The organism is Arthrobacter sp. MMS24-S77 (assembly GCF_054888235.1).
Genome location: NZ_JBTZRN010000001.1, coordinates 1 through 57671 on the forward strand (window position 1 = coordinate 1; position 57671 = coordinate 57671).

General features: G+C 63.5%; 49 protein-coding genes, 1 tRNA gene, 3 rRNA genes and 2 pseudogenes. 34 read left to right on the forward strand and 21 right to left on the reverse strand.

Going from position 1 to position 57671, the window contains the following annotated elements:
* Positions 1–255 precede the first annotated feature (255 nt).
* The 3 genes from ACX5I4_RS00005 to rrf all read left to right on the forward strand — a co-directional run bounded on the left by ACX5I4_RS00005 (position 256) and on the right by rrf (position 5722).
* Positions 256–1778: ribosomal RNA gene (locus ACX5I4_RS00005) — 16S ribosomal RNA — on the forward strand.
* 538 nt (positions 1779–2316) lie between these two features.
* Positions 2317–5453 (forward strand): 23S ribosomal RNA (locus tag ACX5I4_RS00010).
* 152 nt (positions 5454–5605) lie between these two features.
* Positions 5606–5722, forward strand: a 5S ribosomal RNA gene (gene rrf / locus ACX5I4_RS00015).
* Together the 16S, 23S and 5S rRNA genes form the textbook arrangement of a ribosomal RNA operon.
* A gap of 124 nt (positions 5723–5846) precedes the next feature.
* Here rrf and ACX5I4_RS00020 read toward each other — a convergent pair.
* The 3 genes and pseudogenes from ACX5I4_RS00020 to ACX5I4_RS00030 all read right to left on the reverse strand — a co-directional run bounded on the left by ACX5I4_RS00020 (position 5847) and on the right by ACX5I4_RS00030 (position 8465).
* Complete coding sequence (locus ACX5I4_RS00020) at positions 5847–6680, reverse strand: alpha/beta fold hydrolase (RefSeq protein WP_461834852.1); 834 nt, start codon at positions 6678–6680, stop codon at positions 5847–5849.
* 31 nt (positions 6681–6711) lie between these two features.
* A pseudogene (locus ACX5I4_RS00025) lies at positions 6712–7565 on the reverse strand (alpha/beta fold hydrolase).
* Between the two features lie 9 nt (positions 7566–7574).
* On the reverse strand, positions 7575–8465 hold the full coding sequence (locus ACX5I4_RS00030; RefSeq protein WP_461834853.1) for an alpha/beta fold hydrolase: 891 nt from the start codon (positions 8463–8465) through the stop codon (positions 7575–7577).
* A 75-nt stretch (positions 8466–8540) separates the two neighbouring features.
* On the opposite strand from ACX5I4_RS00030, the gene lysS reads away from it, so the two are divergent.
* From lysS to dhaM, 9 genes are all read left to right on the forward strand, one after another.
* Positions 8541–10070: a lysine--tRNA ligase gene (lysS, locus tag ACX5I4_RS00035; RefSeq protein ID WP_461834854.1), complete on the forward strand. Its 1530-nt coding sequence runs from the start codon at positions 8541–8543 to the stop codon at positions 10068–10070.
* Between the two features lie 2 nt (positions 10071–10072).
* A complete protein-coding gene (locus ACX5I4_RS00040; protein ID WP_461834855.1) occupies positions 10073–10249 on the forward strand; it encodes a hypothetical protein in 177 nt (58 codons plus the stop codon).
* 127 nt (positions 10250–10376) lie between these two features.
* On the forward strand, positions 10377–10703 hold the full coding sequence (locus tag ACX5I4_RS00045) for a histone-like nucleoid-structuring protein Lsr2 (RefSeq protein ID WP_184740653.1): 327 nt from the start codon (positions 10377–10379) through the stop codon (positions 10701–10703).
* Between the two features lie 379 nt (positions 10704–11082).
* Positions 11083–13575, forward strand: coding sequence for an ATP-dependent Clp protease ATP-binding subunit (locus ACX5I4_RS00050; RefSeq protein ID WP_461834856.1), 2493 nt, complete (start codon positions 11083–11085; stop codon positions 13573–13575).
* Positions 13576–13714: 139 nt separating this feature from the next.
* The gene (locus tag ACX5I4_RS00055) at positions 13715–15817 is read left to right on the forward strand and encodes a S9 family peptidase (RefSeq protein ID WP_461834857.1); all 2103 of its coding nucleotides are present in this window, start codon (positions 13715–13717) and stop codon (positions 15815–15817) included.
* Between the two features lie 87 nt (positions 15818–15904).
* The gene (locus ACX5I4_RS00060) at positions 15905–16414 is read left to right on the forward strand and encodes an amino-acid N-acetyltransferase (protein ID WP_265980666.1); all 510 of its coding nucleotides are present in this window, start codon (positions 15905–15907) and stop codon (positions 16412–16414) included.
* Between the two features lie 491 nt (positions 16415–16905).
* A complete protein-coding gene (gene dhaK / locus ACX5I4_RS00065) occupies positions 16906–17907 on the forward strand; it encodes a dihydroxyacetone kinase subunit DhaK (protein ID WP_461834858.1) in 1002 nt (333 codons plus the stop codon).
* A gap of 2 nt (positions 17908–17909) precedes the next feature.
* Positions 17910–18560 carry a dihydroxyacetone kinase subunit DhaL gene (gene dhaL, locus ACX5I4_RS00070; RefSeq protein ID WP_461834859.1) on the forward strand — a complete coding sequence of 217 codons (651 nt, stop codon included), beginning with the start codon at positions 17910–17912 and terminating at the stop codon, positions 18558–18560.
* Entirely contained in the window at positions 18557–19252 is a 696-nt protein-coding gene (dhaM, locus tag ACX5I4_RS00075; protein ID WP_461834860.1) for a dihydroxyacetone kinase phosphoryl donor subunit DhaM, read from the forward strand. The genes dhaL and dhaM overlap by 4 nt, the downstream gene beginning before the upstream one ends.
* A gap of 57 nt (positions 19253–19309) precedes the next feature.
* Here dhaM and ACX5I4_RS00080 read toward each other — a convergent pair whose 3' ends face one another.
* Positions 19310–19492, reverse strand: a complete 183-nt coding sequence (locus tag ACX5I4_RS00080) for a hypothetical protein (RefSeq protein WP_461834861.1) — start codon at positions 19490–19492, stop codon at positions 19310–19312.
* 487 nt (positions 19493–19979) lie between these two features.
* Here ACX5I4_RS00080 and ACX5I4_RS00085 point away from each other — a divergent pair, with 487 nt between their 5' ends.
* Complete coding sequence (locus ACX5I4_RS00085; RefSeq protein WP_461834862.1) at positions 19980–20675, forward strand: class I SAM-dependent DNA methyltransferase; 696 nt, start codon at positions 19980–19982, stop codon at positions 20673–20675.
* Between the two features lie 22 nt (positions 20676–20697).
* Here the strand turns inward: ACX5I4_RS00085 and ACX5I4_RS00090 are convergent, their stop codons facing one another.
* Positions 20698–21603 (reverse strand): HhH-GPD family protein, encoded by a 906-nt coding sequence (locus ACX5I4_RS00090; protein ID WP_461838612.1) that lies wholly within the window; start codon positions 21601–21603, stop codon positions 20698–20700.
* Between the two features lie 224 nt (positions 21604–21827).
* On the opposite strand from ACX5I4_RS00090, the gene ACX5I4_RS00095 reads away from it, so the two are divergent.
* On the forward strand, positions 21828–22547 hold the full coding sequence (locus ACX5I4_RS00095; protein ID WP_461834863.1) for a hypothetical protein: 720 nt from the start codon (positions 21828–21830) through the stop codon (positions 22545–22547).
* Positions 22548–22560: 13 nt separating this feature from the next.
* Here ACX5I4_RS00095 and disA read toward each other — a convergent pair whose 3' ends face one another.
* Positions 22561–23637 (reverse strand): DNA integrity scanning diadenylate cyclase DisA, encoded by a 1077-nt coding sequence (gene disA, locus ACX5I4_RS00100; protein ID WP_184740662.1) that lies wholly within the window; start codon positions 23635–23637, stop codon positions 22561–22563.
* An 831-nt stretch (positions 23638–24468) separates the two neighbouring features.
* Here disA and ACX5I4_RS00105 point away from each other — a divergent pair.
* The gene (locus tag ACX5I4_RS00105; protein WP_461834864.1) at positions 24469–26082 is read left to right on the forward strand and encodes a peptide chain release factor 3; all 1614 of its coding nucleotides are present in this window, start codon (positions 24469–24471) and stop codon (positions 26080–26082) included.
* Positions 26083–26214: 132 nt separating this feature from the next.
* Here the strand turns inward: ACX5I4_RS00105 and ACX5I4_RS00110 are convergent, their stop codons facing one another.
* From ACX5I4_RS00110 to ACX5I4_RS00120, 3 genes are all read right to left on the reverse strand, one after another.
* Entirely contained in the window at positions 26215–26838 is a 624-nt protein-coding gene (locus ACX5I4_RS00110; protein ID WP_461834865.1) for a Pr6Pr family membrane protein, read from the reverse strand.
* 250 nt (positions 26839–27088) lie between these two features.
* On the reverse strand, positions 27089–27505 hold the full coding sequence (locus ACX5I4_RS00115) for a YybH family protein (protein WP_461834866.1): 417 nt from the start codon (positions 27503–27505) through the stop codon (positions 27089–27091).
* Between the two features lie 37 nt (positions 27506–27542).
* Positions 27543–27788: a hypothetical protein gene (locus tag ACX5I4_RS00120; RefSeq protein WP_461834867.1), complete on the reverse strand. Its 246-nt coding sequence runs from the start codon at positions 27786–27788 to the stop codon at positions 27543–27545.
* A gap of 130 nt (positions 27789–27918) precedes the next feature.
* Here ACX5I4_RS00120 and ACX5I4_RS00125 point away from each other — a divergent pair, with 130 nt between their 5' ends.
* Entirely contained in the window at positions 27919–28788 is an 870-nt protein-coding gene (locus tag ACX5I4_RS00125) for a MerR family transcriptional regulator (RefSeq protein ID WP_461834868.1), read from the forward strand.
* Positions 28789–28868: 80 nt separating this feature from the next.
* Here ACX5I4_RS00125 and radA read toward each other — a convergent pair whose 3' ends face one another.
* Together radA and ACX5I4_RS00135 are read right to left on the reverse strand one after the other, a co-directional pair.
* Positions 28869–30242 (reverse strand): DNA repair protein RadA, encoded by a 1374-nt coding sequence (gene radA, locus ACX5I4_RS00130; RefSeq protein WP_461834869.1) that lies wholly within the window; start codon positions 30240–30242, stop codon positions 28869–28871.
* A gap of 41 nt (positions 30243–30283) precedes the next feature.
* On the reverse strand, positions 30284–31297 hold the full coding sequence (locus ACX5I4_RS00135) for an FUSC family protein (protein WP_461834870.1): 1014 nt from the start codon (positions 31295–31297) through the stop codon (positions 30284–30286).
* A 396-nt stretch (positions 31298–31693) separates the two neighbouring features.
* On the opposite strand from ACX5I4_RS00135, the gene pstS reads away from it, so the two are divergent.
* The 4 genes from pstS to pstB all read left to right on the forward strand — a co-directional run bounded on the left by pstS (position 31694) and on the right by pstB (position 35821).
* Positions 31694–32812: a phosphate ABC transporter substrate-binding protein PstS gene (pstS, locus tag ACX5I4_RS00140; protein ID WP_461834871.1), complete on the forward strand. Its 1119-nt coding sequence runs from the start codon at positions 31694–31696 to the stop codon at positions 32810–32812.
* A 139-nt stretch (positions 32813–32951) separates the two neighbouring features.
* A complete protein-coding gene (pstC, locus tag ACX5I4_RS00145) occupies positions 32952–33884 on the forward strand; it encodes a phosphate ABC transporter permease subunit PstC (RefSeq protein WP_461834872.1) in 933 nt (310 codons plus the stop codon).
* Positions 33884–34993 (forward strand): phosphate ABC transporter permease PstA, encoded by a 1110-nt coding sequence (pstA, locus tag ACX5I4_RS00150; RefSeq protein WP_461834873.1) that lies wholly within the window; start codon positions 33884–33886, stop codon positions 34991–34993. Before pstC ends, pstA begins: the two co-directional genes overlap by 1 nt.
* 48 nt (positions 34994–35041) lie before the next feature.
* Positions 35042–35821, forward strand: a complete 780-nt coding sequence (gene pstB, locus ACX5I4_RS00155) for a phosphate ABC transporter ATP-binding protein PstB (protein ID WP_184740670.1) — start codon at positions 35042–35044, stop codon at positions 35819–35821.
* An 85-nt stretch (positions 35822–35906) separates the two neighbouring features.
* On the opposite strand, the gene ACX5I4_RS00160 is transcribed toward pstB, so the two are convergent.
* The 3 genes from ACX5I4_RS00160 to ACX5I4_RS00170 form a co-directional block, all read right to left on the reverse strand.
* Positions 35907–36920 (reverse strand): inorganic phosphate transporter, encoded by a 1014-nt coding sequence (locus tag ACX5I4_RS00160; RefSeq protein ID WP_461834874.1) that lies wholly within the window; start codon positions 36918–36920, stop codon positions 35907–35909.
* A gap of 1 nt (position 36921) precedes the next feature.
* Positions 36922–37539: a DUF47 domain-containing protein gene (locus ACX5I4_RS00165; protein ID WP_265980650.1), complete on the reverse strand. Its 618-nt coding sequence runs from the start codon at positions 37537–37539 to the stop codon at positions 36922–36924.
* A 238-nt stretch (positions 37540–37777) separates the two neighbouring features.
* The gene (locus ACX5I4_RS00170; RefSeq protein ID WP_461834875.1) at positions 37778–38437 is read right to left on the reverse strand and encodes a hypothetical protein; all 660 of its coding nucleotides are present in this window, start codon (positions 38435–38437) and stop codon (positions 37778–37780) included.
* A 230-nt stretch (positions 38438–38667) separates the two neighbouring features.
* Here ACX5I4_RS00170 and ACX5I4_RS00175 point away from each other — a divergent pair.
* Positions 38668–38740, forward strand: a tRNA-Lys gene (locus tag ACX5I4_RS00175).
* Positions 38741–38775: 35 nt separating this feature from the next.
* Here the strand turns inward: ACX5I4_RS00175 and ACX5I4_RS00180 are convergent.
* The gene (locus ACX5I4_RS00180; protein ID WP_461834876.1) at positions 38776–39765 is read right to left on the reverse strand and encodes a CoA transferase; all 990 of its coding nucleotides are present in this window, start codon (positions 39763–39765) and stop codon (positions 38776–38778) included.
* 401 nt (positions 39766–40166) lie between these two features.
* Between ACX5I4_RS00180 and ACX5I4_RS00185 the strand changes: the two genes are divergently transcribed.
* The 9 genes and pseudogenes from ACX5I4_RS00185 (at position 40167) to ACX5I4_RS00225 (ending at position 47468) form a co-directional block, all read left to right on the forward strand.
* Positions 40167–40775, forward strand: a complete 609-nt coding sequence (locus tag ACX5I4_RS00185; RefSeq protein WP_461834877.1) for a DedA family protein — start codon at positions 40167–40169, stop codon at positions 40773–40775.
* Between the two features lie 202 nt (positions 40776–40977).
* Positions 40978–41280 carry an urease subunit gamma gene (locus tag ACX5I4_RS00190; protein WP_461834878.1) on the forward strand — a complete coding sequence of 101 codons (303 nt, stop codon included), beginning with the start codon at positions 40978–40980 and terminating at the stop codon, positions 41278–41280.
* Positions 41281–41289: 9 nt separating this feature from the next.
* Positions 41290–41676, forward strand: coding sequence for an urease subunit beta (locus ACX5I4_RS00195; protein WP_461834879.1), 387 nt, complete (start codon positions 41290–41292; stop codon positions 41674–41676).
* Positions 41673–43457: an urease subunit alpha gene (gene ureC, locus ACX5I4_RS00200; protein ID WP_461834880.1), complete on the forward strand. Its 1785-nt coding sequence runs from the start codon at positions 41673–41675 to the stop codon at positions 43455–43457. Before ACX5I4_RS00195 ends, ureC begins: the two co-directional genes overlap by 4 nt.
* A gap of 16 nt (positions 43458–43473) precedes the next feature.
* Positions 43474–43953, forward strand: a complete 480-nt coding sequence (gene ureE, locus ACX5I4_RS00205) for an urease accessory protein UreE (RefSeq protein ID WP_461834881.1) — start codon at positions 43474–43476, stop codon at positions 43951–43953.
* A 183-nt stretch (positions 43954–44136) separates the two neighbouring features.
* Complete coding sequence (locus ACX5I4_RS00210) at positions 44137–44805, forward strand: urease accessory protein UreF (RefSeq protein WP_461834882.1); 669 nt, start codon at positions 44137–44139, stop codon at positions 44803–44805.
* Positions 44806–44821: 16 nt separating this feature from the next.
* Positions 44822–45440: pseudogene (ureG, locus tag ACX5I4_RS00215) on the forward strand (urease accessory protein UreG).
* Entirely contained in the window at positions 45437–46420 is a 984-nt protein-coding gene (locus ACX5I4_RS00220; protein WP_461834883.1) for an urease accessory protein UreD, read from the forward strand. The pseudogene ureG and the gene ACX5I4_RS00220 overlap by 4 nt, the downstream one beginning before the upstream one ends.
* Before the next feature lie 25 nt (positions 46421–46445).
* Positions 46446–47468, forward strand: coding sequence for a HoxN/HupN/NixA family nickel/cobalt transporter (locus tag ACX5I4_RS00225; protein WP_461838613.1), 1023 nt, complete (start codon positions 46446–46448; stop codon positions 47466–47468).
* A 19-nt stretch (positions 47469–47487) separates the two neighbouring features.
* Here the strand turns inward: ACX5I4_RS00225 and ACX5I4_RS00230 are convergent, their stop codons facing one another.
* A complete protein-coding gene (locus ACX5I4_RS00230) occupies positions 47488–48513 on the reverse strand; it encodes a PHP domain-containing protein (protein WP_461834884.1) in 1026 nt (341 codons plus the stop codon).
* Positions 48514–48727: 214 nt separating this feature from the next.
* Here ACX5I4_RS00230 and malQ point away from each other — a divergent pair, with 214 nt between their 5' ends.
* Positions 48728–50944: a 4-alpha-glucanotransferase gene (malQ, locus tag ACX5I4_RS00235; RefSeq protein ID WP_461834885.1), complete on the forward strand. Its 2217-nt coding sequence runs from the start codon at positions 48728–48730 to the stop codon at positions 50942–50944.
* A gap of 152 nt (positions 50945–51096) precedes the next feature.
* On the opposite strand, the gene ACX5I4_RS00240 is transcribed toward malQ, so the two are convergent.
* Genes ACX5I4_RS00240 through ACX5I4_RS00260 form a run of 5 tightly spaced genes read right to left on the reverse strand, consistent with a single transcriptional unit; the run spans position 51097 to position 55903 of the window.
* Positions 51097–52167: a lactonase family protein gene (locus ACX5I4_RS00240; RefSeq protein WP_461834886.1), complete on the reverse strand. Its 1071-nt coding sequence runs from the start codon at positions 52165–52167 to the stop codon at positions 51097–51099.
* Positions 52168–52199: 32 nt separating this feature from the next.
* A complete protein-coding gene (locus tag ACX5I4_RS00245; protein ID WP_461834887.1) occupies positions 52200–53030 on the reverse strand; it encodes an aldo/keto reductase in 831 nt (276 codons plus the stop codon).
* Between the two features lie 19 nt (positions 53031–53049).
* Positions 53050–54054, reverse strand: a complete 1005-nt coding sequence (locus tag ACX5I4_RS00250; RefSeq protein WP_284754354.1) for an SDR family oxidoreductase — start codon at positions 54052–54054, stop codon at positions 53050–53052.
* Positions 54051–55022 carry an aldo/keto reductase gene (locus ACX5I4_RS00255; RefSeq protein WP_284754355.1) on the reverse strand — a complete coding sequence of 324 codons (972 nt, stop codon included), beginning with the start codon at positions 55020–55022 and terminating at the stop codon, positions 54051–54053. The genes ACX5I4_RS00250 and ACX5I4_RS00255 overlap by 4 nt, the downstream gene beginning before the upstream one ends.
* Positions 55023–55057: 35 nt before the next feature.
* The gene (locus ACX5I4_RS00260; protein ID WP_461834888.1) at positions 55058–55903 is read right to left on the reverse strand and encodes an aldo/keto reductase; all 846 of its coding nucleotides are present in this window, start codon (positions 55901–55903) and stop codon (positions 55058–55060) included.
* Positions 55904–56068: 165 nt separating this feature from the next.
* On the opposite strand from ACX5I4_RS00260, the gene ACX5I4_RS00265 reads away from it, so the two are divergent.
* The 3 genes from ACX5I4_RS00265 to ACX5I4_RS00275 all read left to right on the forward strand — a co-directional run bounded on the left by ACX5I4_RS00265 (position 56069) and on the right by ACX5I4_RS00275 (position 57595).
* Positions 56069–56974, forward strand: a complete 906-nt coding sequence (locus ACX5I4_RS00265; protein WP_461834889.1) for a helix-turn-helix transcriptional regulator — start codon at positions 56069–56071, stop codon at positions 56972–56974.
* A gap of 145 nt (positions 56975–57119) precedes the next feature.
* Positions 57120–57326, forward strand: coding sequence for a hypothetical protein (locus ACX5I4_RS00270; protein WP_284754358.1), 207 nt, complete (start codon positions 57120–57122; stop codon positions 57324–57326).
* Entirely contained in the window at positions 57323–57595 is a 273-nt protein-coding gene (locus ACX5I4_RS00275; protein WP_284754359.1) for a hypothetical protein, read from the forward strand. Before ACX5I4_RS00270 ends, ACX5I4_RS00275 begins: the two co-directional genes overlap by 4 nt.
* The last annotated feature ends 76 nt before the right edge of the window (positions 57596–57671 follow it).

The following is a 57671-nucleotide window of genomic DNA, read 5'->3' on the forward strand; positions in this document are numbered from 1 at the left end:
CTTTGTGAAGTTGCTCCGGAGCGATCCTGGACCCTTTGGTGGGTGTGGGTGGTGTCGGGTGTGTCTGTTGTTTGAGAACTCAATAGTGTGCCAAGTTTGTTGATACCGGTTTATTTTATATGAATTGGTTGAATTTTGCCGGGCCTTGTCCGCCCCTGTGGGTGGGGTCTGGTATTTTTGGCTGGTTTCAAATTTTGTGCAGCTGCTTCGACCGTTGTTTCCGGTGGTTGTGGTTGTGTCTGTTTTTGTTTTACTTCAACGGAGAGTTTGATCCTGGCTCAGGATGAACGCTGGCGGCGTGCTTAACACATGCAAGTCGAACGATGATCTCCAGCTTGCTGGGGGGATTAGTGGCGAACGGGTGAGTAACACGTGAGTAACCTGCCCTTGACTCTGGGATAAGCCTGGGAAACTGGGTCTAATACCGGATATGACCGTCTGACGCATGTCATGGTGGTGGAAAGCTTTTGCGGTTTTGGATGGACTCGCGGCCTATCAGCTTGTTGGTGGGGTAATGGCCTACCAAGGCGACGACGGGTAGCCGGCCTGAGAGGGTGACCGGCCACACTGGGACTGAGACACGGCCCAGACTCCTACGGGAGGCAGCAGTGGGGAATATTGCACAATGGGCGAAAGCCTGATGCAGCGACGCCGCGTGAGGGATGACGGCCTTCGGGTTGTAAACCTCTTTCAGTAGGGAAGAAGCGAAAGTGACGGTACCTGCAGAAGAAGCGCCGGCTAACTACGTGCCAGCAGCCGCGGTAATACGTAGGGCGCAAGCGTTATCCGGAATTATTGGGCGTAAAGAGCTCGTAGGCGGTTTGTCGCGTCTGCTGTGAAAGACCGGGGCTCAACTCCGGTTCTGCAGTGGGTACGGGCAGACTAGAGTGATGTAGGGGAGACTGGAATTCCTGGTGTAGCGGTGAAATGCGCAGATATCAGGAGGAACACCGATGGCGAAGGCAGGTCTCTGGGCATTAACTGACGCTGAGGAGCGAAAGCATGGGGAGCGAACAGGATTAGATACCCTGGTAGTCCATGCCGTAAACGTTGGGCACTAGGTGTGGGGGACATTCCACGTTTTCCGCGCCGTAGCTAACGCATTAAGTGCCCCGCCTGGGGAGTACGGCCGCAAGGCTAAAACTCAAAGGAATTGACGGGGGCCCGCACAAGCGGCGGAGCATGCGGATTAATTCGATGCAACGCGAAGAACCTTACCAAGGCTTGACATGAACCGGTAACGCCTGGAAACAGGTGCCCCGCTTGCGGTCGGTTTACAGGTGGTGCATGGTTGTCGTCAGCTCGTGTCGTGAGATGTTGGGTTAAGTCCCGCAACGAGCGCAACCCTCGTTCCATGTTGCCAGCACGTAGTGGTGGGGACTCATGGGAGACTGCCGGGGTCAACTCGGAGGAAGGTGGGGACGACGTCAAATCATCATGCCCCTTATGTCTTGGGCTTCACGCATGCTACAATGGCCGGTACAAAGGGTTGCGATACTGTGAGGTGGAGCTAATCCCAAAAAGCCGGTCTCAGTTCGGATTGGGGTCTGCAACTCGACCCCATGAAGTCGGAGTCGCTAGTAATCGCAGATCAGCAACGCTGCGGTGAATACGTTCCCGGGCCTTGTACACACCGCCCGTCAAGTCACGAAAGTTGGTAACACCCGAAGCCGGTGGCCTAACCCTTGTGGGGGGAGCCGTCGAAGGTGGGACCGGCGATTGGGACTAAGTCGTAACAAGGTAGCCGTACCGGAAGGTGCGGCTGGATCACCTCCTTTCTAAGGAGCGCCATTATCATTTCCGTGGTTGCCGCATGGTGGCCGTGGGGGTGTGTGGAAGCAAAGCCCATTGCGCAGGCGTCTGTTCTGCGGTGGGTGCTCATGGGTGGAATATCAGCAGATAGCGGCCGGTTGTTTCTTTCCTGTCCTTAGTACGGATGCTCTTTGAGTGTCCTGGAACGGTGCGGGTGGGGGGTGTCCGGTTTTCGTGTTTGGCACACTGTTGGGTCCTGAGGCAACAGGGCCATGGCCTGCGGGTGTCCTTCTTCTTTTTGGGGGGGCGGTGCGGGGTGTGGGTTTGGTGTTTCCGGTTGTCCTGGCTGCATGTCCTCGTGCGTGGTGGCTGCCCCTTTTTGGTGGGGTGGCTGGTGCGGGGGTGTGGTACGGGGTTGTTGTTTGAGAACTACATAGTGGACGCGAGCATCTGACACGGGCAGGCCCTTGGGGTTTGTCTTGTGTCTACAGCAATTTCTTTTTTTTGAACCCGGCCCTTCTTTTGGGGGGTCTGGTTCTCTCGAGAAGTCTTTGATTTTTGTGTGGTCAAGTTTTTAAGGGCACACGGTGGATGCCTTGGCATTAGGAGCCGAAGAAGGACGTAGGAATCTGCGATAAGCCTGGGGGAGTTGATAACCGAACTTTGATCCCAGGATGTCCGAATGGGGAAACCCCGCCAGGCGCGTTTGCGTGATCTGGTGACCCGCATCTGAACACATAGGGTGCGTGGGGGGAACGCGGGGAAGTGAAACATCTCAGTACCCGCAGGAAGAGAAAACAAGAGTGATTCCGTTAGTAGTGGCGAGCGAACGCGGATGAGGCTAAACCGTTCCATGTGTGATAGCCGGCGGGCGTTGCATGGGCGGGGTTGTGGGACTTTCCGTACTGGTTCTGCCGGACCGGTGGGGTGAGAGCATGAGCATAGGTGAACGGTCTTGAAAGGCCGGCCGTAGAGGGTGTGAGCCCCGTAACCGTAATGTTGTGTGCCGCCTGGAGAGGATCCCAAGTAGCACGGGGCCCGAGAAATCCCGTGCGAATCTGTCAGGACCACCTGATAAGCCTAAATACTTCCTAATGACCGATAGCGGACCAGTACCGTGAGGGAAAGGTGAAAAGTACCCCGGGAGGGGAGTGAAACAGTACCTGAAACCGTGTGCTTACAATCCGTCGGAGCAGCCTTGTAGCTGTGACGGCGTGCCTTTTGAAGAATGAGCCTGCGAGTTAGTGTTACGTCGCGAGGTTAACCCGTGTGGGGTAGCCGTAGCGAAAGCGAGTCTGAACAGGGCGAGTGTAGTGGCGTGATCTAGACCCGAAGCGGAGTGATCTACCCATGGCCAGGTTGAAGCGACGGTAAGACGTCGTGGAGGACCGAACCCACTTCAGTTGAAAATGGAGGGGATGAGCTGTGGGTAGGGGTGAAAGGCCAATCAAACTCCGTGATAGCTGGTTCTCCCCGAAATGCATTTAGGTGCAGCGTTGCGTGTTTCTTGCCGGAGGTAGAGCTACTGGATGGCCGATGGGCCCTACAAGGTTACTGACGTCAGCCAAACTCCGAATGCCGGTAAGTGAGAGCGCAGCAGTGAGACTGTGGGGGATAAGCTTCATAGTCGAGAGGGAAACAGCCCAGACCACCAACTAAGGCCCCTAAGCGTGTGCTAAGTGGGAAAGGATGTGGAGTTGCGAAGACAACCAGGAGGTTGGCTTAGAAGCAGCCATCCTTGAAAGAGTGCGTAATAGCTCACTGGTCAAGTGATTCCGCGCCGACAATGTAGCGGGGCTCAAGTACACCGCCGAAGTTGTGGATTTCAGACAGGGACAAGCCTTCGTGGTTCAGTCGTCTGGAGTGGTAGGGGAGCGTCGTGTGGGCGGTGAAGTCGCGGTGTAAACCAGCGGTGGAGCCTACACGAGTGAGAATGCAGGCATGAGTAGCGAAAGACGGGTGAGAAACCCGTCCGCCGAATGATCAAGGGTTCCAGGGTCAAGCTAATCTGCCCTGGGTAAGTCGGGACCTAAGGCGAGGCCGACAGGCGTAGTCGATGGACAACGGGTTGATATTCCCGTACCGGCGAAGGACCGCCCATGCCAAGCGGGGGATACTAACCGCCCGGAGCCTGCCCAAGCACCCTTGTGGTGTGCGGGTTTTGGCCGAGCGCGGGACCTGATCCCGGGAGGTAAGCGTATTAACAGGTGTGACGCAGGAAGGTAGCCGGGCCGGGCGATGGTTGCCCCGGTCTAAGGATGTAGGGTCAGCGATAGGCAAATCCGTCGCTGTGTCTTGGATGACGTTCCTGAGATCTGATGGGACCCCCGTCATGGGGGGATCCGGTGATCCTATGCTGCCTAGAAAAGCATCGGCGCGAGGTCTTAGCCGCCCGTACCCCAAACCGACACAGGTGATCAGGTAGAGAATACCAAGGCGATCGAGAGAATTATGGTTAAGGAACTCGGCAAAATGCCCCCGTAACTTCGGGAGAAGGGGGGCCCCAACCTTGAACACCGCTTGCCGGTGGGAGGGGATCGGGGCCGCAGAGACCAGGGGGAAGCGACTGTTTACTAAAAACACAGGTCCGTGCGAAGTCGCAAGACGATGTATACGGACTGACTCCTGCCCGGTGCTGGAAGGTTAAGAGGACCGGTTAGCCGCAAGGCGAAGCTGAGAATTTAAGCCCCAGTAAACGGCGGTGGTAACTATAACCATCCTAAGGTAGCGAAATTCCTTGTCGGGTAAGTTCCGACCTGCACGAATGGAGTAACGACTTCCCCGCTGTCTCAACCATAAACTCGGCGAAATTGCAGTACGAGTAAAGATGCTCGTTACGCGCAGCAGGACGGAAAGACCCCGAGACCTTTACTATAGTTTGGTATTGGTGTTCGGAGTGGCTTGTGTAGGATAGGTGGGAGACGTTGAAGCCCTCACGCCAGTGGGGGTGGAGTCATCGTTGAAATACCACTCTGGTCACTTTGGACATCTAACTTCGGCCCGTGATCCGGGTCAGGGACAGTGCCTGATGGGTAGTTTAACTGGGGCGGTTGCCTCCTAAAAAGTAACGGAGGCGCCCAAAGGTTCCCTCAGCCTGGTTGGCAATCAGGTGTCGAGTGTAAGTGCACAAGGGAGCTTGACTGTGAGAGAGACATCTCAAGCAGGGACGAAAGTCGGGACTAGTGATCCGGCGGTACATTGTGGAATGGCCGTCGCTCAACGGATAAAAGGTACCTCGGGGATAACAGGCTGATCTTGCCCAAGAGTCCATATCGACGGCATGGTTTGGCACCTCGATGTCGGCTCGTCGCATCCTGGGGCTGGAGTAGGTCCCAAGGGTTGGGCTGTTCGCCCATTAAAGCGGTACGCGAGCTGGGTTTAGAACGTCGTGAGACAGTTCGGTCCCTATCCGCTGCGCGCGCAGGAAATTTGAGAAGGGCTGTCCTTAGTACGAGAGGACCGGGACGGACGAACCTCTGGTGTGTCAGTTGTACTGCCAAGTGCACCGCTGATTAGCTACGTTCGGATGGGATAACCGCTGAAAGCATCTAAGCGGGAAGCTCGCTTCAAGATGAGATTTCCAAACACCTCGTGTGTGAGAGGCCCCCAGCCAGACCACTGGGTTGATAGGCCGGATGTGGAAGACAGGACCAACGACTGTTGAAGCTGACCGGTACTAATAGGCCGACAACTTACACCACACAAACAAAACTGCTTGCGTCCACTATGTGGTTCCCGAACAACAACCCGTTGTTGTCACAGGAACAAACCACAACTGAATAACAACACCACAATGTTGTAACCAGTCTTCCCACCCCCGCACCCAGCGTGCCGGCGGGACGGGTAACAAGGTTACGGCGGTCATAGCGTGGGGGAAACGCCCGGTCCCATTCCGAACCCGGAAGCTAAGACCCACAGCGCCGATGGTACTGCACCCGGGAGGGTGTGGGAGAGTAGGACACCGCCGGACATCTTTCAACGGCGAGGCCCCGACAGCGAATGTCGGGGCCTCGCCCATTAACACCCCCTCCCGCCGGAAGGCGCGATAAGTGAGCGGGCGTCCCGCCCGGGACCCGCCATACGTGAGCGGGCGTTTAGCCCGAGAAGAAGTCGGAAAGCTCGGCGATGAGTTTGTCCGGAGCCCGGATCACCCCGTCGTGGCCGTGGCCGGGGAGGATCGTGTAGCTCGATCCGGAGAGGACATCATGGATCTGACCGCACGCCACCCCGAAGTATGCCGGGCTCTTTTCTCCCACCACAATGAGCGTCTCCAGCGGCAGCTCGAGGAACGGCTCCGCGGGCATGTCGGCGGCAATGACTGCTTTGATCTCGCGTACGCCGGCCTGCATGAGGTCGCGCATTTGTTTACCCATGGGGGTGCCCGCCGTGAGCTTGTTGACGAGTGTCAGCATGGACAACGGCATCCTTGCGAAGGCGCCTTCCGTTTCGACGCCCTTCACTAGCACGGCGAGCCCGCGGTCAAAGTCTCCAGCCGCCGTCGCGCGCTCGTATTCGCTTGTCCAGTCGGCCTTCACGCTGTGGTTGACCGAAACTGCGGGGTCGTAAACCGCCAGGCGTTCCACAGGCAGCGTGCGTGCCGCGTGCAGGGCCACTGCGCCCCCGAAGCTGTGCCCGAAGACATCGGTGCAAGACGTGTGCTTCATGACCTCGGCGAGATCCCGGATGTCGACGTCGAGCGTGTAGTCGTTGGGCTGCGGCGAGGATTCGCCGCGGCCCCGGCGGTTGAAAGTATGCACTGGGCGGCCAAGCGAGGCGCTGAGCTTCTGCGCGAACTTGGAGTAGTCCGCGGCGGTCACCATCGAGGCGGGCACGACGACGACGCCTGAGCCGGCAGTCGCCAAGTCACCGCCCGTCGTGAAGAGCTCCAGGGTTCCGCCGTCGGCCGTTGTGATTTTCTCGCGCGTCATGCTTCGAGCCTAACGGAGCCGCAGGGTTCCGTCAGTCCTTGAAATAGCTGGAAAGGTCCGCCACAAGTTCCTTCACTGCTGCCGGGATGGACCCGTGGAAGCCTTTTGGCGACACCACCAGCGTGCTACCGGGGACGGCTGCGTACAGCCGCTCGGCGGTGACTTTGTAGTACTTGGGGCTCTTGCTACCCACCATGAAACGCGTGTTTCGAGGCAGAAGAGAGAAGTCCGGGGACGTGCGGCTTCGTCGTAGGCGGCTTTGAGTTCGCCGACGCCCGTTGGCATGAGTTCCCTGAGGACCTTATTGACCTTCGTGCGGGAGACGATGGCCATGAGGCCGGCCAGGATGGGCTCCGGGATCCGGGCCAAGGCGGTGCCGGGCTGCATGCCCCTCTTCATCCGGGCCATGGCACGTCCCACATTTCCGCTATCCACGGACTGGGCAAAGCCATCCAGCCAAGCGGTGTCCATGCTGCCGTCGATGTTTACTGCGGCATCGTAGACGGCAAGCTTGTTCGGCTCGTAGCTTGTTCCTGCGAACTCCTGCACGGCATTCAGAGCCACGGATCCGCCAAGGCTGTGGCCAAGGATGTTCCTGGCACCCGTTGCATCCATGATGGTGCGGACGTCCGCGATCTCCGTGGCCATGGAGTAGTTTGCGGGTTGCTCGGTTGAGCTGCCCCGGCCTCTGCGGTCGTAGACGTCAACCGCCCAGCCCTCGCCGAGTCCACTGGCTAGCGCCATGGAAAAGGGCCGGTAGATGAGTGCGGTCAGGAATGCGCCGCCAATGAGCATCACGCGGCGCTCTCCGGGCGCGTCCAGGGTGCCGTAGCTGTATAAGGCCAGCTTGCCGCCGTCGGGCGTAGGGACCTCACGTTCTTTCACCGTTTCATCCTAGGGTGACGCAGCCGGCGTCGTTGGGCCGTTGGCGAGGTAGCGGGCAATTCTCACGGCGAGCTGCTTCCCCGGCCGGAGGGGACCTTCGTGGAACTGCAGGGGGACCATCGCGAAGTCCACCGCGGGGATGGCAGCGGCAAGCTGCCGGCCGGTTTCGGCAAAGTAGGACGGGCTCCAGCCGCCGCTGAGCATCAGGGTCGGCGTTTTCAACTCCGCGTAGTCCTGAATGTGCGAGTCAGCCTCGATGATTGCGCGCATCTCGGACACCGCCGTGGGCAAAAGATCCCGCATCTCGTATCCCAACCTGGTCTTGGCGGAGAGGATACTGAGCACCCGCAAGGCCCCGAGCGGCAAATACGAAATCGGACCGGCGGTAGCGAGCCCCTGGACCAAATGCGCCCATGCGTGGTCGAGCTGGCCGGCCGAGACGGCCGCTTCCAGTTGAGGGCGCCATCGCCCGTTCAGGTTGCCGGACAGGGAAACGGCAGCGTCGTAGGTCACGAGCCGGGAAAAGGGAGCGCGCAAGGCTCCCTGGAGCGCCACGAATCCGCCATAGCTGTGCCCAACGACATCCGTGGAGCCGCTAGCCTTCATCACGGCAAGCAGGTCGCTGGTCTCAGTCGCGGCGGAGTAGTTGGGCGGCTGCGGCGCCGAGTGGCCGCGGCCGCGCCGGTTATAGGAGTGCACCGGCCTGCCAAGAAGGACACTAAGGTTCCTGGCGAATGGCCAGTAGAGGGAATCGGTCACCAGGGTGCCGTGAACAAGTACGACGCCGGGTCCTCCCGCCGCGCCCGGCGCGCCGGGAAGGGAGGCCGGGGCCGCGCGACGGAAGGAGTGCACCTCGAGGTGACCGCCGCCGTCGTCCGTTTCAACTGTCCATGTCTCCACAGCCCGAGTCTATGTCGGCGGTCGCGGCGGGCGAGGGTAGGGAACTCTAGGGAATCCCCGGTAAACTTGGGGATTGTGACTTCCGCAAACACCCCAGCCCAGCACAACGCCGCAGAGCCCGCCGACGCCAGCGAACAGATGCGCATCCGCATGGATAAGCGCAGCAAGCTGATCGAACGCGGCGCCGAGGCCTACCCGGTGGGTGTTGAGCGGACGCATTCCCTCGCCGAGATCCGCGAGAAGTATGCCCACCTCGAAGCCGATGAAACCACCGGCGACACCGTGGGCATCACTGGCAGGGTCGTGTTCGTGCGCAATACCGGCAAGCTCTGCTTCGCCACTCTCCAGGAAGGCGGGGTGGACGGGAAGGGCGTGCGCCTGCAGGCCATGCTCAGCCTCGCGAACGTCGGCGAGGAGACCCTCGCGGACTGGAAGTCGCTGGTGGACCTCGGAGACCACGTTTTCATCAAGGGCGAAGTCATTTCCTCCCGGCGTGGCGAGCTGTCCGTCATGGCCGACTCCTGGTCCATGGCCTCCAAGGCCTTGCGCCCGCTGCCGGTGCTGCATGCCGAACTCAATGAGGAGACCCGCGTCAGGCAGCGCTACGTGGACCTGATGGTCCGCGATGAAGCCCGGGAAATGGTCTACACCCGTGCTGCGATTACCCGATCGGTGCGCGACACCTTGGATCGTCGCGGCTATGTCGAGGTGGAGACGCCCATCCTGCAGCTCGTCCACGGCGGCGCTACGGCCCGTCCGTTCGAGACGCACATGAATGCCTTCGACCAGAAGATGACGTTGCGCATCGCCACTGAGCTCTTCCTCAAGCGCGCCGTGGTGGGCGGAATTGACCGCGTTTACGACATGGGCCGCGTCTTCCGCAACGAAGGCGTCGATTCCACCCACAGCCCGGAATTCACCACCCTGGAATGCTACGAGGCCTGGGCTGACCAGTTCGTCATGGCCGAGCGCATGAGGGAAATCATCCTCAACGTCGCCGACGTCGTGGGTACCCGCACCATCCAGACGGACGCCGGAGAGATCGACCTCGACGGCGAATGGGCCTGGGTTGCCGTCTACCCGGGGCTCTCCGAGGCTATCGGTGAGGAGATCACTCCGGACACCACGGTGGCGGAACTGCTGGCGATTGCCGCCAAGCACGAAGTCAAGGTGGATCCCAAGTGGGAGGCCGAAAAGCTGGTGGTCGAACTGTTCGGCGAAATCGTCGAGCCCACGCTGCTCAACCCCACCTTCGTCTACAACTACCCGCCCTCCGCGCAGCCCCTTGCCCGCCCGCACCGGGAGGACGGCCGCTTGATCGAGGCTTGGGACCTCATCATCGGTGGCATGGAACGCGGCACGGCCTTCTCCGAGCTAATCGACCCCGTCATCCAGCGCGAACGGCTCACCGAGCAGTCACGCCGTTCGGCCGCTGGCGACGTCGAGGCGATGCAGCTGGATGAGGACTTTCTCCGCGCCCTTGAGTATGGTGCTCCGCCCATGGGTGGCATCGGCCTCGGCATCGACCGTTTGGTCATGCTGTTCACCGGAGCGGGCATCCGGGAAACCATCTTGTTCCCACTCCTCAAGCCCGAAGGGCACTGACCATGGAATACATTGCCGTTCTTGCGCCGTCCGTTGTTGTCGGACTTCTCTTTTGGTTTGCCATGAAGGCAATCTTCAACGCGGACAAATCAGAGCGCCAGGCAGAAGCCCGAGCCCAGGAAGAAGCCGGTTTCGGAATTGCGAACCCGGCGAGCGACGGTTCAACGCCTACCAAATAGCTCTTTCCCGGGCCCGTTCCCCAAGATTTAATAGTGTCTTTGACGATCTGCCATGCCCTGGACGATAATATTTAATTAGTAGTCCAGCTATTCCGCATATCCGACCCCTCCAAAAGAGAGTCTTTTCATGGCACAGAAAGTCAAAATTATCCTCGTTGACGACCTGGATGAGGGCGCCGCGGATGAAACTGTCCGCTTCGGCCTTGACGGAGTCAGTTACGAAATGGACCTGTCCAGTGCCAACGCTGCCAAGCTGCGGGACGCTCTCGGGCCCTTTGTAGCCAAAGCGCGCAAAACCTCCACGGGTCGTGCAACGCGCAGCCGCGTTGCCGCAGGGAGAAACCAGGACTCGGCACAGATCCGTCAATGGGCGCGTGAGAACGGTTATACCGTAAACAGCCGTGGCCGCATTCAGGCCGAAATTCAGGAAGCCTACCAGAAGGCCAATTCCTGACACCAAGTATCAATACCCCGGCCCCTAGGGCCGGGGTATTGTCATTTCGCCGGCCGTTTCATCCGGCTGCCGGTAGCGTTTGACATGCTGGCTGCACTATTCACCGGAAGGCTTGGAGCCGGCTGTGAATATCCGGTATGCGGTCACGACGTTTGCTGGGGACAACGACGGCGGGTGGCGGGCTCGCGATGGCGGAAGCGAAGCCCCGCTTGGCTGTGGAAGATCTTGTGTTCAGTCCCCCAACCCCGCAGCAAGGACCCTTCGCGGCGTGAGTGAACTTATTCCCGGTGCGGCCATGTTTCCCCTGTGGCGAACACGCCCCAAAATTCCTGCGTTGCCACGTAGCATCAAAGTACGTCGTAGCTAGGAGTGTGGCGAAATGTTTGAGAGATTTACGGACCGTGCCCGTCGCGTTGTTGTGCTTGCCCAAGAAGAGGCACGCATGCTCAACCACAACTACATCGGTACCGAGCACATCCTCTTGGGTCTGATCCACGAGGGTGAAGGCGTTGCCGCCAAGGCGCTTGAGTCCCTGAGCATTTCGCTCGATGGCGTCCGCGAGCAGGTGCAGGAGATCATCGGCCAGGGCCAGCAAGCCCCGTCCGGCCACATCCCCTTCACCCCGCGCGCCAAGAAGGTACTCGAGCTCTCGCTCCGGGAAGCCCTGCAGCTCGGCCACAACTACATCGGTACCGAGCACATCCTGCTTGGCCTCATCCGCGAGGGTGAAGGTGTTGCCGCGCAGGTGCTCGTCAAGCTTGGCGCGGACCTCAACCGGGTCCGCCAGCAGGTCATCCAGCTGCTCTCCGGCTACCAGGGCAAGGAAGCCGCAGGCCCCGGCTCGGGACCTGGCCAGCAGGAAGGCACTCCGGCCGGTTCGGTGGTGCTGGACCAGTTCGGCCGCAACCTTACCCAGGCTGCTCGGGAAAACAAGCTTGATCCTGTGATCGGCCGCGAGCTGGAGATGGAACGCGTCATGCAGGTCCTCTCCCGCCGCACCAAGAACAACCCCGTGCTGATCGGCGAGCCCGGCGTCGGCAAGACCGCCGTCGTCGAAGGTCTCGCCCAGGCGATCGTCCGCGGGGACGTCCCGGAGACCATCAAGGACAAGCAGCTTTACACGCTGGACCTCGGTTCCCTGGTGGCAGGTTCCCGCTACCGTGGCGACTTCGAAGAGCGGCTGAAGAAGGTCCTCAAGGAAATCCGCACCCGCGGCGACATCATCCTCTTCATCGACGAGATCCACACCCTCGTGGGCGCCGGTGCGGCCGAGGGTGCCATCGATGCCGCGTCGATCCTTAAGCCGATGCTTGCCCGTGGTGAACTCCAGACCATCGGTGCCACCACCCTGGATGAGTACCGCAAGCACATTGAGAAGGATGCCGCCCTGGAACGCCGCTTCCAGCCGATCCAGGTCAAGGAGCCTTCTGTCGCGCACGCGATCGAGATCCTCAAAGGCCTGCGTGACCGCTACGAAGCGCACCACCGCGTGACCATCACCGACGGCGCCCTTGCGTCTGCGGCAACGCTGGCCGAGCGCTACATTTCGGACCGCTTCCTGCCGGACAAGGCGATCGACCTGATCGACGAAGCCGGTGCGCGCCTGCGCATCCGCCGCATGACCGCTCCGCCGGAGCTCAAGGCCATGGACGAGCGCATCGCCGAGGTCAAGATGGAGAAGGAATCCGCCATCGACGCCCAGGACTTCGAGGGTGCCGCCTCGCTGCGCGACAAGGAGCAGAAGCTCATTGCCGAGCGTGCCGAGAAGGAACGCAACTGGAAGTCCGGCGGCATGGACGATATCTCCGAGGTAGACGAAGACCTGATTGCCGAAGTTCTCGCGAACTCCACCGGCATCCCGGTCTTCAAGCTCACCGAGGAAGAATCCAGCCGCCTGCTGAAGATGGAAGATGAGTTGCACAAGCGCGTCGTCGGCCAGGACGAGGCCATCCGTGCCCTCTCCCAGGCCATCCGCCGCACCCGTGCAGGCCTCAAGGATCCCAAGCGCCCGGGCGGTTCGTTCATCTTCGCCGGCCCCACCGGCGTCGGCAAAACCGAACTCGCCAAGGCGTTGGCGGAATTCCTGTTTGGTGAAGAGGATGCCCTCATCACGCTGGACATGTCCGAGTACTCCGAGAAGCACACGGTTTCGCGTCTCTTCGGTGCCCCTCCGGGCTATGTTGGCTACGAGGAGGGCGGGCAGCTGACCGAGAAGGTCCGCCGCCGTCCGTTCTCGGTGGTGCTGTTCGACGAAGTGGAGAAGGCCCACGCGGACCTCTTCAACTCGTTGCTGCAGATTCTGGAAGATGGCCGCCTGACCGACTCCCAGGGCCGGGTGGTGGACTTCAAGAACACCGTGATCATCATGACCACCAACCTGGGAACCCGCGATATCTCCAAGAGCGTCGCGACCGGCTTCCAGTCCGGCACGGATACCACCACCGGCTACAACCGGATGCGGGCACGAGTCACCGAAGAGCTCAAGCAGCACTTCCGCCCCGAGTTCCTCAACCGCGTTGACGACGTCGTGGTGTTCCCGCAGCTCACCCAGGACGAGATCATCGAGATCGTGGACCTGTTTGTCACGCGCCTCGAGGCACGCCTCAAGGATAAGGACATGGGCATCGAGCTCACCACAGCTGCCAAGGTGCTCCTGGCCACGCGTGGCTACGATCCTGCCATGGGTGCCCGGCCGCTGCGCCGTACCATCCAGCGCGAGATCGAGGACCAGCTCTCCGAGAAGATTCTCTTCGGCGAACTGCACACGGGTGACATCGTGGTGGTTGACGTGGACGGCGAAGGCGACGACGCCAAGTTCACGTTCGCGGGCAACGCCAAGCCGCGCATCCCGGAAATCGCTCCGAGCGCCTAAGTTCCGACCCAAAGCTCCGTCCACTCCGAAAGGAGTGGGCGGAGCTTTTGCGTACCCGAACTCCGGAATATGTGAAAGCACTGTTTCACTCTTAGTGAACCTTTTGTGATCTGGCGCACATTGCGTGTTGAATCGGAGCATGGATTCGAATGCCGCAGAGGCCCCGAGCACACAACCCGAAACTCCTTTCCATGATCTGGACCACTACCTGGCCATCCCCCGGGTTGGTGGCCTGGCTCTCAGTCCGGACGGAAGCCGCCTGGTCACCACGGTTTCCACCCTCAACGCCAAAGGCACTGAATACGTCACGGCTCTTTGGGAGCTTGATCCTGCGGGAAAGAAGCACGCCCGCCGCATTACGCGCAGCGCCAAGGGCGAGACCGGCGCGGTGTTTGCCGCCAACGGCGACCTCTACTTCACTTCAGCCCGCCCTGACCCTGACAGTCCAGAGGCCGATCCCGTGAGCGCGTTGTGGCTCTTGCCCGCCGACGGCGGGGAGGCCCGGGTTGTGCACTCCCGCGCGGGCGGAGTCGGGGGCGTCATGGCCGCGTCAGCCGCGGATGCCACTTTCGTGACGGCCTCGGTGCTGGCTGGTTCCACCGATGAGGAAAACGACGAAGAGCGTCGCAAGAGCCGCAAGGACAACAAGGTGGCGGCCATTCTGCACACCGGCTACCCCGTTCGCTATTGGGACGCCGATCTAGGCCCGGCGCAGCCCAGGCTGTTCGCCGTGGAAAGCGGGGACGTGCCCGAGTCCGGAAAGCCCGCGACCGTGGACGCCACTGCGCCCCTGACGCTGCGTAATCTGACTCCCGACGTCGGCGGCAACCTCCGCAACACCCACGCGGTGGTCAGCCCTGACGGCAAGACGATCTACACGAGCCTGGCCAAGCCGCTCGCGAAGGCCGATACCCGGTTTGTGCTCGCCGCCGTCGACGTCGCTTCCGGGTCCCTCAAGGTGCTTTTGGACCATGGGGGGATGAGCTATTTCCCGGGTCCCGTGAGCCCTGACAACAACAGGCTTGCCGTCGTCAGCGAAAGTGACAGCACCCCCGGAGAGGCGCCCCAGGTCAAGCTCCACCTCTTGAACGTCGCGGCGGGAGAAACCCTTGATCTTGAACCGCTCGCGCCCGGCTGGGACCGCTGGGGCAGTCCCGCGGCTTGGCTTCCGGATGCGCGCTCGCTCCTCGTTACAGCAGACGACGACGGCGCCACGCCGGTCTTCCGTGTCGGCGTCGCTGACGGTACCGTCACCCGGGTGACGCATGACGCGGCGGCGTACACCGACGTCGTGGTTTCCCCGGACGGACTGAGCGCGTTCGCTCTGCGCAGCTCTTACGAATTCCCGGCGGAAGCTGTGCGGATCGACCTCGCCTCGGGCGACGTCGAGCGGCTACCCGCGCCAGCTGAGCGCCCCAGGATCAAGGGCTCGTTGGAGCGGGTGGAAACCACGGCGGCGGACGGCTCGCGGGTTCCGGCCTACCTCGCGCTACCGGACGGCGCATCGGAGGCGGCCCCGGCGCCCCTGCTGCTGTGGATTCACGGGGGACCCTTGGGCTCATGGAATGCCTGGACCTGGCGGTGGAACCCTTGGCTGCTCGTGTCAAAGGGGTACGCCGTACTGCTGCCGGACCCCGCATTGTCCACCGGGTACGGCCAACAGTTCATCCAGCGTGGCTGGGGTGAATGGGGCAAGGCTCCGTTTACGGACCTCATGGCCATCACCGACACAGTGGTCAATCGGCCCGACATTGACGAGACGCGGACTGCCGCGATGGGCGGGTCGTTCGGCGGATACATGGCCAACTGGGTGGCCGGGCAGACGGACCGTTTCAAGGCGATCGTGACTCACGCCAGTTTGTGGGCCCTGGACCAGTTTGGCCCCACCACGGACGCTTCGCAGTATTGGCTCAAGGAAATGACCGCGGAGATGGCCATGGAGAATTCGCCCCACCTCCATGTCGGAAAGATCAACACACCCATGCTGGTGGTCCACGGCGACAAGGACTACCGGGTGCCGATCGGCGAAGGCCTGAGGCTTTGGTACGAACTGCTGTCCGGCTCCGGGCTGCCTGCCGACGAGAACGGCGAGACCCAGCACCGTTTCTTGTACTTCCCGGATGAGAACCATTGGATCCTGCAGCCGCAGCACGCCAAGCTCTGGTACGGCGTGGTGGAGCACTTCCTGGCCAAGCAGGTGCTTGGCCAAGACATGCCTCTGCCCGCCGACCTGGGGCTCTAGGCTTCCCGGCTCGGAGGCTGGTACGGAAGTCGCCTCGAAAGTGAGGGTAAACCGTCCCAGCCTCCTTCGCCTCGTAAGATGGGGGCTGTGACTTCGACGTTCAGTATCCGCCCTGCCCGCACTGGCGATGTTGCCGCGATCAAGAGGCTTGTGGCGCCCCTGGCAGAGCAGCGAATCCTGATGGCCAAGGAGACGGTGGCCTACTACGAGAGCCTTCAGGAGTTCCGGATTGCCGAATCGTCCGACGGTGAGGTGATCGGATGCGGGGCTTTGCACGTGATGTGGGAGGACCTGGCCGAAGTGCGCACCTTGGCCGCGGACGACAACTGGCGGGGCAAGGGCGTGGGCCACGTCCTTGTTCAGCAGCTGCTGGAGGACGCGCGCGCCCTTGGCGTTGCACGGGTTTTCTGCCTGACCTTCGAAGTGGACTTCTTCAAGCGCCACGGATTCGAAGTCATGGCGGACCAAACGGCGGTCGACCCGCAGGTCTACTCGGAATTGCTCCGCTCCCATGACGAAGGCGTGGCCGAGTTCCTCGATCTTGCCCGGGTGAAGCCAAACACCCTGGGCAACACCCGAATGATCAAGTTCCTCTAGCTCCCAGTTTTTCACGCGGGGTTTCCGAAAGTGCTGCCTGTCAAGTCTTTACGTATATCAACTTGATGGATAAACTATTGGAGGCTCGGTTGCGGCGAGCCAACCATACTGTGGAGGCGAGAAATGAAGTACCACGTTATGTTTCCAGACTTTTCAGGTTTCCAGATAGACATGCCGCGCCCTGGCTCCTTATCGGAGTCGCGCAAGCGGGGGACCGGGGGTTGCATGCGGGAAGCGTGCACGGATCTCTGGCCGGACTCCTTGGCCAAGGGCGTAACAGCCCAGGATCCCAGCACCAGCCGATTGAAGGTCGGCGGGCCACCGCACTAACCATTTGCAATCCAGAACGTTTCAGAAGGGACAGCCATTGGGGGCTGTCCTTTCTGCGTTTCCGGGTTGGCAGCTTCCACATACGGAACCATTCCCCTACCGTGCCCGAGGCGCTGGTAGTAGGGTCAAATCACCTACCAGCAACGCCCCAGGAGCATGTCATGAAAAAGCTCATCAACGATCCCCGTGCCGTGGTGGACGAGTCCGTCGAGGGATTTGGCATGGCTCATGCCGAGCTCGTGGACGTCCATACCGATCCCATCTTCGTCGTCCGAAAAGGTGCGCCCGTGGCCGGCAAAGTGGCCCTTGTGTCGGGAGGAGGGAGCGGTCATGAACCGCTTCATGCCGGTTTTGTGGGGCATGGAATGCTCGACGCCGCTGTGCCGGGTGCCGTCTTCACCTCGCCCACGCCTGACCAGATCATTCCGGCCACTGCGGCAGTAGATTCGGGGGCCGGCGTCTTGCACATCGTGAAGAACTACACCGGCGACGTCCTGAATTTCGAGACGGCTGCAGAGATGGCCCAGGCCGAAGGAATCAGCGTCCGCACGGTTCTCGTCAACGACGACGTCGCGGTGGAGGATTCGCTCTACACCGCAGGCCGGCGCGGGGTGGGAGGCACCGTGCTGGTGGAAAAGATTGCTGGAGCGGCCGCCGAACGGGGGGATTCATTGGACGCCGTTGCGGGAGTAGCAGAAGGGGTTGTCCGCAACGTGCGGACTATGGGCGTGGCCTTGTCCGGCTGCACGGTGCCGCATGCCGGGGTGCCCAGCTTCGAGCTTGCTGACGACGAAATTGAAATCGGAATAGGCATTCACGGTGAGCCTGGCAGGCACCGGATCGCCATGGAGGGCGCCGACGCCATCACTAGCCGATTGTTGGATCCCGTCCTGGAAGACCTGGCCATCAAGGCCGGTGAAGAAGTGCTGCTCTTCGTCAACGGCATGGGCGGTACGCCCCTCAGTGAGCTGTACATTGTTTACCGCCGGGCGGCCCAGATCCTCGCGGAAAGAGGAGCCAAAGTGGAACGCTCGCTGGTGGGCAACTACGTCACGTCGCTTGAGATGCAAGGATGCTCCATCTCGGTGCTACGGCTCGATGACGAACTGACTGCCCTGTGGGATGCACCGGTCCATACTCCGGCCCTCCGTTGGGGGATGTGACTGTGGGTCTGGGGGTCGACTGGGCGGTTCAATGGTTGACGCTCTCCGCGAGGCTCATGTCCGAGCATCGTGAGGAACTGATCGCGTTGGACCGTGCGATTGGCGACTCGGACCACGGCGAAAACATGGACCGCGGATTCCGGGCCGTCATGGAGAAGCTCGCCCAAACTCCGCCGGAAACACCCGGTGCAGCACTGAAGCTGGCTGCGATGGCCCTGATGTCCAAGGTGGGTGGGGCAGCCGGTCCGTTATACGGAACCGCATATCTCCGGGCAGCCACGGCACTGGGAGAAAGCTCGGAGATTGATGCGGCGGCGCTCGCCGGTGCATTGACCGCGGCGCGTGACGGAATTGTTGCCCGCGGCAAGGCGGAATTGGGCGATAAAACGATGGTGGATGCGTGGTCCCCGGCGGTGGAAGCAGCGGATGAGGTCCTGGTAGCCGGCGGAGATGCCGTGGCCGTGTTAGCGGCTGCGGCCGAAGCTGCCGAGGTGGGCGCGGTGACAACCGATCCCCTGGTGGCACGCAAGGGCAGGGCAAGCTACCTCGGTGAACGCAGCGCAGGCCACCGGGATCCCGGGGCCGCATCTTCGGCGCTATTGCTGCGCGCAGCCGCCACCGCCGCGGGGTTCCCCGAGGGGGCCGCTGAATGACGGTGGCCTTGGTGGTAGTCTCCCACAGCCGGAAAATCGCGGAAGGCGCGGTGGAATTGGCCGCACAGATGGCCCCCGATGTGAGGTTCCATGCGGTGGGTGGGACGGATGATGGCCGGATTGGCACGGACCTCGAGAGAACCATCGCCGCATTCGAGGCCGGACTTGCGGAGGCCTCCGGGGACGGGGTGGTGGTGTTGACGGACCTCGGCTCTGCAGTCATGACGGCGGAGTCAGCGGTGGAATTCTGCAGTGAGCCGGACCGGGTTTTCCTTGCCGATGCTCCCTTGGTGGAAGGCCTCGTTGCCGCCGCCGTGGCCACGCAAGGTGGGGCAGCAGCCGCCAGCGTGAAGGCCGCCGCAGAATCGGTTCGGTTCGGTCCGGAGCCTGCTTTTGACGCGGCGGGGTCGGCTCAATCCCAGGGCAGGGGTGAGCCGGCGGAAAGCGACGAATTCGAGCTCATCAACCCCATGGGAATGCACGCGAGGCCTGCGGCGAAAATTGCGGGTGGACTGGCCGGCCTGGACGTCGAAGCAACGGTGAACGGCGTCGATGGCACGTCAATCATGGAACTTATGAGCCTTGCCGTGGGACAGGGCGGCAAGCTCAGGGTCGAGGCCTGGGGCAAAGATGCGTCGAAAGCCGTGAATTACGTCCGGCGGCTCGTGGAACAGGGCTTCGGGGAGATCTGAAGGGGCTCCGGGGAGAGTCGATTAAAGGCGGCTTTGTGGCCTTCGTGGCCCCGGAGTTCAGGCCTGCCGTAGGCCGTTGGCGTCCAGCAAGAGGCTTGCGGTGATCGTAGCAGGACACTGCTCGCCCCAGGGTTTGGCGCTCTTGGGCGTGAAGTCCAGTTTCCTGACCGGCAAGGAACCGCCGTTTGCGTCTGAGCCCGTCACTTCGACATTGATGGACGAGGCCGTCAATGTCCCCATGTTCAGGAACCCATAACGCGTGCCATCCGGTGACGAAACGGCAGAGCATGCTCCTTCGGGTTCGGGACTGCAAGATTGAGGAACTGACACACTGCCTTCGCGCAGCTCCAACCCCGACTCATGGCATTTCCCGTCTTGGCACGCCCTCATGTGCACGGTTTTGACCGTCGGCACGTACTCTGCCGCAATGGTCAGGGACACCACGGGGGCCATGGCAATTGCCGGGCAGACGGTCACTTGAGGCTGGCATCCCGAACCGAGCGCCGCCGTCGTGATCAATGCGATAGCGGCCCAAAACCTTCGCATAATGTGAGCGTATTCCTGCGGCGAGATGCCCGGAACGCCATACCGGCAACTGGCAGGCACATCGTTACAGACCTCTACGGACCGTTGCAGCTCTGCGACCTCATGGCGTTAGGCGTTCCGCGATCCAGGGCCAAGCTGGCTGCGAAGCCTCAGCCGGCTGAAAAGCAGTAGGGTTCTGGGCATGACTGAACTGGGCATGACTGAACTCGCGGACGTGCGCGCCACCCGCGCCGCGTACAACACAGTAGCCTCCGACTACGCCGAACTCCTGCGCAACGAGCTAGCCTCGAAGCCGTTCGACCGGGCCATGATAGGCACCTTTGCCGAACTCGTGGAGGCGGCTGGAGGAGGGGCAGTCGCGGACCTTGGTTGCGGTCCCGGGCGGATCACGGCGCACTTGGACTCACTTGGCCTGACCGCCTTCGGCATCGACCTCTCGCCGGAGATGGTGGCAGTAGCCCGCCGGGATCACCCGGGCCTGCAGTTTGACGAAGGGTCGATGGAGGCCCTCAACCTGACGGACGGCACGCTGGGTGGCATTGTCGCCTGGTATTCGATTATCCATACTCCGCCGGCACGGCTGCCCGGGGTGTTCGCCCAATTCCATCGGGCCCTTAGGGACGGCGGCCTGCTCCTGCTTGCGTTTCAGGCGGGAGACGAACCCCGGCATCTGGATTTCGCCTACGGCCACGAGATCGACCTCGATGCCTACCGCTTGCCGCCGGGACGCATCACAGAACTCCTTCGCCAGGCAGGCCTTGTTGTGGAAGCGCAGCTGCTCCGCGAACCAGACGGCATGTACGAGAAAACCCAGCAGGCCTACCTTCTAGCCCGCAAGCCGGCCCGCAAGCCGGCCCGCGAGCCCGCCCGCATGTGAAGGAAGCAGCGCCAACGGAAGCTCAGGCCGGGAGCCGCAGTCCGCCGTCGTGCATCTCGGCCAGACCGTCGCGCAGGAGTCCCTCGAGCGCCCGCTCCAGCTGCTCCGGGGCCGAATTCAATCGGTGCAGGACAGCCAAGGGCACCGCTATGCCGTCTGGAGCGAAGCCAAGGTCGGCTGCGGGGCGCTCGAACAGTTCGCGCGCCACGGGCGAGGCGGCCACGCGCAGGACGGCCATGACGGCACCCCGGAGCTGCCGATCTGTGCCGTGCCAGGCCTGGCCCTTGGGTGTGTACGTCGGCTCAGGCTCGCCCGCGGCAAGCCATGCGCAGGACTCGCGGACGGGGCAGTCGGAGCACTTCGGGGAGCGGGCCGTGCACACCAGCGCTCCGAGTTCCATGACGGAGGCGTTCCACCGGACGGAGAGCCCGGCGTCGTCGGGCATGAGCGATTCAGCGAGGCGCATCTCGGAAGCGGTGAGCGACGGCGCTGGCAGCGCCAATCCCGAAACGAGCCGGGCATGCACGCGCCGGATGTTCGTATCCACCACGGTTTCGCGCCGCCCGAACGCGAAAGCGGCCACAGCCGCGGCTGTGTAGTCGCCGACGCCGGGAAGGCTCAGCAACGCGCCATGGGTGTCCGGGACCTTGCCACCGTGCTTCTCTACAATCGCGACGGCGGCCCCATGGAGCCTGAGTGCGCGGCGGGGATAGCCAAGCCTGCCCCAGTGTCGCACGGCCTCGCCGGAAGGCTCCTTCGCGAGATCCGCCGGTCCAGGCCAGCGTTCCATCCAGTCTTCCCACACCGGCAGGACGCGAACTACCGGGGTCTGCTGCAGCATTACCTCACTGACCAGGATTCCCCACGGGCTGCAGTCCGGTGACCGCCACGGCAACACGCGGGCCATCTCGGAGAACCAGCGGTCCATGGACAGGTGTATGTCCGGGAGGTGGTGGGTGCCGGCAAATTCATCGGCGCCTGGCAATAGCATGTGGATCCTCGTCGGCGTTCGGGGAAGGCCCTGATGGCGGCCGATTCCTGCCATCCACTGTAGTGGAGCCAGCCAAGATGACAGACGTCATACTGGCTCCGATCAGGCCTCGGCGGCGTGGTGCGACGCCATCCCGGCCCGGTGTTGCCTAGCCTAGAAGAATGGTCAACAAGGGCAAGCAACCGCCAAGGGCGCGGACGTCGCCGTCGGCGAAAGGCACTGCCCGGACCGCAGGCGCAAGCCGTTCAAAGAATGCGGGGCGACCTCAAAGGCGCCGGCCGAGCCCCGCCGTCTACCGCCGTCGCAGGCTGGTAGTTTTTGGCGCCCTGCTGGTGGTCTTGGCTATGCTCGTGGCCGGGGCTGTGGCCATGAGTTCGTCGCTTGCGGGCAAGGCTGATTCCGGTGCGTCCAAGAACGATGCGAGCGGAGCTGTTCCCGTGGTCCAGACTCCCACGTCGGATCCCATTGCGGCCACGACGACCCCCTCTCCGACACCAGTCTGCGACCTCAACCTGGTGACGGTTACCGCATCCACGGACCAGCCCGCCTATGCAGCCGGGCAGAACCCGGTGCTGAGCATGAAGATCACCAACGGCGGAGCCGCTCCGTGCCAGGTCAATGTTGGCACGTCCCAGATGGAGTTCCTGGTGATGAGCGGCGACGACCGGATTTTCTCTTCGAAGGACTGCCAAGCGAAGGGCGAAGACCTCGTGAAGCAGATTGATCCGGGCAAGAGCGAGACGGCCAACTTCCCGTGGCAACGCAACAGGACATCGGAAGGCTGCGGGGTGGTCTCCGCCAAGCCGGCCAACGGCACGTACACCTTCAAGGCCGTCCTGGGAAACAAAGCGAGCACCAAGGCGATCTTCCAGCTGGGCTGAGGCACGGTGGGGACTAGAGGAACCGGTCCAGCAGGCTGGCCTCGGCCATGCGGCTGAGCCCTTCGCGGACGGTCCTGGCGCGCTGGTCGCCGATGCCGTCCACGGTCATGAGATCGTCGATGGTGGCGGCCATGAGGTTCTGGAGTCCCCCGAAGTGTTCCACCAGACGGTCGGCCACGGCCTTCGGAACCGACTTCAGCCCGGACAGGAGGCGGTATCCGCGGGGCTGCACGCCGGCGTCGAGCACATCCATGCCCCCGGCGAAACCGATGATGCCAGCGATCTTGCCGAGGTCAATCAGCTCGGTGGGGCCAAGGTCCAGGAGAGCCTGCACGGCGGCATCGATCTCCTCCGGTGAGGCATCGGCTCCGGCGTAGTCGCGGATGATGACGTCGCTGCCCGGGCCACGGCCCATGGTGAGCTCCTCCAACTGAAGGGAGAGCAGCCTGCCGTCCTCGCCCAGCTCCAGGACGTACTGCGCGATTTCCTCGGCGATGCGCCGGACCATTTCCTGGCGCTGCAGGGTAACGGCCACATCCCGAACGGTGACCATGGCCTCGATCTCGAGAGCAGAGAGGGCGCTAGTGACCTGATCCAATCGGGCGCTGTAGCGCTCAAGGGTTGCGAGGGCCTGGTTGGCCCGCGCGAGGACCTTCTCGGAGCCCTCGAGCACGTGCCGGAGACCGTTGACGTAGAGGGCGATGATCTGCATGGACTGGCTGACCGAAATCACCGGCACCCCGGTCTGGATGGCTACGCGCTCGGCCGTCCTGTGACGCGTTCCAGATTCCTGGGTCTCGATGCTCGAGTCCGGCACAAGCTGGACCGCGGCACGGAGGATGTTCCCGGCGTCCTTGTCGCAAATGATGGCGCCGTCCATCTTCGCGAGCTCACGCAGGCGCGTGGGGGAGAAGTCGATGCCGATTTCAAAACCGCCCGAGCAGATCGACTCGATGGTCCTGTCTGTACCCAGCACGATCAGGGCACCGGTGCGCCCGCGGAGGATGCGTTCCAGACCGTCGCGCAACGGTGTTCCAGGTGCCACCCTGCCCAGAGTCGCCTTGAGCGATTCTTCGGGGCTCCGAGCCATAGGTGTTCCCTTCAAAGGTGCAAGCAGACGCGCCCGCGATTATGCCGGTTTTCAGCAGTGAGCCGGCAGGATCAAAGTACTAGGTTTCCCGCAAGCTCAATGATAGAGGTATAGACCGGCAAGAACCGCACAGGCAAGCCTTAAAGTGCCCCAAAGAAGGTTATGTGGCGGGTGCTTCGAAACGCGTTCGACGGCGGCCGCCAGACCGCCACTTTGTCCTCTGTCCCCGGGACTTCAGGGAGCCGTTCGAAGTCGCGCGAGTCGCTCAAGGTCGCGCCGCACACTCAGTAGCGCCGCTTCGCGGGCCGGGCCCCTTCCGGCATCCGGGTGTACCTGCCTGGCAGGAACCGGGGTTCCACTTGGAGGATCGTCCGGGCGGTGTCCCGGCCGGCTTCTGGCCGTAGCGGTGCTCGTAGTGGCGCCCGTAGCTGTGCTCGGACCGGAGGAGGGTCCGAAGGGATCGTAGAACAAGTCATTCCCTGGTTTCATTGATGCCTTGTCCTTTCGTGCCATCGCCGGCCTGATCGATTGTTTTCCTCGCGGGTACGTCTCCGCGGCCCTGATGAGCCGGGACCGCCGTCAATTCAAGCTATCGGCTGGTGATTTCGGTAGTTTGTGCACCTCGTTTCGATCCTGTTAAACGCCCCTTCCAGGGCTGCCTTCGGCTAGGTCCGCGGGCTGGGATAAACTTGGTATCTTGGCTGGCGCATCATCGTGCCGCTCCCTGAGTTGGCCCCCGGCCGGCGCAGGGCCCGTATCCAGCCTCCATTCCACGTTTGGCCCGTCATTCCTCAGCGCGGGCAACGCCCAGATCGCAGCGAAAGTAGCACCGTGTCCCAAGAAGTCCTGAGCCCCGCCCGAGTCCAGGCAATTCACCATGAGGCCTCCCGGCGTCGGACTTTCGCGGTCATTTCGCACCCTGACGCCGGTAAGTCGACGCTCACGGAAGCCCTCGCCCTGCACGCCAAAGTCATCGGCACCGCAGGTGCGTCGAGTGGCAAGGCCAACCGCAAGGAAACTGTTTCCGACTGGATGCAGATGGAGAAGGACCGCGGAATTTCCATCAGCTCCGCGGCCTTGCAGTTCTCCTACCGGGACACCGTGATCAACTTGCTGGACACCCCGGGCCACGCCGACTTCTCCGAGGACACCTACCGCGTCTTGGCCGCCGTCGACTGCGCAGTGATGCTGGTGGATGCTGCGAAGGGCCTGGAAACGCAGACCATGAAGCTCTTTGAAGTCTGCAAGCAGCGGAACCTGCCCATCATCACCGTCATCAACAAATGGGACCGCCCGGGCATGGACGCCCTCGCGTTGATGGACGAGATCACGGAACGCACCGGACTCCAGCCCATGCCCTTGACCTGGGCGGTAGGCATTTCCGGCGACTTCCGCGGAGTCTGGGACTTGCGCAACGACCGCTTCGCACGGTTCGCGCGCAACAACGCCGGCGCCAACATCGCCATCACCGAGTACTTCACCCCGGAAGAGGCAGCCGAAACCCAGGGCAACAACTGGAGCGATGCCGTCGACGAGGCCGGACTGGTGATCGAATCAAACCTTGAATTCGACGTGGAGAGCTTCCACGCCGGAACGGCAACGCCCATTCTCTTCAGCTCGGCCGCTTTGAACTTCGGCGTCAAGGAAATCCTGGACGCCCTGGTGGACTTCGCCCCTCCCGCCGCGCCACGCCCGGACGTCGACGGCGAGGCCCGTTCCGTTGACGCTCCCTTCGCCGGGTTCGTCTTCAAAGTCCAGGCCGGCATGAACAAGGCCCACCGCGACCACGTCGCGTTCATCCGGGTGTGTTCCGGCGTGTTTGAGCGCGGCATGGTGGTTACTCAGACCCGCACCGGGAAGTCCTTCGCCACCAAGTACGCCCAGCAGGTGTTCGGACGTGAACGCGAAGTCATCGACGAGGCCTATCCCGGCGACGTTGTTGGCCTGGTCAACGCATCCTCACTGCGGGTGGGTGACAGCCTGTTCTTGGAGCAGCCGGTGGAATTCCCCGCCATACCGCTCTTTGCGCCCGAGCATTTCCAGGTGGCCAGGTCCCAGGACCCCAGCCGCTTCAAGCAGTTCCGCCGCGGCATCGAGCAACTTGAGCACGAAGGAGTCATCCAGGTGCTTCGCTCGGACGTCCGCGGCGATCAGGCACCTGTCCTCGCCGCCGTCGGGCCCATGCAGTTCGAAGTGGTGGAAGACCGCATGGCCCACGACTTCAACGCCCCAATGCGTTTGGAGCGACTTCCGTACTCGATGGCGAGGATCTCGACGGCGGAGGCCATGCCAGCGCTCGCAAACGTCCCTGGCGCCGAGGTGCTGCTGCGGTCCGACGGCGAATACCTGGCCTTGTTCAACGACGTCTGGGCGCTGCGCCGGATCGAGAAGAACCACCCGAACCTCACGTTGGTCCCGATCGGCACGCACAACCCCGCGAAATAGTCTTCCAAACGCGAAGCACTCCTCTGGACATGCCCCTCGTATGAGCTAAGGACTGGACATAATGCTGTTATGTCCAGTCCTTGGTTCGAAGAGGGGGCATGTCCCGTGGGGACCTGGGCTTGGGGCGGGCGTTCAGTAGCTCACTTGGCGTTCGAGCTTGTTTCCCAACCCCAGCATGGCGAGGCTCACCGCGAGGAATCCTACGGCGATCGCTACCGCAAAAACCGCCACTCCGCCCCAACCGCCCGCGCGCAGAGGGTCGATGAACCAGTAGGCGTACCAGTTCACGAATGAGCCCCGGACCAGGCTGTAGACGAGGTAGGCAACCGGGTAGAGCAGCCAGTACCAGAGGTGCTTGACGGTCAGCCTCGAGCGCGGAGGCTGGAACAGCCAATCGGCAACCATGACAACCGGCATGAGGTAGTGGACTATGAAGTTGACCCAGGGGAGCAAGGAGCCGAGGTCTTGTCCTGCGAGGAGTGCGCCGAAGACGAGTCCCACAACGGCCATGGCGATCGTTGCAGTGCCCCGCGTGGCGTCGTCGAGTTCGCTGGGCCGCTTGCCAACCATCACGCGGTAGCCGCTGATCAACAGCACCACCGACGCGAAGATGTTGGACAGGTTGGTGAAGTAGCTGAAGAAGTTCCACGGATCAAAGCCCAGGCCGATGTGGACCGTGAGCTGCGTCCCGACGGCTACAAGGGTCAGGAGGGCAAAGAAGAGGCGTCCCCCAACGAGCACATTTCTTTTGGTCATGGAGACAATCTTCCGGTGGCCACGGCTAACTCACGCGCCCGACACTCCGAGCCATGCTGTCAGCTGCCAGCCAGCGTGATCCACGCAGAATTCCCTTGGACATGTCCCTCCCTTGGACTTACGGAGCTTCGTCCTGCCTGAGATCGGTCGACCTCTTGAGACCCGGGACCGCTGGGAGCCCGTCAAGCTACTGGGCCCGCACGGGAAGCCAGGTGAGCCGGCCGCGGCCGGTCGCGTCGCATATCGGGCCCTACACGGTGGTGATCTTGCCGTCCCACGCGCCGCCGGCCGGGACTGAGGCGTGCTGGTGGATCAGTTCCCAGCCGTTCTCACGCCGCTCGAAGCAGTCGGTCTGCCGGGCCATGACGTGCTTGGTGGAGCCGTTCTTGAGCACGATGTTCGTGCTCTGCACCGTGCAGACGATGCCCATGTCCCCGTTGACCTTCGCGGCCAGTTCGAGGATCTCGACGTTACAGGACTCGAAGTTGGCGAAGGTGTCGTCGAACAGCTTGCGAGCCGGGAGGACGCCCCTGGACGCGAACGGGGGGATGTCGAACCACAGCACGTCGGACGCCCAGTGCCGGGTGCTCTGCGCACCGGTCATCGACGCCGCCATCTCGCGGACGATGGCGATGATGGCTTCCTTGTCCTGCTCGGTCGTCGTCATGACTTTGCTCCCTTCATCTCGCGGCCCTGATCGGCCGCTACGGACAACCCTGCGGCGTGCCGTCAGGGGAGGTGCAAGACCCAGCCCCGCGACGAGATCTCCCCTCAGGGGAGTCCGACATCACCAGGAGGCTGGTCATGTCGTAGGTACCGTCATAGCGCGCGTCGTTGACGTAGGCGTCCTCGGCGAAGGTGGCGACCATCCGGTCTAGGTCGAAGGCGTTGACCGCCGCCAGGTACTCGGCGACGACGGGCGGCAGGGTGGTGCTCGTGGGCGCGGTCATAGTTTCGGCTCCCTTAAGCCGGCGGCCCGGTCGACCGCTTGCAAGCAGGCTCGGGCGTGCCCCGACGAGAGGTGCAAGACCCGCGCACGCCCGTGTATCTCCCTTTGGGGGAGGTGGCATAGTGGCAGGCATGGACGCGACACTGCCGATCGGGGACTTCGCAAGGGCCACGCACCTGAGCGTGAAGACGCTGCGCTACTACCACCAGGTGGGCCTGCTGGAACCGGACGAGGTGGACCGGCACACCGGCCACCGGTACTACACCACCGCGCAGATCCCGACCGCGCAGATCATCCGCCGCTTCCGCGCCCTGGACATGCCGGTCGAGCAGATCGCCAAGGTGCTGGCCGCCCCCGACCTCGACACCCGCAACGCCCTGCTGGCCGCGCACCTGAACCAGATGGAGCGGGAGTTGGCGCGCAGCCAGTCTGCGGTCGCCTCGCTGCGCGACCTGGTTACCCGCCCGCCGGGCGGCACCCGGGCCGAGATCGGGCGCCGGAGCGTTCCGGCCACGCCGGCGGCTGCGATCACCGAGACCGTTGACGTCGCCGAGGCGTTGACCTGGTACCAGGGTGCGCTCGGTGAGATCTACGCGACGCTCGACGCCCAGGGCCTGGCCGCCGACGCGCCGGCTGGCGGGATCTTCAGTACAGACCTGTTCACCCACGGGCGCGGACCGGCGACGATCTTCGTGCCTTGCGCCGGACCGCTGCGCCCCATGGGGCGGGTCGACGCGCTGGTCATCCCGGCGGTCGAGTTGGCGACGATTGTGCACCGCGGCCCGCATACGAATATCGACCTGGCTTACGGAGCCCTCGGCACGTACGTCGCTGAACATGCCCTCGCCGTGGACGGCCCGATCCGCGAGTACTACCCCGTCGGGCGCCACGAGAGCGCAGAGGCGGCCGAGTGGCGCACCGAGATCTGCTGGCCGATCTTCCACACCGGACCGTCGCCCGACGAACCCGCAGCGCGCACACACGAAGGCGGCGATGGGTAGAGGACGCAGATGGCACTCGGAACCTGCGGCGCTGAACGCGCCGACACCGGCGATAGCGAAACTCCTATGCGGTCACGGCGCTACGTGATCAGCAACTCCAAAGCCTCGGCCAGATGTCCCACCTCGCGGACCGAGAACCCATCCGGGATGGGGCCCGGTCCGTTGGGACTCGCGGGCACCACGGCATGCGTGAAACCGAGCCGCTGGGCCTCGTGGATGCGCTGGTTGATCCCGGGAACAGGACGGACTTCTCCGGCAAGGCCAACCTCGCCGAAGGCAATCAGCCGCTGCGGCAGCGCCTTGCGGGCCTTTGCCGAGGCCACGGCAAGCGCCACCGCGAGGTCGGTGGCAGGTTCGCTCAATTTCACCCCTCCAACCGTGGCAACGTAGGAATCGTCCTTGTGGAGGATGCACCCGGCCCGCTGTTGGAGCACGGCCAGGAGCATGGACACGCGCGAGCTGTCCAGGCCGCTGGTGGCCCGGCGCGGCTGGGAGCTGGCACTTTCGGCCAGGAGCGATTGCACCTCGGCCAGCAGTGGCCGGCGGCCCTCCATGGTCACGGTGATGCAGGTGCCGGAGACGGGCTCGCGTGTCCGGGAAACAAAGAGGCCACTGGGATCGGCGAGGCCCTCGATGCCGGCCTCATTCAGGTCGAAGCAGCCGACGTCGTCCGTGGCCCCATAGCGGTTCTTCACCGCGCGCAACAAGCGGAGCCGGGAATGGCGCTCGCCTTCGAATTGGCACACAACGTCCACCAAATGCTCCAAAAGGCGCGGACCTGCTATGGAGCCGTCTTTCGTCACATGGCCCACCAAGATGGTGGTCATGTTCCGGCGCTTGGCGGCGGCGATGATGGACGCGGCCACTTCCCGGACCTGTGAAACGCCGCCCGCGCTGCCTTCGACATCGGCGCTGCTGAGGGTCTGCACTGAGTCCACGATCAGCAGCTTCGGCTCAACCTTCTCCACTTGCCCGAGTGCCTGCCCCAGATCCGTTTCCGCGGAGAGATAAAGGTTGTGCGCGACGGCGTCGATCCGCTCCGCGCGGAGTTTGACCTGCGCCGCCGATTCCTCGCCCGTGACGTACAGGACGTCCTGCCCTGTGCGGGCGAACTTCGCCGCGACGTCCAGCAGCAGGGTGGATTTCCCGACTCCTGGTTCTCCGGCAAGCAGGATGACAGCACCGGGGACCAAGCCTCCGCCGAGGACACGGTCCAGTTCGTCGACGCCGGTGGGCAGGAACGCGGCCGTGGTGCCGTCTACCTCGGCAATGCGGCGTGCTGGCTCCAAAACTGTTGTTGCCGCCGTCGTACGCGCAACCGTGGCGCCGGTTTCCTCGACGGTACCCCACGCCTGGCACTCGCCACAGCGGCCCACCCACTTGACCGTGGTCCACCCACATTCGGCACATTTGTACGCGGGTGTCTTGGAAGTGCGTGAGGTCTTGGAAGCCATGCGTACAAGGCTAGTGGAGGGGTAGGACAGTCACGCGCCCCTCACTGCAAGGGAGGCAGCACGTCCCTTGCCTCGAGGGGGTCCATGCCGGCGGCTTCGAGCAAGTCCACCATGAGCGGGCGGAAGAGCATCACTACCGTTTCGCCCTCGAGTTTCTGGACGTGGAGCATTTTGGGATGCAGCCGGGTGGCAATGTCGGCCAGGTCCTGCCGGGCACCGCGCATATGGGCGCGGCGGGCGCCGTCGTGCACCTCCGCGAGGCCGAGAGATAATTCCTCGACGGCGGCGGAGGTCTCCTGCAGGACTTCGGAGATGCTGTCCGTTGCTTCGTCGGTGAGGGCGGCATGGTTGATGGCGCTGGTGAGCCTCCGGGCGAACACCCGGCTGTTGCGGAGGGCGAGATCGATGGAATCCAACGACTCCTCCAGCATGGTCAGCTCGTCGCGATGCCGGCGGTACGCGGGGGCGAGCGTCGCCACCTCACCGGACGCCTTGAGCGATTGGCGCATCCGGTCCACGAGCGGCTGGCAATTCCTGCCGCGGATGAGGGCGTGCCAGGCCTGGGTCGAATCGCTGTTGATCAAAGCGTCGGCACATTCGCGGAGGACCTCGGAGAGCTCGTGCAGGAGCTTGCGGACGTCCTGGCGGGGTTCACGGCGAGGATCCTTGGGGACCAGCATGGTGACCAGCAGGGCGAAAACCCCACCGACCACGGCGTCGATGCTGCGTGTGAACGGCCCGCCTTCCGGTGCCGGCAGCAGGACCACCAGAAGTGACTGCAGGCCCAACTGCGTGGTGAAGATGGTGCCGCTGTCCAGGAAGCGGGCCAACAGGATGGAGAAAAGAAGTACGACGGCGGCCTGCGGGATCCCGGGGCCCAGCCAGTGCAGCAACAGATCGCCGATGACGATCCCGAGGGTGCAGCCAAGCCCGACTTCCATGACCCGGCGAAGCCGCGGATCCCGCGAGAAGCCGAGGGCGATCAGGGACGAGGTTGCGGCGAAAAGTGGTCCCTTGTGCCCCAGGATGTACTCAGCGAATGCGTAGGCGCCCACGGCACACACTGTCATCTGGATTGCCGGGACCAGCGAGTTCCGGCTGCGGACAAAGCCAGTGCGGAGGCGCGCCCGCAGGAATTTCTTGCTTGCTGAAAGTCCTTGGGGGCGGCCATGGCTCAAGTCTATTCAGGTGACTGCGTCGGGGTGTCGCGGGCAGAGCGCTCCCGAAGGTGAGGGACGTCACTTAATCCCTGACGCCGGGCAGAGCGCAAGGGCGGCGGGGCATATGTAAGCCAATGGTCCGCAGCCGTTCACCTTCCGTTCACTTTGGACCGCCGATCCCGTTACCTGCGGCTCCTACCGTCGATCAAGGTACAAACTCGTACGCAAATCTTTAGTTGGCCGACTTCTCCCTCGGCACGCATCAGATAATCCCTGGAAGGGGTACATCCAGTGAAGGCAACTCGCTTCGGCCGCAACGCGGCAATCGCGGTCCTCGCAGTCGGCGCCCTTGCGCTGACCGCTTGCGGTTCGGACAACGCAACCAACACGCCGGCAGCAACCCAGTCTGCCGCAGGCGTCAAGGTCACCGGCACACTGACCGGCATCGGCTCCTCGGCGCAGGGCGCCGCAATGGACGCCTGGAAGACCGCATTCGCTTCCGCCAACTCGGGCGCATCTGTACAGTACTCCCCGGATGGTTCCGGCGCAGGCCGCAAGGCAATCATCGACGGCTCGGCCCAGTTCGCCGGTTCCGACGCGTACCTGAGCGACGCTGAGCTGGCCAGCTCCAAGACCAAGTGCGGCACCGATGGCGCCATCAACATCCCGGTCTACATCTCCCCGATCGCGGTCGCGTTCAACCTTCCGAACATCAAGGAACTGAAGCTCGACGCCACCACGGTTGCGAAGATCTTCCGCGGCCAGATCACCAACTGGAACGATCCCGCCATCGCCGCCATGAACGCCGGCGTCACTCTTCCGGACCTCAAGGTCACCCCGGTGAACCGTTCCGATGACTCCGGCACCACGTCCAACTTCACCGACTACCTGGCTGCTGCTGCTCCCTCGGTCTGGACCGACAAGGCCGCTGGCGTTTGGCCTGCATCCCTGAAGGGCGAGAACGCCAAGGGCACCTCCGGCGTCGTCAAGACCGTCACCGACACCCCTGGTGCCGTGACCTACGCTGACGACTCCGCAGTCTCCGGCAAGCTCGGCACCGCCCAGATCAAGGTTGGCTCGGACTTCGTCAAGATCTCTGCCGACGCTGCCGCCAAGGCTGTTGAACTCGGCAAGCCCGTTGCTGGCCGCGCCGCCAACGACCTCTCCATCAAGCTTGACCGCACCACCACCGCTACCGGCGTCTACCCGGTTGTCCTGGTTTCCTACCACGTCGTCTGCACCAGCTACGACAAGAAGGAAACCGCTGACCTGGTCAAGGCATTCGAGAGCTACGTAGTTTCCGACGCCGGCCAGCAGGCTGCCGCCGGCGCTGCCAAGTCCGCACCGCTCTCCAAGGCGCTGCAGGACAAGGCAAAGACCGCTGTTGACTCCATCAAGGCCAAGGCCTAAGGACCACAATGGAGTAGTGGCCCCGCGGACCGCGGCGCCACTACCCTGAATACCGACGTTCCCTGTCCCGCGCTGGTGAAACATCACCGGGCGGGGCGGGGAACTTGGCCATTCTTGAACGAATCTGAAGGATCGTGAAGTGACCACCAACTCCTTGACCACTTCCCAAGGTGCCGGACGCGCCGGGGACAAGGTCTTCTCCGGAGCCACCATGGCCGCGGGATGCCTGATCCTCGTGGTCCTCTTCGGCGTCGCACTTTTCCTTGTAGTCCAGGCCATTCCGGCGCTTGTGGCACCGCCAGCGGAGATCCAGGGCGGCCACGGCTTCTTCGCCTACATTTGGCCGATCGTGCTGGGTACGCTGATTGCCGCGGTCATTGCGCTTGTGATTGCTACCCCGGTTGCCATCGGCGTCGCCTTGTTCATCTCGCATTACGCGCCCCGCAGGCTCGCCTCGGGCCTGGGCTACGTGGTGGACCTCCTGGCGGCCATCCCCTCCGTGGTCTACGGCGCGTGGGGCGCCGCCTTCCTTGCCCCGCAGATTTCGCCCGCCTACAACTGGCTGGCCACCAACTTGGGCTGGTTGCCGATTTTCCAAGGGCCGGCGTCAGCTACCGGCAAGACCATCCTGACCGCAGGCATCGTCCTCTCCGTCATGGTCCTGCCGATCATCACGTCCCTGTCGCGTGAAATCTTCCTGCAGACCCCGAAGCTCCACGAGGAAGCCGCGCTGGCCCTCGGTGCGACTCGTTGGGAAATGATCAAGATGGCAGTCCTGCCGTTCGGCCGTCCGGGCATCGTCAGCGCCATCATGCTGGGCCTCGGCCGCGCACTCGGCGAGACCATGGCTGTAGCGCTGGTGCTGTCCTCCGGCGTTTTGACCGCGAGCCTGATCCAGTCCGGCAACCAGACCATCGCCGCGGAAATTGCCTTGAACTTCCCTGAAGCCAGCGGTGTCAAGGTCAATACGTTGATCGCTGCCGGCTTGGTATTGTTCGTCATCACCCTGGGTGTCAACATGATTGCACGCTGGATCATCACCAGGCACAAAGAATTCTCGGGAGCCAACTAATGACTGTCACAGCCCCCGTGGCGCGCAAACGCTCGGCCCTCACCAAAGGCCAGTTGCCCGCCTTTGCGCCGTACATCGTCCTGGCCGTCGCCTTGGTCCTCGGCGCAGCAATCCTTGCACTGATCGGCTTCAACGCCTTCGGCTGGGGCCTCGTCTCCGCCATCCTCTTCACGATCGGGCTGGTCGGCTGGAGCGCCGCCGTAGAAGGCGGACGCAAGGCGAGCGACAAGCTTGCCACGTGCCTGATTGTGGGCTCATTCCTTGTCGCCCTGCTCCCGCTGATCTCGGTAATCTGGACCGTCCTGGTGAATGGAATCCCAGGAATCATCACGCCGGGCTTCCTGACGACATCCATGAATGGCGTCACAGGCGCCTTCGACAACAAGAGCGTCGAAGAAGGCACCAAGGTCCTCGGCGGTGTCTACCACGCGCTCATGGGTACCGTGCAAATCACCCTGCTGGCCACTGTCATCTCCGTGCCGGTGGGCCTGCTGACCGCAATCTACCTCGTGGAGTACGGTAACGACCGGGCCCTCGCCCGTGCCATCACGTTCTTCGTCGATGTCATGACGGGTATCCCCTCGATCGTGGCGGGTCTTTTTGCCGCGGCCTTCTTCTTCGTAGTGGTGGGCCCGGGCACCAAAACGGGTGCGGTTGCCGCCGTCGCGCTCTCAGTCCTGATGATCCCCGTGGTGGTTCGTTCCAGCGAGGAAATGCTCAAGATCGTCCCGAATGAACTCCGTGAGGCGGCTTACGCTCTGGGCGTCCGCAAGTGGCGCACCATCGTCAAGGTGGTCATCCCCACGGCGATTTCCGGCATCGCGTCCGGCGTCACCCTGGCGATCGCCCGCGTGATCGGCGAGACGGCACCAATCTTGGTCACCGCAGGCTTTGCCACCACCATCAACAACAACGTGTTCGGCGGCTGGATGGCCTCGTTGCCCACGTTCATCTATACGCAGATCCTGAACCCGACCTCGCCGTCCAACCCGGACCCGTCGAGCCAGCGGGCATGGGGTGCCGCGCTGGTCCTGATCATCCTGGTGATGCTCCTGAACCTCGGCGCGAGGCTGATCGCCCGGATCTTCGCTCCCAAGGCCGGCCGTTGAGCCACCAGGCCACCTGCAAACTTCCACCCACAGCACCGAAGGAACACCATGTCTAAGCGGATCGACGTCAAGGATCTGAACGTCTACTACGGCAGCTTCCTGGCCGTTGAAGGCGTCAACATCAACATCGAAGCCAAATCGGTCACGGCGTTCATCGGCCCGTCCGGTTGCGGCAAGTCCACCTTCCTGCGCACCCTGAACCGCATGCACGAGGTGCTGCCGGGCGCGCGCGTCGAAGGCGAAGTCTTGCTCGACGGCGACAACCTCTACGGTCCAGGCGTGGACCCGGTGACTGTCCGCACCCAGGTGGGCATGGTGTTCCAGCGCCCCAATCCGTTCCCCACGATGTCCATCCGAGACAACGTGCTGGCCGGCGTGAAGCTGAACAACAAGAAGATCAGCAAGGGTGCCGCCGACGCGCTCGTGGAGAAGTCCCTGCGTGGCGCCAACCTGTGGAACGAGGTCAAGGACCGCCTGGAGAAGCCGGGATCCGGACTCTCCGGCGGCCAGCAGCAGCGGCTCTGCATTGCCCGCGCCATCGCCGTGGAGCCGCAGGTCATCCTGATGGACGAGCCCTGCTCCGCACTGGACCCCATCTCCACCTTGGCCGTCGAAGACCTCATCAACGAGCTCAAGGACGAGTACACCGTGGTGATCGTGACCCACAACATGCAGCAGGCCGCGCGCGTTTCCGACAAGACAGCGTTCTTCAATATCGCCGGCACCGGCAAGCCGGGCAAGCTCATCGAGTTCGCGGACACCACCACCATCTTCAACAACCCGTCCCAGAAGGCCACGGAAGACTACGTCTCCGGCCGGTTTGGGTAGCCGTTAGAAAAGCCCGACGGCGACCGTCACCTTGGAAGGTGACTGCCGCCGTCGGGCTTTTGCGTACCTAAGCCGGGCTCGCTGGTCAGCGCGACAGCGGCGAGAGCGCCAGTCCAAGGACGAAGGCCACCGCGGCGGTAACGATCGGCGTCGCGACCCAGAACCACAGGATCCGCAGCACCATGCGACGGTTGGTGACCGAAAAGTTCTGGTTGGTTCCGGCTCCCAGCACTGCCGACGTCACAGTGTGTGTGGTGGACAGCGGCAAATGGAGCCCGATGGCGCCGACGAACAGCATGAGCGAGGTCAGGGTCTGGGCGACGAATCCCCGCAACGGGTCCACCCTGGTCAGCTTGTAACCCAAGGTGTAGGAGATGCGCCAGCCACCGCAAAGCGTCCCCGCGGTGAGCATGACAGCCGTCAGGAGGATGACCCAGAACGGGAGGTCGTCGTGGTCGGACACTCCTGCGGCAACAGCGCCCAGCAGTATCACGGCTACAGTTCGCTGCCCGTCCTGCAGCCCATGGCCGAATGCCACTGCGGCGGCCGAGACAGACTGGGCGTGGCGGAAACGGCCGTGCACAACATCGGGCTGGGTATAGCGCGCCGCCCAGGTGACGGGCCACACGAGAAGGTAGGCGCCAACGAAGGCGATCACGGGAGACAGCAGCAGCGGCACGACCACCTGCACCAGCAAAATATTGTCTACCCCGTTGATGCGGCCTCCTCCCATGATTGCGCTGGCAGCTCCAGCACCGGCCAGGCCTCCCACCAGGGCATGCGTCGACGAGAGAGGCACACCCCGCCACCAAGCGTAGATTCCCCAAAGGATGGCGCTGCACAGCCCCGCAGCGAGTACAGCTAGCCCACTCATGCCGGAGGGAAGAACCACCCACGACTGGCTGAAAATAAGGGCGAAACCGCCGCTGAGCAACACGCCGGCGAAGTTGAAAAGCGCCGCCAAAACCACGGCAACAGAAGGAGTGAGGGCGCGGGTCCGCACGGAGAGCGCGACGGCGGTGGAGACATCCCGGAAGCCGTTCAGGAACGCAAAACCAGCCGCCAGCGCCACCACGAGGGCGAAGAACGCGACCGTCATCTCATGCTTCCTTGACGATGATGCTGCCTACCTGGGTGGCGACGCGGCGCATGTCCTTGGTGACGTCCACCAGTTGGTTGGCAACGTCACGGTTCCTCGAAAACTGGGCCGACTTCATGTCTCGGAGCATCTCGGCCACCCAGGTCCGGTGGCTGCGTTCGGCACGCTTGGCCAGCCGGAGGACCTCGATCCAGTAGTCTTCGAGCTCGTCCAGATCGTCCAGTTGGCGCATGGCGTCAACCGTGAGTTCTGCCTGGCGACTGATGATCTCCAACTGGTCCGCCGCGCGCTTGGGCAGTCGGTCCAGCTTGTAGAGGGCCACGAGCTCACCAGCAGCGTCCAGCTTCTCCATCGCCTCGTTGAGGAAGCGGGAAAGGGCGTACATGTCCTCGCGGGGGAGCGGGTTCACAAAGCTCGTGCGCATGTGGGTCAGCAAGGCGAAATGCAGGTCCGTGGATTTCGCCTCGTGTTCGTGCATCTCTTCCACGAGCCGTTCGTGCTCCGCGACAGGGGCTCCGAAGATCTCAGAAAGCGTCCCTGTGGCCTCAAGAATCTGGCGAGCCATCTGCGAAAGCAACTGCAAACCGGCGGGTTCTTGAGGGAAGAGACGCAGCTTCATTTGGCTTCCGGTAGGCGAGGTGGACGGGGACTGAGCGGCGTCTTCGCCGAAGGGCATAAAAATGGTGCCGAACCGGATACGCCTCTCGGCGGTAGGCCGCTCGAAGCGGCTATAAGTTGAAGCCCGGGGGTTTCGCGGTTCGACACCAGTTTCAGTTTTCTACGTCCGCCGAGCTAAGTCAACATTGACAGCTGGCGTTCGGGGTGATTTCGGTGGCCCTTCACCGTGATGTTCCATGTTAATCCAGCTCGCCGAGGCGCCATGCGTTGGCCGCGTGCTCCAGGTCCTCGGCGGTCTTGACGAGCTGATGCGAGTTCCGGGTCAATTTGCTCGCGTGACCCTCATTGGAATGTTCTGCGCTGTCCGCCAGGGTGGCTTGGCCGAGCGCGACGACGCGGCAAAACGCAGCCGAGCGTTCCAGCGCGACGTCGAAATCGCCGTCGAACGCTCCCGAGAGGATGGCGTCCGCCATCTGCTTCATTTCGTCGGCTCCCGGCGGCTCCGCGGCTCCCGCCACAACGTGTGAAACCTGGGCGGTGTCCCGGCCAGCCTTGAAGTACACGGAGATCCGCTCGGAGTTCTGCATTGTGGCCGCGCGCAGTGCATAGAGCCGCCACAAAGCGCCGGGCAAGGACCGGGCCGGGCTCTCGGCCCACATCTCGGCGATCGCTTCGAGGCCTTGCTCGTCAGCGAGCTTCACGAGGCGCCGCGTGATCTTGGGATCGTCGCTATCGCGGCCGCGCCGCACGAGTGCCTGCGCCGCAAGGTGTGCGGCTTCGGACACGCGCGCGGGATCCGCTCCGCCGGCGAACGGCTCGAAGTCAATCGGCGCGAAGGGTTTCGGCTTGTGATGCCTGTTTGCCCCGCCGTACACAGGAGGTTCCGATTGTTCGCTCATGCCCCAACGCTACTCCTGTGCCTCCGCTCGTGCACTCTTGAATGGGGCTTGTTGCATGCCGTTGCGTTTCCCCCGTGTTTGGACCCGTGGGGTGCCGCGACACGCCGTAGTTGCCGCGCGTCGTCGTCGGGGTTTGGGCCAAAAGAGGTCACGACGGCGCGGGTGCTGCGCGTGTCAAAACGGCCTTGAGCTTGAGGTACAGTATTTATGGCTGTTTCTACAGTCGGCAGGGGCCTTTAGCTCAGTTGGTAGAGCATCGGACTTTTAATCCGTGGGTCGTGGGTTCGATCCCCACAGGGCCCACCCTAAAACCCCCGGAACCGCACGGTTCCGGGGGTTTACTTGTGCGTGACCCACATGGCCGGGTGACGGCCGAGCGGTCCGGCCTGCTGCGACCAGTGCGCGGGGACGCCGTCGATTCGCCCTGGAAGAGGCACGCGTCGCGCCGGCCCCCAGTCGGTGGTGGTTGCCATGAGTGCGAAGTCTTTCGGCGTAGGTACCGACAGGTGGCCGTTCGGCGGGGTCAGCGAGTACAACAACTTGGCCGTGCCGATGAGCGAGCCCTGGATGCGGGCCGTTACCGAATGGGTGAGGCGCCGGGTCAGGGCGCGGGCGACGGCCCCGGCCAATAGCCAGCCGGTCGCGTGGTCGAGAGCTTGAACGGGAAGCGGGGTCGGCTCCGCTTGGCCCGTCGCGGTGGCTCCGTCGTCGGCAATCCCGCAGCTCATCTGGACCAGGCTGTCGAACCCGCGGCGATTGCGCCAGGGGCCATCCCAGCCGTAGGCGTCCAGGCTTGCGATGATCAGGCCGGGGTTCACGGCGGTCAGGGCGTCGGCGTCGTAGCCCAAGCGTTTCAGGGCGTCGGCTCGCAGTCCTGTCACGAGCACATCGGCACCCGCGAGCAACTCCTCGAACTTCGCGCGGTCACTTGAGGCAGTGAGATCCAAGGCGGCGGTACGTTTGCCGAGCGTGGTCTCAGGCAGTAGCGACGGCACCTCGTCAAAGCCCGGCGGGTCGATCCGCAGGACGTCGGCACCGTAGCCGGCAAGGAACTTGGTGCACACAGGTCCTGCGATCACCCGCGTCAGGTCGAGTACGCGCACCCCGTCGAAGGGCAGTTGCCCGACGGCGTTCGGCGTGCGGACGTCGGATGAGCGGTGCTCGACGCCGGTCAGCGGCGGCGCGTCCTCGGTCGCCGCCCCCGCAGCCGAGGCGAGCCACTGGCCGCGGTTGTGCATGACAGCGGCGCATCCGCCCGCTTCCACGATCGCCGTCTCCAATTCCTCGGCACGCAACCCAGCCACCGCGGCCTGGCGATGGGGTCCCACAGCGGTGGCCGGCTCCAGCCGATGGGGGTGAACAGCCTCTCAGACGCGAACGCGGCGCACGACTCCCGACTGTCTACCGTCACCGCAGGCTGCCCTGACTCGCGGCGAGCAGCGAGAAACTGCGCTACGGCCACCGTTGCGGCGGCAACCGCCCCCGTCGCAAGTCCTGTCACGTCGAAAGCTGCCGGAAGGACCGCCCGTGGCCCTGTCGTGGTTAGCTGAGAGGGTGGCCAATCAGCATCATCGTCATCGGCGCCGATTGCGTGCCACACGCGGGAAGTCACATCAGCGAAGCTGTCGTTCACACTCACCATTCTCGGCGGGCCAACACGGAACGAGCAACGGCAGCCGGATCTGCCACCTCCTGCCCAAGTGCGGCTTCAACTGCCAAACTGTTCTTCATGCAGGCCCTTTTGGATGGACTCCTCAACACCAACCCGGTCCTGATCGGGTGCATAGTTTTCGCACTGGTCTTCGCCGAGGACGCGATCTTTGTGGGTTTTGTTATCCCCGGTGAAACGGCAGCGGTGGTCGGCGGGGTGATTGCGAGCCGCGGAATCTTTCCTTTGTGGCTCATGATCGCCATTGTGGTGACTGCCGCAATCACGGGCGACACCGTGGGCTACGAAATAGGCAAGCACTTCGGTCCCCGGGTAATGGCCCTGAAAATCCTGGACAAAAGGCGCGCCCAGCTGCAAAAGGCCGAAGACTTCCTCAAAGACAAGGGCGGCCTAGCCGTATTCCTTGGCCGGTTCACTGCCTTCTTCCGCGCAGTCATGCCCGCGCTCGCCGGGCTCAGCCGGATGCCCTACCGGCGCTTCGCGTTCTGGAACTTCAGCGGCGGCATCATCTGGGGGTCCTTGTTCGTGACTCTCGGCTTTGTCGCTGGAAACTCGTACGAGGAAGTGGCCCGCACCGTAGGCCGGGGTGCTGCAGCCGTGGTGGCGGTTGTTGCGGTGGCGATCCTGGTTGTGTGGCAAGTCCGGAAGCACCGGGCAAAGAAGGTTTAGGGAAGCGGTAGCGGAAATCTGACGGAAACCTCGTCGGCTTAGGCTGGTCACAATTTGTTCGGGAGGGGCGGTGAAGGGTCGAACTGGATATGTCTGACGTTTGGCGTTATAACCGTAGTAGCTGCCCCGACGTCCTCGGCTTTTCTGAGTCTTGAGTGATCTGATGTCCGCTTCTGCAGCACACAACTTTTAAGGAGAACCGATGCATCTATTGCCCCGTGAGCAGGAAAAGCTCATGATCGTGGTCGCGGCCGACCTCGCGCGCCGTCGGCAGTCCCGCGGGCTCAAACTCAACTTTCCCGAAGCCGTGGCGATCATCAGTTACGAACTGATTGAGGGCGCCCGTGACGGAAAAACCGTCGCGGAACTCATGAGCTACGGGGCAACGCTGCTTCGCCGTGAGGATGTCATGGACGGCGTGCCCGAGATGATCCATGACGTCCAAATTGAGGCCACCTTCCCTGACGGCACCAAACTCGTCACCGTCCACAACCCGATCCGCTAGGAGGCCATCATGATTCCCGGTGAGTACCGGCTCCAGGCAGAGCCCATTGAGTGCAACAGCGGACGCGAGGCAATCGCCGTCGAGGTGGTCAACCGCGGCGACCGCCCCGTCCAGGTGGGCTCGCACTACCACTTTGCCGAGGCGAACCCCGCGCTCGATTTTGACCGTCAGGCCGCCCACGGCCGCCGCCTGGACATCCCCGCAGGCACGGCCGCGCGCTTCGAACCCGGCGACTCCAAGACGGTCAAACTCGTGGCCCTTGCGGGCAGCCGCGAAGTCTACGGCCTGCGGAACGCCGTCAACGGATCGATTGATGCAGGAATCGGAGAGAACGACGGCGGCGTTGCCGCTGCCACCGAAGGGCCCGGAGCCAGCATGGAAGGGACAGCCCAGTGAGCTTTGAAATTTCGCGCAAGCAGTACGCAGACCTTTACGGTCCGACGACGGGCGACGCCATCCGCTTGGCGGACACCGAGCTATTCCTCGAGATCGAAAAGGACTACACGGTCTACGGTGAAGAAGTGGTGTTCGGCGGCGGCAAAGTGGTGCGCGACGGGATGGGCCAGAACGGCCAAGTGACCCGCGACGGCCGCCTGCCTGAATCCAACGCAGCTTCGGACCAGCCCCTTGACGTCCCGGACACCGTCATCTCCAACGTGGTGGTCCTCGACTACACAGGAATCTACAAGGCCGATGTGGCGCTCAAGGACGGGCACATCTTCAAGATCGGCAAGGCAGGGAACCCGCAGATCGCCGACGGCGTGGACATTGTGATCGGCGCCAGCACCGAGATGATCGCGGGCGAAGGCAAGATCCTCACTGCAGGTGGCGTGGACACCCATATCCACTTCATTTCTCCGGAGCAGGTCCCCACTGCCTTGTGCAGCGGAGTCACCACCATGGTGGGCGGTGGCACGGGACCGGCCGAAGGCACCAAGGCCACCACCATCACGCCCGGAAAATGGCACATTTCGCGGATGCTGCAAGCGGCGGAGGGGCTCCCGATCAACATCGGCCTCCTCGGCAAAGGCCACGCCTCGGCCATCGAGCCGCTCGCTGAACAGATCCGTGCAGGCGCAGTGGGCCTCAAAGTCCATGAGGACTGGGGTGCCACGACCTCGTCGATCGACATGTCCCTGCGCGTCGCTGACGAATACGATGTGCAGGTAGCCATCCACACGGACACCCTCAACGAGTGCGGATTCGTGGAGGACACCATCAAGGCTATCGACGGCCGGGTGATCCACACCTTCCACACCGAAGGCGCCGGCGGTGGGCACGCTCCGGACATCATCAAGATCGCCGGACTGCCCAATGTACTCCCGGCATCCACCAACCCGACGCTCCCGTACACGCGGAACACCATCGAAGAGCACCTGGACATGCTCATGGTGTGCCACCACCTCAACCCGGACATCCCGGAAGACGTGGCGTTCGCCGATTCCCGCATCCGGGCCGAAACCATCGCCGCCGAAGACGTGCTCCAGGACTTGGGCATCTTCTCGATGACGTCCTCGGATTCCCAGGCCATGGGCCGCGTGGGCGAAGTTGTCATCCGCACTTGGCAAGTGGCCGACGCCATGAAGCGGCAGCGGGGCGTCCTCAAGGACCCGTCAGGTGCAAGCCACGGTGCTGCAAACGGCTTGGGTGAGGAAAGCGACAACTTCAGGATCAAGCGCTACATCTCCAAATACACCATCAACCCGGCCATCGCGCAGGGCATGGCCGACTCGATTGGCTCCGTGGAGGTGGGCAAGTTCGCCGACCTCGTACTCTGGAATCCGGCCTTCTTCGGCGTGAAGCCCGAACTGGTCATCAAGGGCGGACAGATTGCCTACGCACTCATGGGCGATTCCAACGGCTCCATCCCCACCCCGCAGCCACGCACCATGCGCCCGATGTTCGCCACCCACGGCAGGGCGCTGCAGCAGTCCTCCATCACGTTCCTGTCCAAGGCGGCCATCGACGCCGGCGTCCCGGAAGAACTCGGCCTGCAACGCGTCATCCGGCCAGTGTCCGGCATCCGTAACCTGAGCAAAGCGGACCTCAAGTTCAACGCCGAGACGCCGGATATCGCCGTCGACCCCGAAACCTACAAGGTGACGGTCGACGGCGAAGACGTCACCTGCGAGCCCTCCGACGTGCTGCCCATGGCCCAGCGCTACTTCCTTTTCTAGATCGCAGGAGAAACACATGATCATCGAAAAGATCCTGGGCAATCTGCACGAACTGCCCAATCCCGAGCAATACGCCGGCCTCCACAAGGAGAAAGTTGTGTTGCCGAGCGCCCAACTGGTCAAACGCATCCAGCGCGTCACTACAGACCACGGGAAGGAGCTCGGCATCCGCCTTCCCGCCGGTTCCGGGGACCTGCGCGACGGCGACATCCTCGCCGTCGAAGACGCGAACCTCATCGTGGTGTCCGTGCTGCCGAGCGACGTCCTGGTCATCGCCGCGCGCAGCATCTACGAAATGGGCGTGGTGGCGCACTCCCTCGGCAACCGGCACTTGCAGGCCCAATTCTTCGACGCCGACTCCGAATACGGGGCCGAAGTCATGGTGTGCCAGTACGACCACACGGTGGAGGACTACCTCAAACACGTCGGTGTGCCGTACGACCGCCAGGAACGCGTAATGCCGGTGCCTTTCCGCCATGCTGAACACACGCACTGAGCCAATCCCGCGGGCTGGGGACGGGCACCGCCCCGGATTTGGGGCCGTGCCCGTCCCCAGCCGCTCCCAACCCTCGCAAGCTCGGGTCGGGGCCCTCGCGGCCGTGGGCCCTTCGCGGTGCCCTCCACACCGCGGCCCCCAAATCCGGGTCGGCTGCTTGTCATCTCGCCTTGAGGGGGTGGCATGAGTTCGTATCAGCTTGCACTTCAGCAGCTCACCGACTCGGCTCTTCCTACCGGGGCGTTTGCACACTCGCTCGGGTTTGAGACGTACATCGAGCGTGGGGTCGTGGCTGATGAAGGGAGTTTTGGCGTGTGGCTGTCTGCGTTTGTGGGGCAGTCGTTGACTTATTCCGATGGGTTGGCCATTCGGTTCCTTTATGAGGGGGCGGATCTGGGTGGGTTGGATGCTCATTTGAGTGCGCAGCTCTTGCCTCGGCAGTTGCGGGAAGCCAGTACCAAGATGGGCGGGCGGCTGATCGAGATCGGGACCGGAGTCTTTCCCTCGGCGGAGCTGGAGGCATACAGGGCGCTGGTGACCACAGGCCGTGCTGCCGGCCATCAGCCGCTCGCGTTCGCCGTCGTCGCGCGCTCGCTCGGCGTGCCGTTCGAAGAAGCGCTCGCCGCGTACCTTTTCGCGACGGTCACCTCCCTGACGCAAAACGCCGTGCGCGCCATCCCGCTCGGCCAGAACTCCGGGCAGCGGCTGCTGCGCAAGGCGCACGACGACGTCGCTGCCGCCGTCGAGCGGGTCCCGCACCTGACGCCGGACGACTTCGGGGCCGTGAGCCCCGGGCTGGAAATTTCGCAGATGCGGCACGAATGGCAACGTGCGCGCATGTTCATGAGCTAGAACCATAGGAGGACACATGTCTGAACCCATCAAGATCGGCATCGGCGGCCCGGTTGGAGCCGGCAAAACGCAGCTCGTGGAGCGCCTGACCCGCCACATGAGCCGTGAAATTTCCATGGCCGCCATCACCAACGACATCTACACGATCGAAGACGCCAAGATCCTCGCGGCCAACGGCATCCTGCCCGAGGACCGCATCATCGGCGTCGAAACCGGCGGCTGCCCGCACACCGCCATCCGCGAAGACACCTCCATGAACACGGCGGCCATCGAGGAACTCAAGAAACGCCACCCCGACCTGCAGGTCATCTTCGTCGAATCCGGCGGCGACAACCTCTCCGCCACGTTCAGCCCAGAGCTCGTGGACTTCTCGATCTACATCATCGACGTCGCCCAGGGAGAGAAAATCCCCCGCAAGGCAGGCCAAGGCATGATCAAATCGGACCTCTTCATCATCAACAAGACCGACCTCGCACCGTTCGTTCGGGGCCGACCTCTCCGTGATGGAACGGGACTCCAAGGAATTCCGCGGCGACAAGCCGTTCTGCTTCACCAACCTGAAGACCGACGAAGGGCTCGACAAGGTCATCGCATGGATGCGGCACGATGTCCTGATGCTCGACCTGGCGCAATGAGCACGACGGCGACTGCGGCTGAGGCGCTGGACCCGCTTGCTGGCGCTGCTTGCGGCGCTTCGCCGGATATAGAGGGCCGTGCCCGCTTCGCGGTGCCCGCCACGCCGCGGCCCTCTATATCCGGCTCCGCTGCTGCTGTCGTCTCACCGCGGGGTCGCCTTGACCTTGTTGTCGCCCTCCGTGCTCAGCGTTCCGTGGCCGTGCAGCAGTTTCATCAGGGTGCCTTGAGAGTGTTGAGGCCGCATTACTTGGATCAGAGCGGACAGGTTTGTTATGTCATGGTCAATCCTGGTGGGGCGTATTTGGGGGCGGATCTCTATGTTGTGGACGTGGAGGTGGAGGCGGGGGCTTCGTTGCTTTTGACGACGCAGTCGGCCACGAAGATCTATCGGACGCCGGGGTCGTTTGCTGAGCAGCGGATGGCCATCCGCCTGGGGGAGGGGGCGGAACTGGAGTTGGCTCCGGACCAGCTCATCGCCTACCGGGAGGCCAGCTATCGGCAGAACACGCACATTACTGTGCGTCCGACGTCGAGCCTCGTCATGGCGGAAGTCATCACTCCCGGCTGGTCGCCGGACGGCTCTTCCTTCAAGTACCGGGAACTCCGGCTCCGGAACGAGATCCAGGTGGAGAGCGACGACGGCGCAGAGCTGCTTGCGCTGGACAACCTCCTGATCCGGCCGCCCCTGGGCGATGTGAGCGGAATGGGCTTCATGGAGGGCTACAGCCACCTGGGTTCGCTCATCGTGGTGGATCCGCGGGTTGATCAGGCGCTCGCCGATGAACTGCACCGGCTGATCGTCGGCTACGGCGCGTATTCCGGATTGTCGCTGACGCGAACCCTTGCGGGCACAACGGGGCTGGTCCTACGGTCGCTCTCGAACAGTACTGAGGAACTGAACCGATTGCTCGGTGCCTGTACCGGCCTTTTGCGCGAACGCTGGTACGGCCGGGCGCCCTTGAACCTAAGGAAGTACTGATTTGTCACTCGCCGAGTTCGCCTCCATGTACCGCCAGCGGGAGCATCTCCCGATCAAGTCGCGCCTCGCGTTCATGTTCGGTTCCGTTGTCCTCCTGCACCTCGCCGCCGTCGTGCTCTTGCTGGTGGGTGGCGCCGGTGGCGGGCAGCCACTCGCGCTGGGCCTCGTATTGACTGCCTATGTGGCCGGTATCAAGCACAGCTACGACTGGGACCACATCGCCGCGATCGACAATTCCACACGGAAGTTCGTGGCACAGCGAAAAGACCCTGTGAGCGTCGGATTTGCCTTCAGCCTGGGCCACAGCTCCGTGGTGATCCTGGCCGGTGTGATGGTGATTGGCGGCGCCAGCTTGGTGGGCCAACTCATGGAGGACGGCACCACCGGACATCTCGTGCTAGGGCTGATCGGCAGCGGCGTCTCAGGGCTCTTCCTCCTGGCTATGGGCATCTTCAACGGCTCGGCGTTCCTTCGCACCGCCCAGCTATACCGCGCTGCGAAGGCCGGCGGCGAGATCGCGCTCGAAGACCTCGAAACGAAAGGATTCGTCGCACGGCTCTTGTCCACGCCGCTGTCCAAGGTGCAGCGTCCGCGGAATATCTACGTGATCGGATTCTTGTTCGGACTCGGCTTCGATACCGCCACCACCATTGGGCTACTGGTCCTCACGACGGCGGCGTCGCTCGCGGGCGTGTCCGTGCTCGCCCTCCTCGCGTTGCCGCTGGCCTTCACCGCGGCAATGACGCTCTGCGATTCCGTCAACGGCGTGGCCATGATGCGAATGTATAAATCCGCCATCCACGATCCTCAGCGCAAGTTGGGATTCAACGCGATCATCACTGGCATCTCGGCCTTCTCGGCGCTCTTTATCTCGGTCATCACGCTGGGCGGTTTCCTCAACGCGGCCTTCGGGCTGACCGATCCTGTCACCACGTGGCTCGGCGAAATAGACCTCGGCGACGCCGGGCTGGTGCTGATTGCGCTGTTCGCCATCGTGTGGGTGGTCGCGGCCGTGCGGAGGCGCAGGGCGCGGGTGAGGCGCCGCTGAAAGCGCCGGCGCGACGCCGCTAGTCAGGCTGGAGCCACTCCAGTAGCCGATCCAATGGCCACGTCGTGACGATGCGATCGGCGGGTACACCGTTGGCTTCCGCCCGCTCAGCACCGTATTGCAGGAAATCGAGCTGGCCGGGGGCATGGGCGTCACTGTCGATGCTGAAAAGGCAGCCAGCATCGAGGGCAATCCGAATCAATTCGTCCGGCGGGTCCTGGCGTTCCGGCCTCGAATTGATTTCGACGGCGACAGAGTGTTCAGCGCACGACGCGAACACCTTTTCGGCGTCGAACTCCGATGGAGGCCTTGTGCCTCGTGATCCCGTGACCAATCGCCCGGTGCAATGGCCGAGAACGTTCGTGCGCGGGTTTTCGATGGCGGCGAGCATCCGCCGGGTCATGGACCGTTTGTCGGATCGGAGTTTCGAGTGGACGCTGGCAACCACAACGTCCAATTGACTCAGCAGTTCCATGGACTGGTCTAGCTCGCCGTCTTCAAGAATGTCCACTTCGATGCCGGCCAATAGCCGAAAACCGGGCTCCTGCCCGTATCCATCGTTGATCCCATCCACAACCATGAGCTGCTCCATCAAACGTTCCGGGCTGAGCCCGTTGGCGATGGTGAGGTTGGGAGAATGATCAGTCAACGCGATATATTCCCGGCCGAGTATAAGAGCCGCGTCGGCCATCACCTCGATCGGTGAGCCGCCATCCGACCAGTTGCTGTGGCTGTGCAGATCGCCCCGGAGCTCGGCGTGCAGTTTGTGGCCACCGCTGACCAAGGGCTCGGCCCCGCGGCGGCGGAGGTTTTCAAGGTAGTCCGGAACAGTGCCACCCAGGGCCTGGCTGATCACCTCGAAAGTCCGGCTGCCGATTCCCTTGGTTCGCTTGAGACGGCCATCCTTGACCCGGGCGGACAGTTCTTCGGGGCTCAAGCCGGCGATGATGCCCGCAGCCCGGCGAAACGCCTGGACCTTGAAGCTGTCCGCGAGTTCCCGCTCCAACCAGAATGCGGTTTCGTTGAGCGCGTCTACGGCCTCCATGGCTCAATCATCTACCACGCAGCGCCCCGACGTATGTGAGCGAGCGTTTGTGTTTGGGGGGCGTATATGTGGGCGAGGGTTTCGGGGCGTCATGCTGTCGGAATAACTGCGGCTGCCCCCACCGCCCTGCAATAATCGGAACCAGTTGCCTCGCTTGAGTTGCACGCGGGGCGGTATGCACCTTCGGACGAATCACATCGCAGACGAGGCGGACATGACCAACTCTCCCATCCAGCAGGACACCGAGCCCACGGCGATGCCAGCCGCCTCAAACACTGCCATTGACGAGGACCTGCTTCACCGGCTCGCGGATGCTCACGGGGTCGGGACATCTTTCTACGGCTGGGATGGGCTGCAACACGACGTTTCGCCAACCACGCTGATCCAAGTACTGGGCGCCCTAGGGGTGACCGCGGATTCCAACAGGCAGATCGAGGCGGCACTTATGGAGGCAGAACTGGCGCCGTGGCGGCGGATGCTGCCGCCCGCCGTCGTCGTCCAAGAGGGAATGACGGCTGCCGTGCATGTGCATGTCCGCGACGGTTCGCCGGCTCGCCTGACGATCTCGCTGGAGGATGGAACGGAACTCGCGGCCACCCAGCAGGAGGACTGGGCGGCGCCGCGTGACGTGGATGGTGTGCCCACCGGCCGTGCCTCCTTTGAGGTGCCGGCCGGTTTGCCGCTCGGTTGGCATTCGCTCACTGCCGAGTCCGACGGCGTGACGGCCACCGCGGTGCTGGCCGTGGTTCCAGCCAAGTTGCAGACGGCAGCGCAGCTTGAGGAACGGCGCGGCTGGGGGCTCGCCACGCAGCTGTACTCCGTACGCTCCAAGCGCTCGTGGGGCATTGGAGACTTCGCGGACCTGGCCGATTTGGCGTCTTTGGCCGGCGCACGTGGTGCCGACTACGTCCTGGTGAACCCGTTGCATGCCGCGGATCCTGTGCCTCCGATTCAAGCGTCGCCGTATTCTCCGTCAACCAGGCGATTCTTCAACCCCCTCTACATCCGGGTGGAAGCTATTCCCGAATTGGCATATGTCAAGCCCCGGAAACGGGCCACGGTGGATCGGCTGTTGGATCAAGTCCATGCCCTCAACAAGGACGCGGAACGGCTGGACCGGGACCAGATCTTCGCCGCCAAGCTAGCTGCCCTGGAACTCCTGCACACGGTCAAGCTTTCCCCGGCCCGGCAGCGTGCCTTCGAGGAATTCTGCCGCGATTCCGGTCCGGGCTTGGACGACTTCGCGCTCTGGTGCGCGATCCGCGAGGACCGATCGCCGGACGACCCCTTCTGGCAGGATCCCGCGGCTACCCTCGGTTCGCCCAAGGTTGAGTCGATGCGCCAGGCATTGGCCGATCGGATTGGTTTCCACCGTTGGCTTCAGTGGGTCTGCGATGAGCAGCTCGAGTCAGCCCAGACCGCGGCGAAGCGTTCCGGCATGCGGCTGGGAGTGGTGCACGATCTCGCCGTCGGGGCGGACCTGAGCAGTGCCGACGCCTGGACCCTGCGCAGCAGCTTCGCGCCGGGCGTCAGCGTGGGTGCGCCGCCGGACATGTACAACCAGCTCGGCCAGAACTGGAACCAGCCGCCATGGCACCCGGTCCGTTTGGCCGAGGCGGGCTACGCGCCTCTCCGCGCGATGCTCTCCACCGTCCTTCGCCACGCGGGCGGCATCCGCGTGGACCACATCCTGGGGCTGTTCCGCTTGTGGTGGGTGCCCGCCGGCAACTCCGCTCGCGACGGCGCTTACGTTCGCTACGACCACGAGGCCCTCATTGGCATCCTCGCTTTGGAAGCGCACCGCGCGGGTGCCGTGGTCATCGGCGAAGACTTGGGCGTCTTCGAGCCGTGGGTGCGGGACTACCTTGCGGCCCGCGGCATCCTGGGCACCTCGATCCTCTGGTTCGAGTACGACGGCGACTCGCCCCTGCCTCCCGAGCGTTACCGAACGCAGGCGCTCGCGAGCGTCAACACCCACGACCTGCCACCGACCGCCGGGTATCTCGCCGGTGATCACGTGGAACTCCGCGGCCAACTTGGCTTGCTTGAACGAAGCGTGGCCGAGGAACGGGCCGAGCACGAGGTCAGCCTGGACAAGATGATGGGGTTGCTGCGGGAACGCGGCCTGCTGCCTGCCGGCTTCGACGGCAACGGCGGCGCCGGCGCTGCGACGCTTGGCGAGGAACAGGTCATCGAGGCGTTGCATCGGCTGCTGGCCCTCGCGCCGTCGGTCCTGTTGGGCGTTGCGCTAGTGGATGCCGTGGGGGAGCGGAGGGTGCAGAACCAGCCCGGTACGACGTCCGAGGTCTACCCCAACTGGCAAGTGCCACTGGCCGACGAACACGGCCGTGCGGTCCTGATTGATGACCTCGACGCGAATCCGCGGTTCAACTCCTTGCTGGCGGCCGTGGACGAGGCGGTACGGGGCTAGGCGCCGTATCGAGGCGTGAGATCTCGCCCTTTGGCCCTCCCCGCGACGCTCGCTCACCTTTGGGCCGTTTCAGTTGAACGCTCGCTCACCTTGATGAGCGAGCGTTCCCGATTTTGGCCGCATATGTGAGCGAGCGTCGCCGTTTTGGCCCGTCAGGGAGCTATAACCAAAGCGGTGGGGGAACCCGTGTTCAGCTGGTCCAGGACGTCGCCCGGGATGCCGGTGGCAGGGTCCAGGGCGAACGTGGTGACTTGGTTGGAACGTTCGTGCGCGACGTGGAGCCAGCCGTCGCGGACCAAGTGGTGTCGGGGCCAGTCTCCTCCGCTGGGCACGTCAGCCACGGGCCGGAGCCGGGTTCCGCTGCCCTCGACGGCCAACACCGAGATCCGGTTGGAGCCGCGGATACCCGTGTAGACGAAGCGATTGTCCGGGGACAGCGCGATTTCGGCCGCGGCGTCGCCGTCGGCGGCCCCAGCGGCCGTCGCAGGACCGCGACGGTGGAGCACAAAGCGACCGTCCGCGCCGGGCAGGAGCACCACCACTTCGATGGAGTACTCGGTCACCACGAAGACCGCGTCGGCGGAGGGGTGCTGGACCAAGTGCCGCGGACCGCTGCCCACGGGGAGCGCGACTTCGTGGTCCTTGAGCAGGCCGGTGTCGGGGAAGTAATTCCACACCCGTACGAGGTCGAAGCCGAGGTCCGTGGTCATGATCCGGCCATCCTCGAGCATGAGGCTTGCGTGGGCGCGGCTCACCCGGGCGCCGCCCGTGGCAATGTCGATGCCGCCGTCGACGCCGGCGTGCGGGTCCTTGGCCGGCGGCGCGGCAAAGCGCGAGGTGATGCCGCCGTCGTCGTCGAGCCCGTACAGCAGCACGTTCCCGTCGCCCCAACAGTTGACCACGATGAAACGGGCGGAAGGGTCGACGGCGACGTGGCAAGCCGCGGCTCCGGCCGGCCAAGCCTCGCCCAGGGGCTCGAGGCCGAACAGCCCGGTCCGCCGGTACGCCCGGACCGTCTGGGCGGCCTCGGCTACCGCGTAGACCACCGGCAGGGCGGGGTGAACGGCAAGGAACGACGGCGACGGTGCTTCGACGGCGGTGCCCAGCCAAGCAATGCTGCCATCTTCACGCGCGGCGACTGCCCCAATGCCCATTCCGTTCCCGTCGCTGTCCGCGGTGTACGCGCCTGCCCAGATGAGCGTTCCGTCGATGTTCTCTGCCATGCCGTCCTCAGTGTTGGTGAGTAGAACCTGAATCAGTGTCCCTGTACGTCCGAGTCAACACCGGCATCGGCACCCGCGTCCAAAGTGGCGATCGCGGACAGGTCGTCATGGTCCAAAGCGAAGTCGAAAACGTCCAGGTTTTCCTTCATGCGCAGTGGATTGGCGGACTTCGGGATGGCCACGAGCCCCTCCTGGATGTGCCAGCGCAGCACCACCTGCCCGGGAGTCTTTCCGTGTTTCTTCCCGATCGCGGCCAAGACCGGGGCATTCAGGAGATCGCGGCCGGCCCCCAACGGACTGTACGATTCCGTGGCGATGCCATGGTTGCCGTTGAAGGCTCGCTCATCGATCCGCGTGATGGACGGTGAGATTTGGATTTGGTTGACGGCCGGCACCACCGAGGTTTCCTCAAGGAGCCGCTCGAGGTGCGAGGGCTTGAAGTTGGACACGCCGATCGAACGCACCTTCCCCTCAGCCTGCAGCCGCTCGAAAGTCTCCCAGGTGGACACGAATTCATTCCGTTGGGGGAGCGGCCAATGGATCAACAAGAGATCCACGTAGTCCAGTCCGAGGCGCTTGAGGGAGCCCTCGAGCCCCTCGACGGCGCGATCGCGGCCCTGGTGTGTGCCGTCCAGTTTGGTGGTGATGAACAGTTCCTCGCGCGGGATGCCGCAGTCCCGCACGCCTTGCCCGACGCCGGCCTCGTTACCGTAGCGGTACGCCGTGTCGACGTGCCGGTAGCCAAGCTCGACGGCGGACACCACCGCCGCGGCGACCTGGGCGTCGTCGAGCGGCCAGGTCCCGAGGCCGATCTGCGGAATGGCATTACCGTCATTGAGCCTGACGGTCGGAGCAAGTGCCATGGTCCTGTCCTTTCAGTTGCTAGATCGGCCTCCGTGCCCATTGGACCAGTTGATCGCTGAGCTTCATGAAGTCCTGGTCCACGTGCTTGATGCCTGGATGTTCATCATGCCACCGGACGATCTCCCGTGCGCCTGCCGCGAAAGGAATTTCTGCCCGATACCAGGGAACGAGCGTTTTGATCTTGGTGTTGTCGAAGACCACGGAGTGGGACCTGTCCCCGAGAAGCCCGGGTCCCAGCTCCGGGGAGTGCGCGGCAATGGTATCCGAGGCGATGTGCACGAGTTCGGGTTCCGGCACCCCGGCCGCTGTGGCGAAGAGCCGGTAGACCTGGTCCCACGGGAGGGCTTCGTCCGAGGTGATGGTGTAGCTTTCACCCACAGCCTGCGGCCGGCCGAGGAGGCCAACGAAGGCCACCGCAAAATCATCCGCGTGGGTGAGGGTCCACAGCGAGGTACCGTCGCCGTGGACTATCACAGGCAGGCCTTCCCGCATTCGATGGATGTCCGTCCACCCGCCCAGCAGGGCGATCCGCGTGCGGTCATAGGTGTGCGAAGGCCGAACGATCGTCACGGGGAATCCCTCGTCGCGGTAGGCCCGGGTCAGAAGGTCTTCGCATGCGATCTTGTCCTGGGAGTATTTCCAGAACGGGTTCCTGAGCGGGGTCGACTCGAGGATCGGCAAGTGCGCGGGCGGCTTCTGGTAGGCCGAAGCCGAACTGATGAACACGTACTGGCCGGTCCGGCCCCGAAACAACTCCACGGCGGCGGCCACATGCTCGGGCGTGAAAGAGATGAAGTCCGCGACGACGTCGAACTCGCGGCCGTTCAGCACCTCCGCCACCTCGGCAGCATTGCGGATATCTGCCTGGAGCAGTTCGGTTCCCGGAGGGGCAGGCCTTTCCGAGCTTAGTCCGCGATTGAGCACGGTGAGCCGGTGACCCAGCGCGACGGCGCGCTCCGCCGCCGCCGCGCTGATGGTCCCGGTCCCGCCAATGAACAGCAGGCGCAATGGTGCCGACGTCACCACGCGTAGTCTTCCGGTGCGGTCCGGTGGCCGGGGAAGATGTCGTCGAGCCGCTTGAGGGCGTCGGCGTCGAGGGTGACGTCCAGAGCCCTGATGGCAGCGTCCAACTGCTCCTGCGTGCGCGGACCCACGATCGGTGCGGTCACGGCCGGCTGGTGCAGCAACCAGGCCAAGCCTACGTCGCCGGGCTCGTGGCCAAGGTCGTCTGCGAGGTCCTCATACTGGCGGATCTGGTCTTCGTGCTTCTTCAGGGTTTCGGCCGCACGGCCCTCAAGGCGACGGACGCCGTCGCGCTCCTTCTTCAGCACCCCGCCCAAAAGGCCGCCGTGAAGCGGCGACCACGGGATGAGCCCGAGGCCGTACTCCTGGGCGGCCGGGATGACTTCCAATTCGACGTTCCGGGTGAGCAGGTTGTAGATGGACTGCTCGCTCACGAGTCCGTTGTAGTTGCGCCGCGCGGCGGCCTCCTGGGCTTGGGCGATGTGCCAGCCGGCGAAGTTGCTGCTGCCGGAATACAGGATCTTGCCCTGCTGGACGGCGACCTCGATGGCCTGCCAGATCTCGTCCCACGGCGTGTTCCGGTCCACGTGGTGGAACTGGTAGACGTCGATGTAGTCGGTCTGCAGGCGCTTGAGGCTGGCGTCCAAGGCGCGCCGGATGTTGAGGGCGGAGAGCTTGGACTCGTTGGGGCGGTCCGTCATGGTTCCGTAGAGCTTGGTGGCCAAGACAACACGATCGCGGCGCTCGCCGCCCTTGGCGAACCAGCGGCCCAGGATTTCCTCGGTCCAGCCCCGGTTGTCGTGGCCGCCGTAGACGTTGGCGGTGTCGAAGAAGTTGATGCCGGAGTCCAGCGCGGAATCCATGATGGAGTGCGCTGCGGATTCCTCGGTCTGCGGGCCGAAGTTCATGGTTCCGAGGCACAGGCGGGAGACGCTGAGGCCCGAGCGGCCCAAGTGGGTGTACTGCATGGTTTTGCTTTCCTTACGCTGTGATGGGTGGGTTTCTACATCTGGCTGAAGGACGCGACGGCGGGGTCGGCGCCGAGGCGGGCACCGCCGTCGAGCGCGCTGATGGCCGCCAGTTCGCCCGGGGTGAGCTGCAACGCCGCCGCCGCGAGATTCTGGCGGATCCGCTCCGGGTGGACGGACTTGGGGATCACGATGTTGCCCGTTCCGAGGTGCCAGGCCAGCACGATCTGCGCCGGGGTGGCACCGTGCGTTTCGGCAAGTTCGGTGACCGTCGCCGACCCCAGGTCCGCTCCCTGCCCCAGCGGGCTGTAGGCCTCGACGGCGATCCCGTGCGAGCGGCTCTTCGCCGCCAGTTCCCGCTGTTGGAAGGTGGGGTGCAGTTCGATCTGGTTGACGGCGGGAACGACGTCGGCGAACTCAAGGAGAGTGTCGAGATGATCCTGCAAGAAGTTGGAGACGCCGATTGCCCGGGCGCCGCCGTCGGCGTGGATCTTTTCCAGCGCCTTCCACGCGTCGACGAACAGGCCTTGGGACGGCACGGGCCAGTGGATCAAGTAGAGATCGATGACGTCGAGGCCGAGTTCGCGGCGGCTGTGGTCGAATGCCGCCGCGGCGCGGCCTTGTTCGCCGTTGCGGAGTTTGGTGGTGATGAAGAGTTCCTCCCGGGCGATGCCGGAAGCCTTGATTGCCGCGCCGACGCCGGATTCGTTCCGGTACGCCGCGGCCGTGTCGATGTGCCGGTACCCGGCTTCAAGCGCGTCCTCCACGGCCTTCTGGGTCTCGGCAGGTGGGACCTGGAAGACGCCGAAGCCGAGCTGGGGGATGGTGACCGAGTTGTTCAGGACGAGCCCGGGAACGGTTGAATTCTGAGCGTTGGACATGTCCGGCCCTTTCGTCGCTGGTGGGTGTATTGCCTGACTGGCTTTTTCGAGCCTATGCACTTTCGGCAGAACAATCAGTAGTTTTGACGCCCCCTGTTTTTCCTAGGACTCGCAGTCCTACCTTGGCCGTGGAAACACGCCCTGAGGGAGGGAAGAATGGGGGGCATGGGTCAAAGTGCCGAGTTCGGAAAGTTCCTCAAAGCCATGCGTGCCCGGATGTCGCCGGAGGATGCAGGGTTGCCGGAAGCGTCCGGCGCGCGCCGCGTTCCCGGGCTACGCAGGGAAGAGATTGCCCGCTTGGCGGATGTCAGCACGGACTACTACACCCGCCTCGAACAGGGTCGCCATATCCATCCTTCCCGGGCGGTCCTTGAATCGGTGTCGCGGGCACTTCGCCTGGACTCAAGCGAGCACACCCACATGATGGACCTGCTTGAGCACTGCGCGGAGAGCGCCAAAGCGCCGACTACGACGCCCCGCGTGCGGCCGGCGCTGCGCCAACTTCTGGACGCTGTGGGCGACGTTCCGGCGCTCCTGCTGGGCCGGCGCAGTGACGTGCTCGGAGCCAATCGCATGGCGATCCTACTGTTTGCCGACTTCCCGGCCATGCCTTCCGCTGAGCGGAACCTCACGCGTTGGCTGATCCTGGATCCACAGGCACGCGAACTGTTCCGGGACTGGAAGACGGTTGCGGCGGAAGCCGCCGGTTCCCTGCGTGCGGATACCGGGCGGCACCCCGACGACCCCCAAGCCAACCAACTCGTGGGCGAACTCGCTGTAAACAGCGAACACTTCCGCCAATGGTGGGCCGGTCATCGCGTGGCGGCGCGTTCCGCCGGGACTGTCCGCCTGCATCACCCCACTGTGGGAGACGTGGAGCTGAACTTCGAGAATCTGGCCCTGCCACAGGACCCGGACCAGGTTTTGAGGGTCTACTCCGCGAAGGCGGGTTCGCCGTCGGACGATGCCCTGAAGTTGCTGGGCAGCTTTGGCGCGGGAACGGCATTTGGTGCGGGAACGGCGACGGCGAGCCCGGAGTTGTCCGAGCGTCATGCAATGGAAGAGAGCTGAGGGAGGTTCACCCAAAAGTGGTCCACGTCACTGTGCTGTTGCATAGTGAATTGGCATGATTCTGTTTAGGTGCCCATTGGGCGGCTTTTGAATCGCGTTTACGCTGAATCCAGACCTTTTCGCATATCAAGGATGGAATTCAACGATGAAACGCATCGCGCTGCTGAGGGAACGGGCAATCACCGCCGGGTCCGCGGGATCCACGGGCTCGCATTGCCCGGCTTCCGGTCAGTGGAGCCCTGAAGGCGAACCCCACGTGGTCCACACGTTCTTTGAGGGTCACGTCTTCCCTGCCCACAACGGTGCGGCGACGGTCTGGCACCGCCAGTACCTGGTCTCCGAGTCCCGATGAGTCCAGAAACCTTGGGCGCGTGGGGCCCAAGCCACTTCACGACGTCGGCCCAACGGCCCGCTGGGGCGGCACTTCGCCTGCCGCCGTCGAAATGGTCCGAACTCAGCCGCGGCGAAACCGTCTGGATCCACGAGGACAAATGGGGCTTCGACGCCGGCCTAGTGGACGAAGTTTCCTCCGATCACGAACTCCTGTGGATCGAATTTGCCGGCCGTGGCCGGCGACTCCTCTGTGGCGGTGACCCCGTCCAAGTCTGGACCCGCGGGTGAGTCCAGCCTCGCAACTGATGGCCGTCAGCCTTTCCACAGAAAGGCTGACGGCCATCGTCGTTTTGGGGTTTAGAGG

Coding starts and splice junctions, on each gene's coding strand:
- ACX5I4_RS00045 (WP_184740653.1), top strand. CDS start 10,377: ATGGCACAGAAAGTCAAAATTATCCTCGTTGACGACCTGGATGAGGGC.
- ACX5I4_RS00170 (WP_461834875.1), bottom strand. CDS start 38,437: ATGAGCGAACAATCGGAACCTCCTGTGTACGGCGGGGCAAACAGGCAT.
- ACX5I4_RS00120 (WP_461834867.1), bottom strand. CDS start 27,788: ATGACCGCGCCCACGAGCACCACCCTGCCGCCCGTCGTCGCCGAGTAC.
- ACX5I4_RS00255 (WP_284754355.1), bottom strand. CDS start 55,022: ATGCAGTACACCCACTTGGGCCGCTCGGGCCTCAGCGTCTCCCGCCTG.
- ACX5I4_RS00080 (WP_461834861.1), bottom strand. CDS start 19,492: ATGGGGACATTGACGGCCTCGTCCATCAATGTCGAAGTGACGGGCTCA.
- malQ (WP_461834885.1), top strand. CDS start 48,728: ATGACCAACTCTCCCATCCAGCAGGACACCGAGCCCACGGCGATGCCA.
- radA (WP_461834869.1), bottom strand. CDS start 30,242: ATGGCTTCCAAGACCTCACGCACTTCCAAGACACCCGCGTACAAATGT.
- ACX5I4_RS00115 (WP_461834866.1), bottom strand. CDS start 27,505: ATGACGACGACCGAGCAGGACAAGGAAGCCATCATCGCCATCGTCCGC.
- ACX5I4_RS00165 (WP_265980650.1), bottom strand. CDS start 37,539: ATGAAGCTGCGTCTCTTCCCTCAAGAACCCGCCGGTTTGCAGTTGCTT.
- disA (WP_184740662.1), bottom strand. CDS start 23,637: ATGGCTCGGAGCCCCGAAGAATCGCTCAAGGCGACTCTGGGCAGGGTG.
- ACX5I4_RS00270 (WP_284754358.1), top strand. CDS start 57,120: ATGAAACGCATCGCGCTGCTGAGGGAACGGGCAATCACCGCCGGGTCC.
- ACX5I4_RS00230 (WP_461834884.1), bottom strand. CDS start 48,513: ATGGAGGCCGTAGACGCGCTCAACGAAACCGCATTCTGGTTGGAGCGG.
- dhaK (WP_461834858.1), top strand. CDS start 16,906: ATGAAAAAGCTCATCAACGATCCCCGTGCCGTGGTGGACGAGTCCGTC.
- ACX5I4_RS00210 (WP_461834882.1), top strand. CDS start 44,137: ATGAGTTCGTATCAGCTTGCACTTCAGCAGCTCACCGACTCGGCTCTT.
- pstA (WP_461834873.1), top strand. CDS start 33,884: ATGACTGTCACAGCCCCCGTGGCGCGCAAACGCTCGGCCCTCACCAAA.
- ACX5I4_RS00190 (WP_461834878.1), top strand. CDS start 40,978: ATGCATCTATTGCCCCGTGAGCAGGAAAAGCTCATGATCGTGGTCGCG.
- pstB (WP_184740670.1), top strand. CDS start 35,042: ATGTCTAAGCGGATCGACGTCAAGGATCTGAACGTCTACTACGGCAGC.
- ureE (WP_461834881.1), top strand. CDS start 43,474: ATGATCATCGAAAAGATCCTGGGCAATCTGCACGAACTGCCCAATCCC.
- ACX5I4_RS00195 (WP_461834879.1), top strand. CDS start 41,290: ATGATTCCCGGTGAGTACCGGCTCCAGGCAGAGCCCATTGAGTGCAAC.
- ACX5I4_RS00245 (WP_461834887.1), bottom strand. CDS start 53,030: ATGGCACTTGCTCCGACCGTCAGGCTCAATGACGGTAATGCCATTCCG.
- ACX5I4_RS00220 (WP_461834883.1), top strand. CDS start 45,437: ATGAGCACGACGGCGACTGCGGCTGAGGCGCTGGACCCGCTTGCTGGC.
- ACX5I4_RS00225 (WP_461838613.1), top strand. CDS start 46,446: ATGTACCGCCAGCGGGAGCATCTCCCGATCAAGTCGCGCCTCGCGTTC.
- ACX5I4_RS00240 (WP_461834886.1), bottom strand. CDS start 52,167: ATGGCAGAGAACATCGACGGAACGCTCATCTGGGCAGGCGCGTACACC.
- ACX5I4_RS00020 (WP_461834852.1), bottom strand. CDS start 6,680: ATGACGCGCGAGAAAATCACAACGGCCGACGGCGGAACCCTGGAGCTC.
- ACX5I4_RS00160 (WP_461834874.1), bottom strand. CDS start 36,920: ATGACGGTCGCGTTCTTCGCCCTCGTGGTGGCGCTGGCGGCTGGTTTT.
- ACX5I4_RS00275 (WP_284754359.1), top strand. CDS start 57,323: ATGAGTCCAGAAACCTTGGGCGCGTGGGGCCCAAGCCACTTCACGACG.
- ACX5I4_RS00055 (WP_461834857.1), top strand. CDS start 13,715: ATGGATTCGAATGCCGCAGAGGCCCCGAGCACACAACCCGAAACTCCT.
- dhaM (WP_461834860.1), top strand. CDS start 18,557: ATGACGGTGGCCTTGGTGGTAGTCTCCCACAGCCGGAAAATCGCGGAA.
- ACX5I4_RS00085 (WP_461834862.1), top strand. CDS start 19,980: ATGACTGAACTGGGCATGACTGAACTCGCGGACGTGCGCGCCACCCGC.
- ACX5I4_RS00040 (WP_461834855.1), top strand. CDS start 10,073: ATGGAATACATTGCCGTTCTTGCGCCGTCCGTTGTTGTCGGACTTCTC.
- ACX5I4_RS00050 (WP_461834856.1), top strand. CDS start 11,083: ATGTTTGAGAGATTTACGGACCGTGCCCGTCGCGTTGTTGTGCTTGCC.
- ACX5I4_RS00090 (WP_461838612.1), bottom strand. CDS start 21,603: ATGGACCGCTGGTTCTCCGAGATGGCCCGCGTGTTGCCGTGGCGGTCA.
- ACX5I4_RS00095 (WP_461834863.1), top strand. CDS start 21,828: ATGGTCAACAAGGGCAAGCAACCGCCAAGGGCGCGGACGTCGCCGTCG.
- ACX5I4_RS00125 (WP_461834868.1), top strand. CDS start 27,919: ATGGACGCGACACTGCCGATCGGGGACTTCGCAAGGGCCACGCACCTG.
- ACX5I4_RS00260 (WP_461834888.1), bottom strand. CDS start 55,903: ATGTCCAACGCTCAGAATTCAACCGTTCCCGGGCTCGTCCTGAACAAC.
- ACX5I4_RS00185 (WP_461834877.1), top strand. CDS start 40,167: ATGCAGGCCCTTTTGGATGGACTCCTCAACACCAACCCGGTCCTGATC.
- ACX5I4_RS00265 (WP_461834889.1), top strand. CDS start 56,069: ATGGGTCAAAGTGCCGAGTTCGGAAAGTTCCTCAAAGCCATGCGTGCC.
- ACX5I4_RS00110 (WP_461834865.1), bottom strand. CDS start 26,838: ATGACCAAAAGAAATGTGCTCGTTGGGGGACGCCTCTTCTTTGCCCTC.